A 57,671-nucleotide genomic window follows, 5' to 3' on the forward strand; every position below is an offset into this window, starting at 1 on the left:
CGAAGGCGCCACGGTTCATGAGTTTCCGCCCCCGCAAGTAAGCGAATCCGTGTGCGAAGCAAAAGATTTCGAATCCGCGCCGGTGGCTCTGGACGAGCGTCGCCGCGGCAGGTTGCGCTGGTTGGCCGCGGCAGCCGCGGCGATCGTCGCCGTCGTCGGCGCGGGTGTGTGGGCTTCGACGATGCGCAGCGGAGACGACCCAGCGCCCACGGCGCAGCCGACATCGGGAAAAGACGACTGGGGTGACGATCTCACCGCCACCGTGGCCCTCGGCGCGCTGGGCAGGCACAACGTCACCGGAGCCCTGGCCGGCCCGGAAGCGCTCGAGCGTTGCGTACGGGCGAACGGCCTGGACCGCACGATCCTCGGCTCGACCGACATCCGATTCCAGGGCGGCAACGCGGTGCTCATCCTGCTGAACGGCCCCCGCCCGCCGCAGATCACCGCGCTGGTCGTCGGGACCGGTTGCGCTACCGGCGATCCTCAGCGCAAGGCGCTGCAGGACATCGGCTGACCTTGCGATCTGGGCCACCCGCGCGGTGTGACCCCCGCCGACGCGGGAACAACAGCCATTACCCTGTTGTTGACCGACACGTCCGATCGAATCTCCCCGGAAGGGCCCCATGAGCGAGCGTAGCGAGCAAAAAAGCGACACCGGCACGCCAGTTCGCGACCTGATCATCATCGGCTCCGGCCCCGCCGGCTACACGGCCGCCGTTTACGCGGGCCGCGCCGAGCTCCAGCCGTTGCAGTTCGAGGGGACCCAGTTCGGCGGTGCGCTGATGACCACCACCGAGGTCGAGAACTTCCCCGGCTTCCGCGGCGGCATCATGGGCCCGGATCTCATGGAGGAGATGCGCGAGCAGGCCAAGCGGTTCGGCGCGGACATCCGCACCGAGGACGTCGAGGCGGTCGACCTGACCGGCCCGATCAAGAAGGTCGTCGTCGGCGGCGAGACCTTCCACGCCTACGCCGTGATTCTCGCCATGGGCTCGGCCGCGCGCTACTTGAACGTTCCGGGCGAGCAGCGGCTGCTCGGCCGCGGTGTCAGCGCCTGCGCCACCTGCGACGGGTTCTTCTTCAAGGGCCAGGACATCGTGGTGGTCGGCGGCGGCGACTCCGCGATGGAAGAGGCGACCTTCCTGACCAAGTTCGCCTCCAGCGTCACCATCGTGCACCGCCGCGAGGAGTTCCGAGCCTCCCGCATCATGCTGGAACGGGCGAAGGCGAACGAGAAGATCAAGTTCGTGCTCAACGCCGAGGTGGCCGAGGTGCACGGGGAGAACAGCGTCACCCATCTGACCCTGCGTGACACCCGGACCGGCGAAACCTCCGAGCTGGCCGCCACCGGCCTGTTCGTCGCGATCGGCCACGATCCGCGCAGCGAACTCGTCAAGGGCCAGGTCGCCTTGGACGACGAAGGATACGTGCTGGTACAGCACCCCACGACCGCGACCGAGATCCCCGGCGTCTTCGCCGCGGGTGATCTCGTCGACCACACCTACCGGCAGGCGATCACCGCCGCGGGCACGGGCTGCCGTGCGGCCATCGACGCCGAGCGCTGGTTGGCCGAGCAGGGCGACATCACCTCGAACACCCTCGCCCACGCGGGTGAGTCGGTGGCCGCCAACTGAGCTCGCGCTGGACGAGCCATACCTTTCCGTCTCGCTGTATCGCAAGGAGAACATCCATGTCCGAGTCCGCCAACACGGTCACCGTCACCGACGCGTCCTTCGCCGACGACGTGCTGCTGAGTGAGAAGCCGGTCCTCGTCGATTTCTGGGCCGACTGGTGCGGCCCGTGCAAGATGGTCGCGCCCGTCCTGGAGGAGATCGCGGGCGCGCACGCGGACAAGCTGACCGTCGCGAAGCTGGATGTGGACGCCAACCCGAGCACCGCCCGCGATTATCAGATCCTCTCGCTGCCCACTATGATGCTGTTCCGCGGCGGTAAGCCGGTCAAGCAGATCGTCGGAGCGAAGGGCAAAGCGGCTCTTCTGCGCGAACTCGAAGACGTCATCTGAGGACGCGCCGTAGGATGCCTGGACCCGGGGATTGTCGAAACCCGGTCCGGGTCTGAGACAATCGACCGACGCTCCGGTCGTGCGAAGGTGTATCCCATCGCATGAGTGGGTACCCGCGGGTTTGACGGAAGGAAAGGGCTCTCACGCATGCACCGACTTCGTCACGGCGATTCCGGTCCAGCCGTTGCAGAGGTTCGGAGCACCCTGGCAAGCCTCGGGTTCCTACACGCGCACATCGCTGCCGACAACGCGGACGCACGCGAATATTGGAAGGACACCGAAGTGTCCTTCGACCATCACCTCGACTCCGCGGTTCGCGCGTTTCAGCAGCATCGCGGTTTACTCGTCGACGGTGTGGTCGGTCCGGCGACCTACCGGGCACTGAAGGAAGCGTCCTACCGACTCGGCGCGCGCACGCTGATCTATCAGCTGTCCGCGCCGCTGTACGGCGACGATGTGGCCACGCTCCAGCGCAGGCTGCAGGACCTCGGCTTCTACGTGCACCGGGTCGACGGCTACTTCGGTCCGCACACCCACGACGCGCTGACCGCCTTCCAGCGGGAGATCGGCCTGTCGGCCGACGGCATCTGCGGTCCCGACACGCTGCGCTCGCTCGACCTGCTCGGCGCCAGGGTGACCGGCGGCAATCCACACCGGATCGCTGAGGAAGAGGTCGTGCACCGGGCTGGGCCGCAGCTGACCGGCAAGCGGATCGTCATCGATCCGGGTCTCGGCGGTCCGGACAAGGGTGGTGCCGTGCCCACCGAGTACGGCGACGTCTACGAGTCGGAGATTCTGTGGGATCTCGCCAGCCGTCTGGAGGGGCGGATGGCTGCCACGGGCATGGAGACCTTCCTGTCGCGGCCGTGGGGCGCCAACCCCACCGACGCCGAACGCGCGGAAACATCCAACGCCTTCGACGCCGATCTGATGATCTCCCTGCGCTGTGCCGCTAACCCGAGCCCGCTCGCCAACGGCGTTGCCGGGTTCTACTTCGGCAACTCACACGGCTCGGTGTCCATGATCGGGCAGGTGCTGGCCGGGTTCATCCAGCGCGAGGTCGTCGCCCGAACGTCGTTGCAGGACTGCCGCACTCACGCGCGAACCTGGGATCTGCTGCGTCTCACCAAGATGCCCACCGTGCAGGTCGACATCGGTTATCTGACAAACGAATACGATGCCTCGGTGCTCACAAACCCGCGCATGCGCGACGTGATCGCCGAAGCCATTCTGATCTCGGTGAAGCGGCTGTACCTGCTCGGTCAGGACGACCAGCCCACCGGCACATACACTTTCGCGGAACTGCTGGCCGAAGAGCTGGCTGCCGCCGACCGGATGTAGCCATCGGTCTTTCGTAAGTCGAAGCGCCCCCTGCCCTTTCCAGACCGGCAGGGGGCGCTTCGATGTTCAGCTCAACGCGCTCCGATACGAGTCGGCGCGGTCATCGACGCCGCCGCGAGCAGCTGATCCAGCGCCCGTTCAACGTCTTCCTTCCAGCCGTGGTCGGAGGCGAGCTCCAACCGCAAGCGCGGGAATCGGTGATGCGGGGCCACGACCTCGAAGCCGACATCCTCCAGGAAGTCGGCATCGATCATGCAACTCTCGGGTGAGCATTCGGTCGTCGCGCCCGCCGGGTTCGCATTCTTGATCGGCGCGACGATCCGCTCCAGCAGTGTCATCGAGCCGGACCGCTCCGAGAGCGCCTGCGTGGTCGGGTCGGTGCGGATACCGAAAGCCTCCAGGGCGCGCACGCCGCGACGCACCAGATCGGACACCACGGCCTGAACCAGGCTGTGGGCGACATCGGCATCCTGATAGGGGAATTCGGCCCGCAGCGTGGTCAACAGGATCGCGTCCGGGCTCACGGGGGAGGTGGGGAAGAGCGTGGCGCGCGGCACGGCGCTCGGTGGCGCGTACAAGGCGCAGCCGGCGACGTTGCCGTCGACGTTCGCCACCTGCCCGCACGAACCCCACTCCAGCATGACCGTGGACAGCCAGGCTTCCTTCTCGAACACCGGATCGCTGAAGTTGCGCGAGTCCTCGGCCACGGCGGGGTCCATCTCCCAGAAGACACAGCGCCGCGCATGCGCGGGAAGCTTCTCGAGTCCGCCGAGGGTTAGTGCTGTGACGCTGGTCGACACCGCTCTGCTCAGCCTCCAGCTGTCCGATTCATCCACGCTCACGTCGCATCAATGTTTGCTCGCCAGCAAGAATAAGCGATCAACGGGAACCTGCCTCATTCCATGTCGCTGTGCTGTTGGTCGGAAGAACTTGTGTTGCTCCGCCGGGAGCGATAGACGCTCGCAGCCGTGCCGTACCCCTGCCGTCACAGTGACGTTTCGGCCGGGTACTCGCACCTATCGAAACCACAAGTTAAATTTCGTCACTTCTGTCACACTGCGGGTGCGTTCTGCTCCATCAGGGCGACGATCCGTTCGAGGTCTTCGACCGACCCGAACTCGACGACGATCTTGCCTTTGCGCTTGCCCATACTCACGAGAACCCGGGTGTCGAAGGAACCGGACAGCCGTTCGGCCACGGCTTGTAGGCCTGGCATCTCGATCGGCTTGCGCCGAGCGACGGGAGAGGGCACGGCCGCGTCCTGCTCTCGGTTCGCCAGCATGACGGCTTCCTCGGTAGCCCGGACCGAGAGTCCCTCGGCGACGATCCGGGCGGCGAGCACCTCTTGAGCGTCCGCACCCGCTTCGAGACCGAGCAGTGCCCGCGCGTGCCCGGCGGACAGTACGCCCGCCGCGACCCGGCGCTGCACCGGGATCGGCAACTTCAGTAGACGGATCATATTCGTCACGACGGGGCGAGAGCGACCGATTCGCGAAGCCAATTCTTCGTGAGTGACGTCGAATTCCTCCAGCAGCTGCTGGTAGGCCGCCGCCTCTTCGAGCGGGTTCAGTTGCACCCGGTGGATGTTCTCCAGCAGGGCGTCGCGCAGCATGGACTCGTCCGCGGTCTCCCGGACGATCGCGGGAATCGCGGCCAGGCCCGCCTCCTGACAGGCCCGCCACCGCCGCTCGCCCATGACCAGCTGATAGCGGTCCACACCCGGTTCGGTCCGGCGCACCACGATCGGCTGCATCAAACCGAATTCGCGAATCGAATGCACCAGCTCGGCCAGCGCGTCTTCTTCGAAGACCGTACGCGGCTGCTTGGGATTCGGCTCGATCTGGTCCGGCGGGATCTCCCGGTAGACGGCGCCGCCTGCTTCCAGTTCGGCGTTGTCGGCGGGATCCGGTACCCGGTGCAGGTAGGCCGAGGGGGGCTGCGGCCCGACCGGATCCAGACCGATAACACTCGCCGCAGCGCTACTGAGGCCCGGTGATGCCGTCGGTGTCGTCGGGATCAGCGCGGCGAGACCGCGCCCGAGACCACCCTTCTTCGCCTGACTCATCGGTCTACCGACCCCTTCCTCATTCCGCTACCGAACCGCACTGTGCCGAGCGTCGACCCGGCCGGCCGAGTCACTCCGCCGACTTCGTCGCGGCGACACGCGGGGCCACCGCGCGGGCCGCCATTTCGCGTCCGGCGTCCAGGTAGCTCATCGCGCCCCGGGAGCCTGGATCATAATCGAGCACCGTCATGCCGTAACCAGGCGCCTCCGACACCTTCACGCTGCGTGGAATCACCGACCGCAGTACGACATCGCCGAAGTGCCCGCGAACCTCCTCGGCGACCTGGTCGGCCAACTTGGTGCGCCCGTCGTACATCGTGAGGATCACGGTCGAGACGTGCAGTTCCGGGTTCAAATGCGCCTGCACCAAGCCGATATTGCGAAGTAGCTGACCCACGCCTTCCAGCGCGTAGTACTCGCACTGAATCGGGATCAGCACCTCTTTCGCCGCGACGAGCGCGTTGACCGTCAGCAGGCCCAAGGAAGGCGGGCAGTCGATCATCACGTAGTCGATGTCGTATCCGGCGATATTCGCCTCTTGGATAGCGGCTTTCAGGCGCCCCTCCCGGGCCACCATAGACACGAGTTCGATCTCGGCGCCCGCCAGGTCGATGGTCGCGGGGATGCAGAGGAGGCGCTCGCTGTGCGGACTCGTTTGGATAGCGTCTCTGACCGAGACCTCGCCGATGAGCAGCTCGTAGCTGGAGGGGACACCCGAGTGGTGTTCGATACCCAGGGCGGTGCTGGCGTTGCCCTGCGGATCGAGGTCGATCACAAGCACCGTCATCCCCTGATGCGCCAAGGCGGCCGCCAGATTCACGGCGGTGGTCGTCTTCCCGACGCCGCCTTTCTGATTGGCGATCGTGATGATCCGTTGCTCGTGGGGTTTCGGCACAGTCACCTTTCCTGGATGGAGGACCTGACTTGCACGTTGGGCTTCGGCGGCTATCGGGGTCTCGCTGGGGGAGATGTGCCCGAACGGCGTACTTCCGAATGCCTCCGTGTCGAAATTGCTGGAGTCCAGCATCCCCGGCACGCGCGACGTTGTTTCCCGTGAAACATTCGCCGGACCGCTCGACATAGACAGCTCCTAACCCGAGAAACTTCAGAACACGTGCGCGCGACGGGACGGGTCGGCGTCGTATCTGCAACAGCCTTTGTCGGTTCGAACACGATGCACAACTGGCTCCGCGGCGCCCGATCGACCGAGCGGAGCTGCGCGCCGCTGTGACAACCAGATCCCTCGTGGCACCTACGCTCACGCCCGACGCACACTAGCTTGCCAGCACTGAGCGGTTTAAGAAAGCTGAATCGCGGCGAGGCGCAAAGCGACACGCAAATCCGCACGAATTCGCCTCGACGCGCGCGCTGTTTCACATGGAACATTGCCGCCGGACGGTGCGTGGGACAGCAGGCATGCCGCGTGACCGATCGCGGATCGCGGATGACTACTCGCAGTGGCTGTTCGACCGAGCTGGTTCAGATGCTTCGGCTGACGACCTCGGACCGGCACACTGCCCCGCGCTACTTCGAATGGATTGAGCTCAGTCGCGCATCGACAGAACTGCCGGCGCCGAGGTATGCGTTGTCGCGCTTCGCGAGTGACGCAGCGGCCAGAGCGCCACACGTATTGCCCCTCAGTTGTGTTGGGAGACTGATCGCGTCTCCAGCGGGGGCAAGACCGATTCACGTGAAACATCGGGCGGCAATTCCAGACGCGCTCAGGATTCCGGCGGACTCGTTCCGGGGGACTTTGATTCACGTGAAACATGGGCCGCGGCCTCCTGATCCGAGAAGCGCCCGCTAGGTCCGCAACCCACTCCTGTCTCATGCTCGAGGTGTAGTTCGAGACGCACCCCGATGAAGTCGAGTGTGACTCGGACGCGCTCGCATGGAACTTCGCTCAGGCAACACCCGAGCGTCCGAGAGCGAGGATCAGGCAGTGAGGGAGGCGCGGCCCTTACGGCGAATCAGAAGCGCAAGCGCTGATCGCAGGACAACGGCTTCAACCCGCTGATGGGCTGCCTGCCGATCCTCGCTCAGGTGCCGGCCACGGCAGACGCACGCCTCGACTTCAGCCACCAAGCGGCCACGCCGTTCCAGACGGACGTACCGCATGGGACCCCTCCGTCCAGCCGACGGATCGAAAGAAAGCAAATCAAGTTCGGATAGATCGCCCGCCGAGTCCGGTGCCGACGCGCGTTCAACCGGGCCATTCCGTCAGAGTGACGAAACGATCCCAGGCCCGAGGTCGACGGTCGAGTCTTCGCGATCGAAGCTTCTACTTGGCCTTGCGTGCCGCACGCTTACGCGCACGCTCCGTCGTCGCGGCGCGGACGGCCTTTCCGCCACGCTCGACCGCTCGTTCGGCGCGCCGTCGGGTGGCTCGCTCAGCGCGGGGGAGGCGCTCTGCGCTGATCACCATCGTGGGCGTCGCCACCAGACCGACGCCACATTCCAGGACGACCGCGTTACCTGCGCCGGCCTTCGTCAGCGCGTCGCCATCGCGTTCGAGTTCCTCGGCCGCGCTCGCTCCCTTGAGGGCGAGCATGTGCCCGTGGTCGCGGAGGAGAGGAAGGGACCATTGGGCGAGTTTCCCGAGCGGGGCCACCGCGCGGGACGTGACCACATCCGCGCCACCGGCCTCCTTCATCACACCCGACTGCTCCGCGCGCCCTCGCACCACGGTCACGTCCAGTCCGACCGATTCGATGAACTCGCTCAAGAAGATCGTGCGGCGCAGCAGTGGTTCGACCAGAGTGATCCGGAGATCCGGACGCGCGATGGCGAGCGGGATGCCCGGCAGGCCCGCACCGCTGCCGATATCGACCACGGACGCGCCCTCGGCGATCAACTCGCCGAGTACCGCACAGTTGAGGATGTGGCGATCCCAGAGGCGGGGCACCTCGCGCGGGCCGATCAGTCCGCGCTCCACGCCCGCGGTCGCGAGCGCCGTGTGATATCGACGCGCGAGATCGAGTCGGTCGCCGAAGACGGTCGCCGCCGACGCGGGTGGCTCCAACTCCACGGGCTCCGCGGTGGTTCCACCGAGATCTCGTTCCACGTGAAACATCCTTCCGAACTCGGGTCGATCTACGAACGAGCAATCGGGCTCCGGACACGAACAAGGCCCCCGGTCCGAAGACCAGAGGCCCTATCCAACCACTACCCATCCGGGCCGCGAAACACGCCGCCCGCTCCGGGGATGTCGCGACTCAGCCGGGAACGACCACCACGTGCCGGTTCGGTTCCACACCTTCGCTCTCGCTGCTGACGCCCTCCACGGCCGCCACCGCATCGTGCACGATCTTGCGCTCGAACGGAGTCATGGGCGCCAGCGACTCCGGCTCACCGGAGTCCAGTACGCGCTGCGCCGCCGCTGCGCCGAGTTCACTCAGCTCGGACCGCCGCTTGGCTCGCCAACCCGCCACGTCCAGCATCAGCCGGCTCCGCACTCCGGTCGCTTGCTGGACGGCGAGCCGGGTCAGTTCCTGCAACGCGTCGAGCACCTCACCGTTACGTCCGACGAGCTTGGTCAGGTCACGTCCGCCGTCGATGCTCACCACGGCGCGATCGCCTTCCACGTCGAGATCGATGTCGCCGTCGAAGTCCAGCACGTCGAGCAACTGTTCGAGATAGTCGCCCGCGATCTCGCCTTCTTCGATGAGCGCTTCCTCGGCATCATTCACGACATCGTCGGTGTCCGCTCCGGCGTTCGCCGTCGTCGTCGCCACGGTGGCGTCCCCTCCGTCGGTCTCAACAGTCATTTGATTTCCTTCATCTGCTCATCGCGCGCGCCGGGCAATCGCCGCCGGGCGGTATTCGCGATCAAGGGGTTGCTCAGCGATCGAGGTGGGCGACTCGGCCCACCGATGGTGCGATCAGCGCTTGCGCTTCTGGTTCGCCCTGCCCCGGTTGCCCGGCCGTTTCTGCCCGGCCGGACGCCGTTGGCCCGCCGACTGCTTCGGCGGCTTCGCAGTGCCGTTCGTCGACGCGACAGCAGTGTCCTCGTCCGACGCGGCATCGGCAGCGGCGGCGGTCGGCTTCTTCTTCACGTTGACCGGTTTGGCTCCGGGCTTGGGCGCGTTCTGCGCGCGCTGCTCGAGCTTCGCCTGCTTCTTGGCCTCTTCTTCTTTCGCCATGCGGCCGAACACGAGGTGCTGCTGCCCGTAGGTCCAGATGTTGTTGGAGACCCAGTACAGCAGGATGGCGATCGGCAGGAACGGGCCACCGACGAGCACGCCGAGCGGGAACACCCACAACGCGAGCTTGTTCATCATCGCGGCCTGGGGGTTGGCCGCGGCTTCCGGCGTCTGCCGCGCGACCGAAGCACGCGCGTTGAAGTGCGTGGCGATACCGGCGATGACCATCAGGGGGATCGCGACGAGCGCGATGCTCAACTTGGTCGGCACGCCGCCGTAGTCGGCGAAGGCCTGCAACTGGGGGGGCGGAATGGTGATGAACGCCGAGATCGGCGCACCGAAGATGCGAGCGCTCAGGAAGGACTGGACATCGGCGGCGCTGAAGACGTAGTTCGCGGTGTTCGCGTTCTGCTCCGGCGTCATTCCGAGCTGGCCGATACCGTGCCCGGTCCGGTTGAACGAGCGCAGCACGTGGAAGAGTCCGAGGAACACCGGCACCTGAGCGAGAATCGGCAGGCAGCCCATCAGCGGGTTGAAGCCGTTGTCCTTCTGAAGCTTCTGCATCTCGACCGCCATCTTCTGACGGTCGTTCTTGTACTTCTTCTGCAGCTCTTTGATCTGCGGCTGCAGTTCCTGCATCTGCTTTGTGGTGCGCACCTGCTTGACGAACGGCTTGTAGAGCACCAGGCGCAAGGTGAACACCAGGAACACCACGGCCAGCGCCCAGGTGAGACCGTTGTCCGCGCCGAACGCGAACCCGAAGACCCGATGCCAGAACCAGAGGATCCAGGACACCGGGTAATAGATGAAGTCGAGCACGGCTCTATGCACTCCCGTCGTTCGTGTCGCCGATCACCGCGTGCGGCGATCCTTTACAAGCTTTCGGCTCCGACCGCGGTCCGGTGAGCAGGCTCGTTTCCTGCGACGTCGCGTCGGTCGCTGCCCCTTCCGCCGGCTCGGCGCGATGCGTACTCCGCTTCCGCTCCGGGACGGGGTCCCACCCACCAGGGTGCCAGGGCGCGCATTTGGCCAAGCGCACGACCGTCAGTAAGAGCCCCATGAACAGGCCCCGAGTGCGCAATGCGGTCACCGCGTACTCACTACAGGTCGGGGTGAATCGACACACCGGCATGCGGGTGGGGGAGACGTAGGTCCGATACAGCTCGATCGAAAAGATCAGCACGTTCGCGGGCAGTCTGGCGATCTTCGCCCAGAGGCTCATGCCAGGCCACCCGTCGACATACCCGCCTGAGCGCCGACGCCGAGCTTGCGCAGTGCGGTGCGCAGCTGGCGCAGCAGGTCGTCCGACGACGCTGTAGCGGCGCCAGGAAGCGCGCGGATGACGACATCGGTCTCGGCGGGCAATTCGTCGACCACCTGGGCACACATATGACGCAGGCGGCGGGCGACGCGATGTCGAATCACCGCGTTGCCCACCGCCTTGCTGACGATCAGCCCGAAGCGCGGTCCGCCCACGCGGATCAGCACGTCGTCCGGGACCTGATCGTGTCGTCCATTCGCGCCCACGATTCCGTCATACCCGTGCGCGAGCGCATGTACGACCAGATCACGTCTCCCGATTCGCTGGCCGCGGCGCACCGTCCGGGAGAAGTCGGCACGATGATGCAACCGATACGGCTCAGGCAACACCCGAGCGTCCGAGAGCGAGGATCAGGCAGTGAGGGAGGCGCGGCCCTTACGGCGACGCGCCGACACGATGGCGCGGCCCGCACGGGTGCGCATCCGGAGGCGGAAGCCGTGAACCCGCGCCCGACGACGGTTGTTCGGCTGGAACGTCCGCTTGCCCTTGGCCACGGTCAACACTCCTCGAGTAGGCGGGCACCAGGTAGTGCCCGAAGCTTGTCGGTGATACGTATATTGCGCGAATGAATCGCAGGTCTGGTCATCATCGGCGCGCGTCGGTCCTGGCGCACAGTCGGTCGATCACGACCTAAACGCGGTCAGCACAAGACCGCCACCGCACCAAGGGGTGACTGTACGAGGGTACTGATCGGCTCGGGGCGGGTCAAACTCGCCCCATCGCTTCGCTCGCCCCCAGCGACCAGGCGGAATCGGCTCGCCGGATTCAGGCATTCTGGCAATGACCGTGAGTTCGTCCACACCCCTAGCCATCGCGCACCCCGCACCACTAAGGTACGTAGCCAGGCGATTGCCGCAGAACCCCAGGTCGTGGCGTTGCCCTTCCTGCGCGTACGCGCGTTTCACAGTTCCCGAGGGTTCTCCACATCTGTGGATAATTGTGTGGAAAGACCACTGGAGTGGCATATTCGTAGGGCCGACGGTGCCACGCCGCTGTCCAGATGGGGGACCCGGGCAGCGTCCGAACCGGTTACGGACGTACGCAGGATCACGGGATCCATCCCGAGCATCACATTCCACGCGTGCCCCGGCCGTCTGCTCCTATCGACCTACTCCGGGGAGGAAACTGCATGGACGACGAGCAGAACGTGCTGGCCACGGTGTGGCCCGAGGTTGTCACCGAGCTGACCACCGGGTCGCCCGACGGCGCTATTCCTCCGGTGACCCGAGCACAGCAGGCTTGGCTGAAGCTGGTCAAGCCGCTGACGGTCGCACAGGGGTTCGCGCTGCTCTCCGTGCCCTCGTCGCTGGCCCAGGAGGCCATCGAACGCGATCTGCGCGAGCCCATCCTCCGTTCCCTCGGCCGTCGGCTCGGGCCTCAGGTGGAAGGGCTCGGCGTTCGCATCGCCGCCCCGACCACCCCGACCGTCGACCGGCAGACCAACACGCCGCGGCACGCGCGGTTGACGAGCAGGCCGGAGCGCAACCGAGAGGGCCGTGCTCCCGCCGCCTACCCGGGTTCGGAGTTTCCCGGTCGCGATGCCTACCCGGGGCCACGTTATGCACAGCCCACCGACTTTCCTGCGGCGCCCGCGTACCACGACGGCTCCGACTACCCGGGCACCGAATACGGGCAGGACTTCGCGCCGCCGGAGGAGTACCGCCAGCCGGAGTACGCGCACGCCGACTATCCACCGCGCGGTGAGTACGCCACGACGGCCGAGCTGCCCATGATGTCCGGGCCCGACGCCGCGCCGCGCCGCGAACCCGGGCTTCCGCCGCGGCGAGAGCCCGCCATCCCTCCGGGGCAAGAGTCACTGTTCAATCCGGAGCCGTCGCCGAGCGGTGTGCGCGGCCCGCTGCGCGCGCCGCTGCGCGAGACCACCGACGACGACACGGGCTTGGCGCACGATCCGGTGCGTGAGCCGGTAGGTGACCGCGACCAGGACGACGAGCCCGTGGTGAACGTCCGCAACTCCTGGCCCACTTACTTCGCCAAGTCGCAGGAAGCACCCGCTCCGTCGACGTCCTCGGCAAGTCTGAACGCGAAGTACACCTTCGAGACCTTCGTCATCGGCGCGTCCAACCGCTTCGCGCATGCCGCGGCCGTCGCCATCGCCGAAGCCCCGGCTCGGGCCTACAACCCGTTGTTCGTCTGGGGCGCATCGGGGTTGGGCAAGACCCATCTCTTGCATGCGGCCGGCCATTACGCACAGCGTCTCTTCCCCGGCATGCGGGTCAAGTACGTCTCGACCGAAGAGTTCACCAACGACTTCATCAACAGCCTGCGTGACGACCGCAAGGTCGCGTTCAAGCGCCGCTACCGCGAGACCGACATCCTGTTGGTCGACGACATCCAGTTCATCGAGGGCAAGGAAGGCATCCAAGAGGAGTTCTTCCACACCTTCAACACCCTGCACAACGCCAACAAGCAGATCGTCGTCTCCTCGGATCGTCCGCCCAAGCAACTGGCCACACTCGAAGAGCGGCTGCGGACCCGATTCGAATGGGGACTGATCACCGACGTACAGCCGCCGGAGCTGGAGACACGCATCGCCATCCTGCGGAAGAAGGCGCGGATGGACCGGCTCGACGTACCGCACGACGTGCTGGAACTGATCGCAAGCCGGGTGGAGCGCAACATCCGCGAGCTGGAGGGCGCGCTGATCCGGGTGACCGCGTTCGCCTCGTTGAACGGCCAGCCGCTGGACCTTCCGCTGGCGGAAGTGGTGCTGCGCGATCTGATGCCGGACACCGCGGCCCTGGAGATCAACGCGGCCACGATCATGGCCGTCACGGCGGAGTACTTCAACACCACACTCGAAGAACTCACCGGTCCAGGTAAGGCGCGGCCGCTGGCCCAAGCCAGGCAGATCGCCATGTACCTCTGCCGCGAGTTGACCGACCTGTCCCTGCCGAAGATCGGCCAGGCATTCGGCCGCGACCACACCACGGTGATGTACGCGGAGAAGAAGGTACGCAAGGAGATGACCGAGCGGCGCCGCGTCTACGACCAGGTGCAAGAACTCACAGCCCGGATCAAGCAGCGCTCCCGCTGAGCGCTATCCACATCTGAGCACCGCCCCTGACCTGGGGCGGTGCTTTTTTGTGGGTTGTGGATTCCTCGAGGAATCCTTGTGGAGTCCTCGAGGAATCCACCGGTTTGTCCACGGATCCGTGCACAGGTCGGGGCAACCGCTCCCTCGAGTTCACTCACAGGGCGAATTCAACAGTTTCCCCAGGCAGAGTTGCGCACAGCCGCTGACCAGGGGAGTGTCCGGATCGGGCCTTGTGGAATCCTCGAGGAGTCCGTGTGGAGTCCTCGAGGATTCCTCGAGCTGTCCACGATCTCGTGCACATGTGTGAACAACCGGGTGAATCCGGTGGAACAACTCGAGGAGCGCTCGAGGATGAATCTGGGACAACCACGGAACCTCCACAGACGCCTCGTGTTCATCCTCGAGACACTCCATGGCCATCCCCACGGCACCACGCCCCCTGAACAGCGGTTTCGGCCGCAGTCCACAGAATCCACAGCGCCTACTACTACTTCAGTTCTTTTCATTAGAGATCTCTCTTCAAAACAGGGTGTGTGGAAAGTCGGTCGAGCGACGCACTTCGCCGTCCGCTCCCGGTTTCCGGCAAAGAAGAGGGACCGACCCGGAGCGGGATCACCCGTCCCGACGACCGATCGCCGGCGGCGTCCGCCCGACCACCGCACGCCCGGCCCGATCTCCCTCGCCGCCCCGCTCCTGTCCGCTCGTGGCTCGGCCATCGGCGGCACCGGAGGGTCGGGCTAGGTGCATGTCCCTCGCGCGGGTACGGTTTGATGTCGGTCGCCTGTGCCAGACTTCGAAGGCGGCCGATTCGGCAGGACCCTTTCGAGCACCGACACTGACGAGCCGACAACAGATCACGGAACCGGGAGAGGACAGATCGGGCGATGGAGCTTGCAAGCATGAAGTTTCGGGTCGCCCGCGAGGATTTCGCCGAGTCCGTCGCCTGGGTGGCGCGCAGTCTTCCGTCCCGGCCGCCGGTTCCGGTACTCGGCGGTGTGCTGCTGGTCGCCGACGAGGACGGCTTGACCGTCTCCGGCTTCGACTACGAGGTCTCCGCACAGGTACGGGTCGCGGCCGAGGTCGCGGGTCCCGGGCAGGTGCTGGTCTCCGGTCGTCTGCTCGCCGACATCACCAAGGCGCTGTCCAACAAGCCCGTCGACGTCTCCGTCGACGGCACGCGCGTGCTGATCACCTGTGGCAGCGCGAAGTTCTCCCTGCCGACCATGCCGGTGGAGGATTATCCCCAACTTCCCGAGGTGCCTCAGCAGACCGGTGCACTGAGCGTGGATGTCTTCGCCGAGGCGGTCGGTCAGGTCGCCGTCGCCGCCGGCCGCGACGACACCTTGCCCATGCTGACCGGTATCCGGGTGGAGATCGAGGGATCGCAGGTCGTGCTCGCGGCCACCGACCGGTTCCGCCTCGCCGTCCGGCACATCGAATGGCAGCCCGCACGCGCAGATATCGAGACTTCGGTACTCATTCCGGCCAGGACGCTGTCGGAGGCCGCCAAGACGCTCGGACCCTCCGACGCGCCCGTCCAGCTGTCCCTTGGCACCGGTGCGGGGTCGGACGGCCTGCTCGGCATCGTGAACGCGGGCCGCCGGACCACCACCCGCCTGCTGGACGCGGAATTCCCCAAGTTCCGCCAATTGCTCCCCAAGGAGCACACCTCGATCGCCACCCTGGCCGTCGCCGCGCTCACCGACGCCATCAAGCGCGTCGCGTTGGTCGCCGAACGCGGCGCGCAGGTGCGGCTGGAGTTCTCCGCCGACGGCCTGCTGCTGTCGGCGGGCGGCGACGATGCCGGCCGGGCCGAGGAGTGGCTGGAGGCGGATTTCCGCGGCGAATCCCTGACCATCGCGTTCAATCCCGGTTATCTCATCGACGGCCTGTCCGCGCTGCACGCCGACCGGGTCACCTTCGGCTTCACCACGCCGAGCAGGCCCGCCGTGCTGCTGCCCGCGTCGGAGGAAGAGCCCGAGGTACTCGACTCGGGGACGTTCGCGGCGCTGTCGAGCCCGTACATCTATCTGCTGATGCCGGTCCGGCTCCCGGGCTGATCGCCTGTGCACGATCTGGTTCCCGGCGGATCCGCTCCGCGTGATCCAGCGCGGGTGAGCGGTGCCGTCGCTGGAGAATTCCCAGCGACGGCAGAGAAATCGGTCGCCGCAAAGCGGAGGATCCACTTTATCCACAGGTGTTCCACAGGGGTATGGCTCGCCGAGCGGCATGCGCAGGACGCGCCAGCAATGCTTCCACCGGCGGAAATGTCCGCTTCGACGCAGGCAGGGGCGCGATAGCGGATGTTCGTCCGAGCTCTGTCGCTGCGTGACTTCCGCTCGTGGGAGCATGCCGAACTGGATTTATCCCCAGGTCGAACCGTTTTCTTGGGATCGAACGGCAACGGCAAGACGAACCTGCTGGAAGCGATCGGCTACCTGGCCACGCTCGGGTCGCATCGCGTCGCCACGGAAGCTCCGTTGATCCGGACCGGGACCGAGCGCGCCCGGATCGGCGCCACGGTGGTCAACGCCGGCCGCGAGCTGCGCATCGATGTCGAGCTGAATCAGGGCAGCGCGAACCGCGCGCAGATCAACCGCTCGCCGGTCCGCCGGACCCGGGAGATCCTGGGGATCCTGCAGACGGTGTTGTTCGCCCCGGAGGATCTCGCTCTGGTCCGCGGCGATCCCGGGGAACGCCGTCGATTCATGGACGAGTTGTGCACAAGTCGCCTACCCCGGCTGGCCGCGGTCCGCAGCGACTACGACCGGGTGCTGCGCCAGCGCTCGGCGCTGTTGAAAACCGCTGGGCGGCAGGCCAGGTCGAAGGCCGACCTGAGCACTCTGGACGTGTGGGACGGGCACCTCGCCGAGCATGCGTCCGTCCTGCTCGTCCAACGGCTGCGTTTGGTGCACGATCTCGCGCCCTATCTCGCCCAGTCCTATGCGTCGATCGCCCCCGAATCCCGGCCCGCGTCGATCGCGTATCGCAGCGCCGCGCTTCCCCCCGAGTTCCTGGATCCGGCCAGGCCTCCACGCCCGGAGGACACCGAGGAGCTCGCGGCGATCATGCTGCGTGAACTCGCCGCCGCGCGTCCGAGGGAACTCGAACGTGGTGTCTGCCTGATCGGTCCGCACCGCGACGACCTGGACCTGGTGTTGGGCGATTCGCCCGCGAAGGGGTTCGCCAGTCACGGCGAGTCCTGGTCGTTCGCGCTGGCATTGCGCTTGGGCGCGTTCGAGCTGCTGCGCGCCACCGGCGCCGAACCGGTCCTGCTGCTCGACGACGTGTTCGCCGAGCTCGACCGGCGTCGCCGCGCCGCGCTGGCGGCCGTCGCCGCGAGCGCGGAACAAGTGCTGATCACAGCGGCCGTGCCGGAGGACGTGCCCGGCGAACTCGCCGCGCTGCCGCTGCGCGTCGAGACGGCGGGTGGCCCCGACGGCCGTGTTTCGCGGATCCTCGCCGAGGATCGGTCCGGCAGCGGAGGCTTCGACGGCAAACAACGGCAGGACCACGCCACGCCTCCGGCAGCCGAGGGCGAACGTGATCCGGTCACCGGATCGACGGAATCGCGGGCGCCCTAGCCATCCACAGGCGAAGTGGACAGAATCGCCATACACCGCCCCGGTCCACTACAGTGACCTCTCGTCGGGATCGTCGATCGAGTTCTCAACAGTTGAGACCGATTCCCCAACACCTGTGGAAAACTCGTCCGGTCACGCTTGCCCGCTTCCCCGAAACCTCACCCAGCAACAGCTGAGCAAGTCATCGAACTTTGCCGGAAAAAGCCAGTTTGGGCGGGGAACAGAGCGTTCAAACCCTGCCTGCGGCAGGCAGTAGGCAGGATTCTCGGTGCAGGCAACCTTGTGCGACGGCTGGGGACAACTCGATCGAAGCTGGGGACAAATCATCGGACGCGGAGAAAGAGGGGCGATGAGCGATCAGCCTCCGGAGCCCGGATCCGCCGAATCCACCGGACCGGAACCCGAACTGCGCGGAATCGACCTGGCCCGGCGTGCCCTGGAGGAAGCGCGTGCGGCGGCACGGGCGAGCGGAAAATCCGTCGGTCAGGGGCGTTCCTCGCCTCAGCGCAGGCTGCGAACGGGTGGCCGCAGACGAACCGGATGGTCGGGCGCGGGTCCGGACGATCGCGATCCACAGTTGTTGTCCAAGCTGGCCGGCTCCATCGCCAGGAGCCGCGGCTGGTCGAACCGAGTCGCCGAGGGCATGGTCTTCGGTCGCTGGGCGGGCGTGGTCGGCGAGGACATCGCCGCGCACGCCACACCGGTCACCCTGAAGGACGGCGTATTGAGTATCTCCGCCGAGTCGACCGCCTGGGCGACGCAGCTGCGGATGCTGCAAAGCCAGATCCTCGCGAAGATCAATGCCGCGGTCGGGCAGGGGGTGGTGACCTCGCTGAAGATCTCGGGGCCCGCTGCGCCGAGCTGGCGCAAGGGCGAGCGTCATATCAAAGGTCGCGGACCGCGCGACACCTACGGATGACCACGGTGGCCAGTATCTGATACCGAGTGTTACGTTTATTCGGGGCGTTTCACGTGGAACGCCCCGGTTCGACGTCCCATCGGAAGCCACGGCGTCGGATCGAAGCGTCCGCGCAGAAGGAATCTCGATGACGATCACCACCTCGGTCGGCCCGTTCCCCGCGACTGCGACCCGGACGGTTCACCGAGGCGACGTCGAGCTCGCGGTCTACGAGTGCGGCAATCCCGAGGGTGTTCCGATACTGCTGATCCATGGTTGGCCCGATACTCATCTGCTGTGGAGCCGGGTGGCGGGCCTGCTCGGCGGCCGTCATCGCGTGATCGCCTTCGACAACCGTGGCGCGGGGAGCAGTTCGGCGCCGGAAGCGGTCGAGGCCTACCGGATCGAAGAGCTCGCGGCGGATGTCCGCGCGGTCATCGCCGCGGTCGCGCCCGGTGAGCGGGTGCACGTCCTCGGGCACGACTGGGGATCGGTGATCGGGTGGGAGTTGGTGGCCGCTACGGACGCCGCATCCGTCATCGCGTCCTTCACCTCGGTGTCCGGTCCGAATCTGGATTTCCTCGGCGCCTATCTGCGTGGACCGCTCACCTCGGCGCGGCTGCGCGGCGCGCTGACCCAAGCCGTGGCCTCGGCCTACACCGTCGCCTTCCAGATCCCCAAGCTGCCGGATCCGGGACTGCGCGTGTTGGCCAGCCGCTGGCCGCGATTCCTCGCGTTCTTCGACGGCCTGGACCCCGCGCTGGTAGAGACGGCGCCGACGCTGCGCACAGATATGGTCAACAACCTGAAGCTCTATCGAGCGAACATCCGGACCCACCTGCGTCATCCCCGACCGCGCCCGATCGAGGTGCCCGTCCAGTTGATCGTGGCCACCGGCGACCGCGCCGTGCGGCCCGTGGTGAACGCCGAGGCCGACCGGTGGGTGCCGCATCTGAGCCGGGTCGAGATCCCGGCGCGGCACTGGTCGCCGATCTCACACCCAGCGGAGCTGGCGCGCCACACCGCCGCGTTCATCGCTCGGGTCGACGCCGCTCGCTGATCCCGGGCGCTCGAAGGGTCGCCCTGCCAACGCATCTCTCAGCCCACTTCTGATGGATCGAAACCGGCGGGAGGCGGAACCGAGTCACCGAATTCCGATTTCTCGCATCCACGCCGCCGTGAGGGGTGTCGGAGGTGGGTTGTAAGTTGGCTGTACCAGTAGGATGGTGACGTAACTAGCGGCGATACCTTCGGCGCGTTCCGCACAGTCCGCGCGTGGACCCTAATTCTCCAGCAGGCATCACCAGGGCCCCACGTGTGCTGTCCGATCGCTCTATGCCGGGATCAGCAAGTAAGGAGAGCTACCGACCAGTGGCTGCCAAAGACTCCAACGCATCGGGTTCGACCAGAGCGACCGGGAAGCAGGACTACGGTGCCTCCTCCATCACGGTTCTCGAGGGACTCGAGGCGGTTCGCAAGCGTCCGGGCATGTACATCGGCTCCACCGGTGAGCGCGGTCTGCACCACCTGATCTGGGAGGTCGTCGACAACTCCGTCGACGAGGCGATGGCCGGATACGCGACGAAGGTCGAGGTCACTCTGCTGGCCGACGGCGGCGTCGAAGTGATCGACGACGGCCGCGGCATCCCGGTGGAGATGCACGCGCAGGGTATCCCGACCATCGAGGTCGTCATGACCCAGCTGCACGCGGGCGGCAAGTTCGACTCCGAGTCCTACGCGGTGTCCGGTGGTCTGCACGGCGTCGGCATCTCCGTGGTCAACGCGCTGTCGACGCGGCTGGAGGCCGAGATCGACACCGGTGGCTATCACTGGACCCAGGAATACAAGGACGCGAAGCCCGGCAAGCTCATCCAGGGCGAGCCGACGAAGCGGACCGGTACCACCATCCGGTTCTGGCCGGATCCGGACATCTTCGAGACCACCACCTTCAACTTCGAGACCGTCGCGCGCCGGTTGCAGGAGATGGCGTTCCTGAACAAGGGTCTCACCATCGTCCTCACCGACCAGCGGGTCAGCGACACCGAGATCACCGACGAGGTGGTCAGCGAAACCGCCGAGGCTCCCAAGCACGCCGAAGAGGGCGCAGCGCCCGCCGAGCACAAGGTGAAGTCCCGGACCTACCACTACCCGGGCGGTCTGGAGGACTTCGTCCGTCACATCAACCGGACCAAGCAGCCGATCCACAACTCGGTCGTCGCGTTCACCGGTAAGGGCACCGGCCACGAACTCGAGGTCGCGATGCAGTGGAACTCCGGTTACTCGGAGTCGGTGCACACCTTCGCCAACACCATCAACACCCATGAGGGCGGTACGCACGAAGAGGGCTTCCGCGCGGCGCTGACCACTGTGGTCAACAAGTACGCCAAGGACAAAAAGCTCATCAAGGAGAAGGACGGCAACCTCACCGGTGACGACATCCGGGAGGGCCTGGCCGCCATCGTGAGCGTCAAGGTCGGCGAGCCGCAGTTCGAGGGCCAGACCAAGACCAAGCTGGGCAACACCGAGGTGAAGTCGTTCGTGCAGCGCACCTGCAACGAGCACCTCACCCACTGGTTCGAGGCCAACCCGGCCGACGCGAAGACCATCGTCAACAAGGCGGTGTCCTCGGCGCAGGCCCGCGTCGCCGCCCGCAAGGCCCGCGAGCTGGTGCGCCGCAAGTCCGCCACCGACCTGGGCGGACTGCCCGGCAAGCTGGCCGACTGCCGGTCGAAGGACCCGAGCAAGTCCGAGATCTACATCGTGGAGGGCGACTCCGCGGGCGGCTCGGCCAAGTCCGGCCGCGACTCGATGTACCAGGCGATCCTGCCGCTGCGCGGCAAGATCATCAACGTCGAGAAGGCGCGCATCGACAAGGTCCTCAAGAACAACGAGGTCCAGTCGATCATCACCGCGTTCGGCACCGGCATCCACGACGAGTTCGACATCAGCAAGCTGCGGTATCACAAGATCGTGCTGATGGCCGACGCCGACGTCGACGGCCAGCACATCTCCACGCTGCTGCTGACCCTGCTCTTCCGCTTCATGCGCCCGCTGGTCGAGCACGGGCACGTCTACCTGGCGCAGCCGCCGTTGTACAAGCTGAAGTGGCAGCGCAGCGAGCCGGAGTTCGCCTACTCCGACCGGGAACGCGACGGCCTGCTGGAACGCGGTCTCGCCGCGGGCAAGAAGATCAACAAGGACGACGGCATCCAGCGCTACAAGGGTCTGGGCGAGATGAATCCGAAGGAACTCTGGGAGACCACCATGGATCCCAGTGTCCGGGTGCTTCGTCAAGTGACGTTGGACGACGCGGCCGCGGCCGACGAGTTGTTCAGCGTGCTGATGGGCGAGGACGTGGAGGCCCGCCGCAGCTTCATCACCCGTAACGCCAAGGACGTCCGCTTCCTCGACGTGTGACCTGCCCGAGGCGCCGTCGATGGCGGTGGCGCCCGGCAGTTTTCGCACGTCAGCCCGTTAAGGAGACTTCATGACCGACATCACCCTGCCGCCGGACGGTGCGGGCGACCGCGTCGAACCGGTCGATATCCAGCTGGAGATGCAGAACAGCTACATCGATTACGCGATGAGCGTGATCGTCGGCCGCGCGCTACCCGAGGTGCGCGACGGCCTCAAGCCGGTACATCGCCGCATTCTCTACGCCATGTACGACAACGGGTACCGGCCTGATCGCGGATACGTGAAGTCCGCGCGCCCGGTGTCGGACACGATGGGTAACTACCACCCGCACGGCGACTCGGCGATCTACGACACCTTGGTGCGTATGGCGCAGCCGTGGGCGATGCGCTACCCGCTGGTGGACGGCCAGGGCAATTTCGGCAGTCGCGGTAACGACGGCGCGGCGGCCATGCGTTACACCGAGTGCCGCCTCACGCCGCTGGCGATGGAGATGTTGCGCGAGATCGACCACGAGACGGTCGATTTCGTCCCCAACTACGACGGCAAGACGCAGGAACCGGTGGTCCTGCCGAGCCGCGTGCCGAACATGCTGATGAACGGCAGCAACGGCATCGCGGTCGGCATGGCGACCAACATCCCGCCGCACAACCTGACCGAGCTCGCCGCCGCCATCTACTGGGCGCTGGACAACCACGCCGCCGACGAGGAGGCCACCCTCGCCGCGTGCATGGAGCGGATCAAGGGCCCGGACTTCCCGACCGCGGGCCTGATCGTAGGCACCCAAGGCATCCACGACGCGTACACCACCGGCCGCGGTTCGATCAAGATGCGCGGTGTCGTGGAGATCGAGGAGGACAATCGCGGCCGCACCACGATCGTCATCACCGAGCTGCCCTATCAGGTCAACACCGACAACTTCATCAACGCGATCGCCGAGCAGGTCAAGGACGGCAGGATCGCCGGGATCGCCGACATCCACGACGAGTCCTCCGACCGCGTCGGCCTGCGCATCGTGGTGACGGTCAAGCGTGACGCCGTCGCCAAGGTCGTGCTGAACAACCTGTACAAGCACACCCAGCTGCAGACCAGCTTCGGCGCCAACATGCTGTCCATCGTCGATGGCGTGCCGCGCACGCTGCGCCTGGACCAGATGATCCGGTTCTACGTCAACCACCAGTTGGACGTCATCGTCCGGCGCACCAGGTACTTGCTGCGCAAGGCGGAGGAGCGGGCGCACATCCTGCGCGGCCTGGTCAAGGCGCTCGATGCGCTCGACGAGGTCATCGCGCTGATCCGCCGCTCGGCCAACACCGACACCGCGCGCACCGGCCTGATGCAGCTGCTCGACATCGACGAAATCCAGGCGACCGCGATCCTGGACATGCAGCTGCGGCGGCTCTCGGCGCTGGAGCGGCAGAAGATCGTCGACGATCTGGCCAAGATCGAAGCCGAGATCGCCGATTACAAGGACATTCTCGACAAGCCGGAGCGGCAGCGCGCGATCGTGCGCGACGAGCTGGCCGAGATCGTGGAGAAGTACGGCGACGATCGGCGCACCCAGATCGTCTCGGCGGACGGTGACGTGGCCGACGAGGATCTGATCGCTCGCGAAGACGTGGTCGTCACGATCACCGAGACCGGCTATGCCAAGCGCACCAAGACCGATCTCTACCGCAGCCAGAAGCGCGGCGGCAAGGGCGTGCAGGGCGCGGGCCTCAAGCAGGACGACATCGTCAAGCACTTCTTCATCACCTCGACGCATGACTGGCTGCTGTTCTTCACGAACAAGGGCCGGGTCTACCGCGCCAAGGCCTATGAACTGCCCGAGGCCAACCGCACCGCGCGCGGCCAGCACGTGGCCAACCTGCTGGCCTTCCAGCCGGACGAGAAGATCGCCCAGATCATCCAGATCAAGTCCTACGATGACGCGCCGTACCTGGTGCTCGCCACCAAGAACGGCCTGGTGAAGAAGTCGAAACTGACCGACTTCGACTCCAACCGCAGCGGCGGCATCGTCGCGGTGAATCTGCGCGACGAGGACGAATTGGTCGGCGCCGTGCTCTGCTCGGCCGACGACGATCTGCTCCTGGTCTCCGCGCTCGGCCAGTCGATCCGGTTCTCGGCCACCGACGAGGCGTTGCGTCCGATGGGGCGCGCCACCTCCGGCGTGCAGGGCATGCGGTTCAACGACAGCGATGAGTTGTTGTCGCTCAACGTGGTCCGCGCCGGCACATATCTGCTGGTCGCCACGTCCGGCGGTTACGCGAAGCGGACCGCGATCGAGGAGTACACCGCGCAGGGCCGCGGTGGTAAAGGTGTATTGACCATCCAGTTCGACGCGAAACGTGGCACCCTGGTCGGGGCGCTCATCGTCGACGACGAAGATGAGTTGTACGCGATCACCTCCGGGGGCGGCGTCATCCGGACGGCGGCTAAGCAGGTTCGTAAGGCTGGACGACAGACCAAGGGCGTGCGATTGATGAACCTCGCCGAGGGCGATACCTTGCTTGCGATCGCGCGCAATGCCGATGAGCCCGATCCCGATCAGGTCTCCGGTGGCGGCGACACCGGCTCCTCCGAGAAGTAACCCAACAGCGGCGGCAACGAACGGATCTAAGGATTCCCATTGACCACTCCGAATCAGCCGAATGACGAGCGGCACCAGACGAACGGTGTGACCGAGCGGATCGCACCGTCACCGATTCCGCCGCGGCCGATCCCACGGCCGGTCGCCTCGGCCGAGAACGGTCAAGGCCAGCAGAGCGGCGGCCAGCCGGGCGGTCACCCTGGTGGCGGCCATCCCGGTGGGCCGCAGCCGGGTGGTCCGCAGGGCCAGTCGAACGGGCCGCAGTCCGGCGGTCATCCGGGTGGCCAGCCGGGCAACCAGCCCGGCGGCAACCAGCCGCGCGAGATCCGCGATCCGCAGGTCGCGCAGCAGCAGGGCGCGCCCGACCAGGCGCCCGGAGGCGACGGCCAGGATCGCTTCGACCAGAAGACGACTCGGATCCCCAATCAGGCCCCGCAGTCCGCGCCCGAGAGCGAGGACAAGCAGCCGGTGGGCGCCGCCAATGGCGGACAGCAGTCGCCGTATCAGGATGGGTGGGCGCAGCTGCCGCAGCGGGAGCCGCAGTCCAACCTGTACCGCCCGGGGCAGGCCCCGGTCACCGGCCGCCCGACCTCGGGCGGTGCGGGCGGCGGCCTCGGCGGTAGCACGTCCAACGCGCGTACCACCGCCGACTTGGCCGCCAAGGCGGCGCGCAAGGAAGCGGCGATGGTGAAGTCCGTCGGCATCGACGGCCCCACCCGCAGCATCGCGCGGCCGGAACTGATCAAGGACATGCCGGATCTGTCCGAGATCCGGCATCCGCTGCCGCAGACCGAAGCCGCGGGCCAGCAGTCCGGGCCGGTTTCGCCCGCGGTTCCGGTCGCGGTCGCGGCGGTCGCCTCCGGCGAGCCGCTGCGGGCCACCGTGCAGATCCGTCGCATCGACCCTTGGTCGACGCTGAAGATCTCGCTGGTCATCAGTGTGGCGATGTTCTTCGTGTGGATGCTGGCGGTCGGCCTGCTGTACATCGTGCTCGAGGGCATGGGCGTGTGGGAGCGGCTGAACAACACGTTCACCGACATGGTGTCCCAGGACAGCGGTTCGGTGGGACTGATCGACGCGGGCACCGTGTTCGGGTACGCGGGCGTGATCGGCTTGATCAACGTCGTGCTGTTCACCGCGCTCGGCACCGTCGGCACCTTCATCTACAACCAGTGCTGCGACCTCGTCGGCGGCATCCAGGTCACCCTGGCCGACCCCGACTAGTCCCGGAACGTCCAGACGGCCGGTACTCGCCCAACGGGCAGAGTGCCGGCCGTTTTCGTGGATTCTGTCGCCTGACGGACTGTCATACCGGCGGCGCTGGACAGCGGCTGTCGCTGCCGCCGCAAGTGCGCCTCGCTAAGGCTTCTACCAGCCGTTTTGGTTCAGTGGATAGGTGTTGTGTAGTCTCTACACGTCGTTGTTCATGCAAACAACACAAACTACGGGCCTATAGCTCAGGCGGTTAGAGCGCTTCGCTGATAACGAAGAGGTCGGAGGTTCAAGTCCTCCTAGGCCCACCCACGAACCTGCAGGTCAGGACCACATTCGCGGCTCTGAGCACCTGCGTTATGTCACAATGGTGTCACAGCAGGGCTTTTGACCCGCATCTCGAGGCGTTTCCGACCCAGGAGACACCTTCACATGTTCACTCCGCGCCCCCGGCGCCGCTCCGACGGTTCGATCGCCTGGCAGGTCCAGTTCGAGTACGAGGACGAGGATGGCGTCCGTCGCCGCTCCTCGGAAACATTCGACGACTTCGCGCCCGCGGAACGCTGGGCCGGACTCGTCGATCGCATCGGCGTCCACGAGGCGCTGAAAGTGCTGGAAGTCCAGCGCCGCGATGGCAGCGGTGTCCGCTTGACCGACTGGCTGACCCGCTACACCGACCGGCTGCGCGGCGTCTCCGAACCTGTCCGGCGCAAGTACCACGCCTACATCCGCAACGACATCGCGCCGTTCTTCGGCGACACCACCGTCGACGCCGTCACCCAGGATCTCGACGCCGCGTGGATCGGATACCTGGAACAGGACAAGGGCAACTCACCCAAGACCATCCACAACAAGCACGGCTTCCTCTCGGGCGGGATGCGGGCGGCCACGCTGGAACGACCCGAACCGCTGATCACCTACAACCCCTGCGCGGGCATGCGGCTGCCCCGCCACGACGCGCCCGAACTCGACATCTTCGACAACGACGAGTGGGAACTGTTCGAACAATTGCTCGGACAGCGCTGGCGCGCGCTGGCGGAGTTCGGCCTGGTATCCATGGCCCGGCCCAGCGAGATCTTCGCCCTGCTCGTCGACGACATCGAGCCCGACACCGGTGCGGTGCGCATCAGCAAGGCGTGGAAGGACAGCGGCAGCCGCCTCACCCTCGGCAAGCCCAAGACGAAACGCGGCGTGCGCACGATTCACGTGCCGCTGGCGACACTCGAGCGACTGGACCTCGATCGTCCCGGCGACGAGCTGCTGTTCCACACCGTCAACGACACGCCGATCACGGCGGGCTACTTCCACAATCGCGGCTGGCAGCCCGCGTTGCGCCGACTGAAGGCCCTCGCGGAAGGTGATTTCGAGCCGTTCAGCAAGAAGGCGTTGTGGCGCGGCGCGAGCCCCGAGCAGTTGATCGCCCACTACGGCAAGGCGATCACAACACTGCAGCGCAAGCGCCTGACTCCGTACACGCTGCGGCACACCGGCATCTCGTGGAAGTTGCAGGACGGCGTACCGATCTTCGTGGTCTCCCGTGACGCCGGACACGAATCGGTCACCATCACCGACCGCCGCTACGGCCACAACGACCGCACCGCGAGCGCCTCCGCGGCCCAGGTCATCGCCGCGCGACTTCCCCAAGTCCGCGCGCGCATGCTCACCCTCGTCGCCTGACCGACCGCATCCAGCCCCCTGATCCGCATTCCGTTCCATTCCAGAGATGGAATGGAACGGAATGCAACGGAATGGAATGGAATCCCATGCTGACAGCCGTTGACCTCGCGGCGACCGGCACCGAACCGGCCCGCTGCCACTTCCCCCACTGCACAGCCCCCGTCCCGCCACGCGCACCCGGACAGCCCGGAGCACCGCGCCAATACTGCGACAACCCCGAGCACAACGCGCAGAAGGCACTGCGCCGCCGGATGAAAGAAGCCGACCGCGATGCCAGCGCTGCACCCACGCGGCCGTCGCTGCGGCCGGTCACCGACGGCATGCTCACTCTCGCCGCGCTTCTGGACCGCTACGAGCACCTTCGAGGAGACCTCGCTGCGGTCGCCACCGACACCGCCGAGCTGATCACCGAACTGACCGACCCGGGCGTGGTCGACCGGGAGATCGCCGAGATCCAGCGCGAGGCCACCCGCCGCATCACCGCCGCCGAACAAGCCCGCGCCGACGCCGAGCAAGCGGCAGCGACGATGCGCGAGCGCCTCGATCGAGCCGTCGAGCTCGAACAGCTCGCCATCGCCGCTGCCGAGGAAGCGACCGAGAATGCCGAGCAGGCCACCGCCCGCCTCGCGCAGGTGGAGTCGGAGGCAGCGGCGCGGATCGCCGAGGCCGAGGCGGACCGGGACCGGGTGTATGAGGAAGCCGAAACGGTACTCGCCGAGATGCGCGGCCACGTCGACAACGCTCGCGTCGCACACGCGCGAGCCGAGGCAGAACGCGATGCGGCTCGTCAGCAAGTCGAGTCGACCGCTGCGGAGAACCAGCGGCTAAGTGACCAACTCGACCACGAGAGAACCGAACACCGCCAGCAGCTCGAACGCCGGGATGCCGACTACTCTCGCGCGATCACCGCAGCCCACGCAATGGCCGACCGCGCGGCCCGCGAGCACCGTCAGCAGCTGACCGAGGTGCTACGCGGAAACAGCCACGGGGAACAACCGCCCGTTCTGCGCGCGGGCGCAGCTGGCGAGGACGATGACGATCGCTGACTCATAGGTCTCACCGTTCGCAGGTGGACCCGGCACCGCCCTGGGTTCGGGCCAGGAGGATAAAACTCCTGGCCCGAACCCAGGGCGCACCCGTCACGCTCCTGCTCATCCTCCATCAGGACAACGCGGCGAGAGACCCAGTGCGCTAGATCCATCATTGCAGTCGGGAGAACACCTGGAGGACTCGTCTCCTTGCCCTGCGGATCGTGCGGCATCGCGGCGTTGACGAAGAAACTCGGACCAGATTCGGGCCGATTCCGCAGACGTAGGTCCGCCGTTGAGCGGCGGTTCAGGGTTCGGCGCAGGACGCAGGTGAAGTGTCATGCATTCTTTGACGTGCCCGCTGCTAAGCCGGTTCCGCTGTCGCCGATGCTCTCAATGCGCGTTGGCGCACGGCGGTCCGACGGATTCGCGGTGAGGCCCCGGTTGCACCTGCCGGTCACGCTCTCGCCCAACTCGATCGCGAGCTCGACGCGCACATGGTCACGCAGCGCGACGGTGTCCGTAGTCGCTCAGCGGAATCCGCTGGTCAAGCGCTGGGCTCGGTAGCTGTGGTACGACGTATACCGCGGCCATCCCCAGGAACTCGACAGTTGATCAACACGTGCAGCCAAGTTATCCACAGCTGCGTGCACAGCTCGGTTTGGTGTTAGCCGGTGGGGTCGCCTAGGTTCGCCCTCAGTTGCCCAGCGACAGAGGAAATTCGACGCCGCGATGGGGAGATATGTGTGTTTCACATCGCTGTTTCACGGCGCTCTTTTGCGTCGGCCCTCATGGCTAGGCTTCCACCCACCGAACGTCGATTGCGGCTTCCGCATCCCGGAACCGCTGTGTCGCTATCGACCTCGGCACCAGCGCGGCCCCCGCCTGGGCATAGGCAGGGGCCGCAGTACACCTACACCTCCACTGTGTCAACCGATGAAAGGAAGTACAGGCAGCATGAGCTTATCGGTCGAGCCTGACAACACCCAGCCGTATCCCGTCGATCCGAAAGGGCCGGAGACCCATCCTCTGGTGGTGTTGTCTCTGACGCCGGGCTTGTCAGTGGCCATAAAGGTGGCGTCATGACCCGGTCCGAGTTGGTGAACAAACGCACTCGGGAGGCAGTGCGTGATCAGATGAGCGGCACTGTGCTGCGCGAAATCGACGAGATGTGGCAAGACGAACTCTTCGCTCCACCGGAGCAAGATCCTGAGCCGGTCGGCGGTGAGCGTGTGACCCGCTTTCAGGGGTACCTGGATCAGGTCGACTGGACTGACCCGGGACAGGTCTCCCGCGCGCTACGCGTTTTCGAAGTGGCGCTACGACATCTCTTCCACCATCCCTGGGCGCCTGACTGGGACCCCTCCGAGAACATCGAGCGACTCCGAAGGCTCTTCGCGCGTGACGGCTATACCTTTGACAACCAAGGCCGGATCACTGGCGGGCCGCCGATCGTGCTGAGGCGGGAGGATTTGGGCGATCTCCGCGACGCAACGGTGATCTTCGAGCACCTGGACCGTATCGATCATGCCGTTGCCCGAGACGACCCTGCGCTGGCGATCGGTTCAGCGAAAGAACTTGTGGAGAGCACTGCGAAACTCGTGCTCCGGGAGCGGGGCGTGCCTTTCGACAGCGGCCACGACCTTCCGAAGCTCGCCCGTATGGCCGAAGAAGCGCTACTGGTCCATCCCTCCCAGGCAAAGCCCGGACCGGACGACTCCTCGACCATCCGGAAGGTACTCGGCGCAGCGCTCACGATCACTAGCGGAATCGCCGAGCTGCGAAACGACTATGGCACCGGCCATGGACGAGACACTGCTCCGTCGGGCCTGGGACCTCGTCATGCGCGGCTGGCTGTGAACGGGGCACGGCTGTGGTGTCAGTTCATGCTCGACACCCTCGCCGATTCGAAGGCCCCCTGGCGTGGCACCGCGCCGGCCGGTGCTGGCGGCGCTCTCAACGACCAGCGCGTGGAGGACCAGAACGCATCGGAGCCGATCTTGTAAATCCGAAATGATGGGGTGTGGGTCGTTGTCCGGCCAACAGGAGATCGCGCGTTCGCTGCGAGGGCCGGCGGCGATCCACCCCCTGTCAGCTTCTGCACCGCGGCGGGGAAGCCAGTCGGCCGCGCCATTGCTGCGGGACAGGCGGTCGATTTCACCGTGTGGCCCGGCTACGTCAACCGAGAGGCGCTCTGGGAAGCGCTGGTGGAGTAAGCCGACGCCGCGGCCGAGCTGCGCAGCATGGCCGACTACCTCGCCGAGGGCAACCTCACCGCGGTCGCGGCACGTGACGACGCGATCGCCCAGCGCCAGGCCGCCGCCAGCCACTGCACTTTCTGCGGGACGGCGTACCCCGGGGGGCGCGATGACCGACACCGAAGCCGTCGACTTGCACGCCATCGCTCGCCTCGACGACGCCGCGGATGCGGTCGCGATCTTTACGCCTGCGAGTTGTTCCACAGCGCCGACGGCAGCCTCTACGGCCGCCACGTCAGCTGCCGATGGGAATTCATTGCTACCGGACCTGGTGCGGCGGCCAGCCTCGACGCGCTCGACCAGGCGCTCACCGCCGCCGGGTACACCCGCACCAGCGACTGGCGGCGCAAGACGTGCGGTACTTCACCGTCGCCACCATCCGAATCGAGGACATCTGACCGACCCGTGAGGAGCCGCACTGCGACAGCCCTGGACTCGTTTCCGGGCTGTTCGTCGTGTTCGGCTACTTCCTGATTCAGACTGATCGAACCCCGGCTGGTACAGATCCGAACAGGTGTACAAGAAGTTCGCCGCGCATCCGAACACGGCGGTGACAAGCCGACGATCAAGCGCAGCGACACCAAATCCGTGTGCTTCACACCGGATAGAGAAGTGCCGCTATCCCGGGTAAACGTCGACCGGCGACCGGGCGATGGACCGGTTGGGTGACGGGATCTGGTTAGTCCTCAAGCCGTTTCGGATACTGCACCGCGCGACCGCGGGAGGGTCGGCGTAGGTATGCGTCGGCGAACTCCACTAAACTCTCACGGGTCCGACTCGGCAAGCTTCACGCTATCCGATTCCAGGTGCATGACGCCGTTCCCGGTCTCCGATCGGGATCGGGATGGCCCCGATCCGGGCCGCTCGCAAGGGCGGTCGGATACGCCCTTCGCGGGCGGTCATACACCTCTAAGGAACCGAACAGTGGAAGACCACGGATCGGATGTTCCGAAGGCGAAAACCCCTTGGTGGGTCCGCCTGAGGAAAGCGGTCGTTAAGGGAGTTCAGATCGGCTCGTTCATGCTGAACGTCGAGCGGCTTCTCGAAAGAGAAGCGGACGCCAGCTGGATGACCACTGTCACTCAACTGGCGTCCGCGATGGTGCACGCGGTACTGGATTTCCTGCCCTGATCCACGTGTCCCGGTGTCCAAGAGCCCGGCGTAGGTCTGCAGCCTCGTCGGGCTTCTTGGCTCTCAGCGTTTGATTGCGCCGTGCAAAGTTAACCCGTTACGTTGACGACTTTACCAGCGGCCCGTGCATTTTGTGATCCGGGTCACGATGTGTCGAGTAGCTCAGATCACACCAAATCTGGACTCAACCACAGTTGATCTTCACAAAACCACTGGTCGAGCCACTTCAACCTTGAGCTATCGCGCGGCGAGTAATACCTCTCAGCTATATGTCACTCTGTGACGAAAACGGCCGATTGGCAACCTTTTACCGCTAGCTTTACCGCTAGCTTTTACCGGGCCTTCCCGGGGGTCCTTCATCGCGTCGGCGGTCAGGCTGCGGGCGACCTGGGACGCGCTTATGCAGTGAGCGGCACTCAGCCACCTGCGACTTGCCCGATTGCGATGGCGTCGGCGAAGTCTGGGAGGACGCTGTCGAGAGCTGGGTGGAAGGCTGTGCTCACGCCGACGACGGTTCCGCCGAGTTTCCGGATATAGTCGGCGAGCTCGAGGTCGCATTGATCCCAGCACACGGACCCCGGCGGTGAAGCGGGCGGCCCCGTACATTTTCAGCGCATGAGCTTTCTGGATGCGATCTCGGCTGAGCGCGCCGAGCGGATCAGGCACGACCATGAGAAGACGAGCCAGCGGCTCGAATGGCTGGGCTCGCCGCACCCGCCAGCGGCAGGCAGCGCACTGGCCGGGGACGACAGGCTCTACCCGGCGTGGCCGACAAGTCAGGTCGCGCTCCAAGGGCTCATCTCAGCAACCGATCACCTCAGCCTGTTGTTCGAGTCGGTCCAGGTCCGGACCCGACCTATCGCACAGTTCACCCCGGCGCGGGCTTCCCTGTTCGCGGCATCGTGCACCATCTGGGTACTGAGTCCGAAACTCCGTGCGGACCGCCAGAGTCGCGCACTCTCTCTTGCCCATGAAGATTTCCGACAACTGCGAGCGTTGGTGACCGATATCGAAGGTGGCTCGATGGCGAGGCTCCTCACGCCTGAGCAGGCTTCCGCTGTGCGGACATACGTCGACACGCAGGTCAGCACAATCGAGCAGGTTCAAGGCTTCGACGGTGGAAAGCCCAGCGACACCCAGATTATCGAGCAGGCCGCCGCGTACATCGATCCCCAGAATGAAGGCGCCGCGCACGCCCTCAAGTTGCTGTGGCGCGTCAACTCTGGCCACGCCCACGGCCTCGGCTGGCCAGAACTACTGCGACACCCAGAGATCGTGTCGAGGAGCCAGAGCGATCCGAGCATCTACTACCGACAGGTCAAGGCTGATCCCGATGCCATCGCGCAGGCCATTGAAGCCGCCACCCTCGCCAGCGACGTGGCATTCCGGCTCTACCAACAGCGAGCAGCCTCACCCACATGTGACTGAAAGACGAGAGTCTCAAACCGATTCTGTCTCGAAACCAAGATCAAAAAATTCTAAGTCTGGTCAGACCCATCTTCACGATCAGCCTCAGGGCGGTTCACACCTGCATAGAGGCCCTTCCATGTATGTGACATGGCATCGAGTCTTGGCTGCTGTGACCGTGCCTGACATCTCGAGGCAGTCGCCGCCCACTACCAATTGCACGCTCGGCTGGCCATGTGGCCCCGGTGGCAAGCGGAGCTCGTGCGGCAGCGCCTTCAAGGCAACCCAGTCTGCGTAGTCACGCGCGCAGCGACGTCCACCAACCGCCGTCCACCAACGGGTCGGCCGATCAGCTCAGCAACGCTTCCAGATTCCCGCTGCGCCAGTAGGTGCCCCACGAGGCGAGCTCCTTGGGAGTGAGCATCCGCTCCGGCCGGAGCTGAAACCGCACGCCCTGAACGTCGACGTGGGTGTAGTGCTTGTCCCCCGTCGCGAAGTCGAACGTCACATCGCCGGGCCGCAGGGCTGTGGTCAGCTCGTCGTCGGCCGAGGCGTTGACCAAGTACTGGATCACCTCGATCTCGCTCGGCACAGGACCTCGCCATGACAGCACGAACCCTGGGTCGATCGGGCTGGGCCACAGATGAAATCCCAGGCTTCGTCCGAGAGGCCCGATGGAATCCAGCAGCAGGCTCAAGACCCGCCCGGCCACCTCGAAGGTGTGGGCATCTTCTCGCCGCGGCGATGAGGTCCTGCTTCGCGCGCCTGCCGTCATGCCGCGCGATCTTCCTCTCCTGCCCCGTCAATACCGCGACGGCACGCCGCAAAACCCACGCATCTGCGATCCGCAACCAGCCCTGTGACCGCCATGGTCGAACGGATGTACGTATTAACTTTTGTCGTGATAATATCTGCGCCATGATTAAGGTTCATGTGGAGCGTGTCCGTGCGGCCTTGTCGGATCTGTGTGAGCCGCTACACGACACGTTCACGTGGGCTGAGCAGATCCGTCGGGAGCGGCTGCCTGAACTCGACGAGGCCGAGCTCTATGGTTGGCATGCGACGCACACGATCCGCGCACTGGCCCACCACAAGCTTCGGCAGAAGAAGGGTCTGCTGGGTGCGTGGAAGCTGAGTGGCAAACATTCGCAGAACGGTGCGTTGTGGTTGACCGATGACAACTACCGGGTGCAGTTGCTTCACGCGCACGCCGACGACCACATCCCTCCGCCTGGCACGAACGCGGCGCGGCGGGCGTATTACAGCAATCCGCCGCTGCCGCGTCAGCTGTCTTTGACCGGGGAGGCGAACGACCGTCTGCTGGGGCTGTGGCGTATCGATCCGGAGTTGGCGACACCGAGCTTCCGGATCGTCCGTACGATCGGCCCGTGGAAGTGGGGCGAGAAGGCGAAGGTCGATCTCGAGTTCGTGCTTCCCGAGACGGCTGAGGAGTTGTCGGATCTGGAGTTTCAGCCGACCGATGAGGGGCTGGATCTGTTGATGCCGCCCGCGGATGGCGACGAGGAAGGCGGTGGTGATGCTCGCGGCGTCTCCGGGTGAACGGATACGCGCGCTGCGTGAGCTATTCGGGTTCACGCAGAGGCAGCTTGCTGAGATGACGGGGTTGGGACAGTCGCGGTTATCCGATGCCGAGAATCAGTTCCGCGATGTAACCGACGCGGAGCTGGAAGTCATCGCGACAGCGACCGGGACACCGCTGAGCTTTTTCTACGTCGAGTCGAACGCGATTCCGCTGGATTCGCTGCGCTTTCGCAAGCTGGCAGGCGCGAGCATCACGATGACTCGCCGGATACATCGCTGGTATCGCGAGAGCTACCGTGTGTCTGACGGGCTGATCACCGAGAGCAAGTACCCTGTCGCCGACCTACCTTTCGTCACTCAGGAATCGGTTAGTGACGACGAGATCAACGAGTTGGCCGACCAGACGCGGGAATCGCTGCGGCTCGCTCCGGACGCGCCGATTCCCCACCTGACGCGGGCACTGGAACGTGCAGGCGTCGCAGTGGCCCCCATCGTTCCTCCCCACATCGACGGTGATGAGGCGCCTGCGGGGGGCGGGCATTTCGGCGCGTCGTATTGGGGCGGTCTGGGCGCTAGTGCCCTGGTGGGATTCTTCCCTGGAACTCACGGCGATCGGCAGCGATTCACGATCGCGCACGAGGTGGGGCATTTGGTGCTGCACTCTTTTCGTCCCCGTGCGGCCGACCCGGAAGGCGAGGCGAACAAGTTCGCCGCCGCCTTGTTGGTGCCCCGGTCACGCGCTGTCGAAATCCTCTCCGACGCGACGACCCTGACCGACTTCGGACGGATCAAGGCAACGTGGGGTGTATCGATGCAAGCACTGATCATGAGGGCTTCAGCGCTGGAGTTGATCACCGACAGCCGCAAACGGTCATTGTTCGTGCAGTTATCGGCCAAAGGATGGCGACGAGAAGAACCTGTGGAGGTCGGCAACGAGAGTCCGTTGCTGCTGTGGACACTTCTCAGCCGACGGTTCGGGCCGCGGCCGTACCGCGCCGCCGCCGACGCCCTCGCAATTCCCCCGGCCGTGCTGCGATCGGTGGTGCCCACGCCTTACGAAAACCGCGGCGGCAAACCCACCACGGGATCGGTCTACGCCCTCGGTTCAAGCTCCAGCTAGGCGGATGCCGTTGTCGCGCTCAGCGCAGGAATTGCAGCATGGCGATGTAGTTCAGGGGCACTTGGATCGGGTCGCGGCACGGGTCGATCTTGAGCAGCAGGGTTGTGCGGTCGTCGGTAAGGCCGTGCAGGATGGCGGGGACATCGATCAGCCCAGCCTGTGTGAGAGTGGGTGGGTTTTCGATGGCCGGCACCTGGTTCGAATAGCGCTGTACACGCGGGGGCGTTCCGGCGGGTATTTGGAGCCGCACCTGGACCTCGAGAGTGTCGTACATCCCTGATTGGACGAAGCCGAGGGCGAATCGCTCGAGATCATCGATGCCGGGGATGAAGACCGAACCTCGGCGGTGGAAGGCTGCACGTGCTGTCCATGGTGTCCACTCGCCGCCGCGGTCATGGACGTGCGGGGGAAGGTCGGCGCCATGGGTGAATGGCCTGGGATGGGCTTGGAAGGGTGTGTCGGTGATCGCGGTGGCCAACCGGGTTCGTTCCGATTCGACCAGCCGTGATGGCCGGGCCGTCGGTGGCAGATCGATCGGATGGACGACGACTCCGAAGTCGCGCACCAGCCGGGACGCCGCGACGACGGGGTCGGTACCGGCTGCCAGCGCAGTGGAGCGGACGTTGCTGGAGATGGCGTGGGCTTGCTCGGCAGCGGCCTCGGGCACCCGCAGTACTGCCACGCAGGTCTCGGTGGAAGGAAATTGCCAGTCCGCGCTGCCGACGATCCGTAAGGGCATCAGCAGCGTGGGGTATTGGCTCAGGTACGCCAGTCGTGCACAGGAGTCGTGGTGCAGGGGCCATCCGGTAACCAGCAGGGCACGCTCTGGCCCGGTACCGCTGCTTGCGCGGTGTGCGTCGCGCAGGCTGTGAAGGGTCATCTCGGCTCGCTCTATCCACGCTGTGACCGTGCGGTCGCGAAGCGCGGCTAGGACCCGGTCGGCCCAGGTTTGCGGGGTATCGGCAGGATGTGGTGCCACACTCGGGTCAATGGGCAATTGGGTCAAGTCGCGGACGTGGGGGAGACGTTCGGCAAGAGATTGTTTGGCGCGTGCGGTGATGATGTCGGGATGGTTGGTCCCCTGCCGGTGTGCGCCCAGCCAGAGGTCGGCGACGTATGTCCACGCGTCGAAGCCGCGGTTTTTCGCAACGTAGGCTCGATGGTTCGGATCGGCGGCGCAGGTGATCCTCTGGAGCTGTTCGCTTTCGGCGCAGGCCGGTGTTTCAGTGGCGACGATATCGATTGCGCGATCGAACAGCCCGTCCTCGGAGTCGGTGCCGAGCCGCTCGGCGAGCTGCGCCAGCAGGGCGTCGAACTGGCCCGAGTATTCCAGGGCAGCGCGGTTGACAGCCGCGACAGTGCGGGCCCACCCGCGGACGCCACGCATAGGGGCGGTCAAAGCTGGCAATGACTCGTCGGTGATGGGTCGCCCGGCCCGGCGCCGGGCGTAGTCGAGCCATTCGAAAGACCTGCCAGGGTCGGCCAGTTCTTCAGCGAACGCACTGACGGCCGCGCTCATCTCGGAGAGAGTGGCAACGGAACGCAGGGCGCAAGTGTGCAGTGGATCAACATCTTGCGTGGGGGCGCAGTTGCCGCACAGATCGCCCCACCTGACCTCGAGCAGTGGCACCGACTGGCCCGCATGCTCATGTGCGTACCTGCAGCCGCCGGGGACATGCCATTTTCCGGACGGCGCTGGGATCAGCAGTGTGGTCGCGCGTTCGATCGCGTCGGGAATTGGGATCTGGTGCTGCTGGAAATGATGGCGACCGATCGGGCCGGACAGCGATACATGATTCATATGGGGCGGTGCACCATCAGGCGTACGGCTCCGTCCAGCGGAGCTGTACGGATCGTGGTGAGGCGGCGATCGCATGTTCCACAGAGCAAGCCTAGCTCCAGTGCCACTCATTCCGGGGCGCTGTGCGCGCGTTGCGACTGCGGGCACGATGTCATCAGGGCGACCCTGATACTCGGCTAACCTCGATCGCACGCGACGTGGCAGGAGAATGTGCGGACGCGATCTAGTCACGAGCGAACGGGGTTGGTTACTCACGCCGGCTTGACGGAGTCCCAGGGCACCCATTGTCGGACGGTGAGTGCGACGTGGCCGTTGACCGACCGGAGTTCGAGTTCGACTTCGAGAAACCATACGGGCTCAGTCCCGAACCGCAGGCGTGCCCACCGGTAGCCGAGCGCGGGAATCCATGTCTCGCCCATGCGTAGATCCAGGGCGGCGGCTTTCTCTCCGAGAGTGAACGGCACCGTTCGGGCGGGACTGCGAGTTGGAGGTACCCATATTCGCCGGGGGTCGACGAGGACCCTGCGTGGAGGGGTGAGCATTCTGGTGCTGGCGTGGTGGGATGATCCGGATTCGTTCATGGTCACCCCGTCCGGCTGATCGCGGTAGTAGCGGTGTGGGGGTCGGCTGGTCGGCGGGTCCAGCACGATCGCTGCGTCCCGGCAGCGCCCAGTCGTAGTGAGGTGCTGCGGGGGCGGCGCGCTGTGCGGCCGGAAACCTGGATCGTGTAGGTCATCGATCGCAGCCGTCCGCGTCCGCGGCCGATCCCCTCGCACTCGAGAAGTTCGCTGTGGATTTCCAGGTCGGGGCGGGCCCAGCCGGTGTGGGTGGTGACCAGGATGGCGTCATGGCTGCGAAGCCGGGCGAGGACCGCTCGTGTGCGGGTGGCGGCCGGGGTGGTGGGGTGGTCGAGTACGACGAGGGGAAGGCCGTCGAGGAGGATGGCGGCGACATCGAGGGGGTCGTCACCCGGGTTGGAGATGTGGGCCAGGCGGGACAGGTTTCCGCCCATCTCCGCGACGGCGAGCAACCCCAGCCGCGGGCAGCCGAGGACGGCGGTCCATTCCCCGGCGGCGGTGGCCGCGGCGAGCAATCCGAGGAGAGGGCCGAGGCGTCCGGTGCAAGCGATCAGCGATCCGCGCGGTAGGCCACCGGCGGGCAGCGCCTCACCCAGTGCCCCGGGGATCGGCAGGGTGTTCGCTGGTGCGGTGGTGGGCATCGGTGGGGCTTCGCGGGCGCCGACTCGGCCGTGGATGGCGTCCATGCGGGCGCGCAGGAGCGCGAGTTGCTCGGTACGTGGGAGGTCGGTCAGCGGTGCTGCGGCTGTGGTGCCGTCGGACCGTTGACTGCCCTCCAACTGCGAGCTATCGAACATATGTGCGAAATGATTGCATACCGCGTGATCGGCCGTCGAGACAGGCACGCTGATCGATAACTAACGGTCACCGAACTGCGGCCGAGCCGCCATTGCAGCTGGCCTTCGACTGCAGCGAATGTGGTGGCTGGCGCGGCGGTACAACAGGCTGTTGTACAACGCCGTGTTGTTGGCGGCGCGTGTTCGACGCGGGCGATGGTTGGGAGGTGGGCGGGACGTCCGAAGCTTCGAGATTGTCGGGTAGGTGGCGGATTGGTGGACCGATGCGACGGGGGTGCGCGTGCCGGAGTACGGCTGCTGCTTATTCGCTGCGCCCACGGTGAGACCTACGCCGTCGGAATCGCCGAGGGCGAAGAGACCGAGCGTGGACTAAGCGCGACGGGCAGAAGCCAAGCCGCGAGGCTGGCGGAGCGGTTGGCCGCCGAGCAATCGAGCCTGCAAGTCAGCCGCGTGTACAGCACCGGCGTGCGCCGGGCGGGGCAGACCGCCACGATCGTGGCCGAGCTGCTGGGGCTGGCGGTAGAGACGACTCCGATCGGGCCGGCGCACGGGAAGCCGGTCGACCCCGCGATGTCGGGTGGTGAAGGTGGGCAGCCGTGGGGGCAGTGGGCACCACGGGTGGGGCGGGAGTTGGAGTTGATCGCGGGGCGGCATCCCGGCGAGACGGTTGTGGTGGTCTGCCACCAACACACCGTGCTCGCTGCGGTCCAGTACTTCCTGGAAGGAACGTACTCCCGCGCGCATGTCGCGATCGAGGTCGACCACACCGCGATCACCGAATGGCAGCTGCGCCCGGCTCGCCACCAGTCTGCCGAGGCCGAAGGGTGGCGGTGGGTGTTGGTCCGCGCGAACGACGCCGAGCATTTGAGAGCGCAATCGCGCCGCATCACCCGGCGCAGGCGACACTCATGACCGACGTGTCGAACCTGCCGCCGCAGTCGTCGACGCCGCCGCCGTGGTATGGGCGTGATTGCATTCGAGGCGGCCCGGCGCGGGTCAGCTCTGCCGCACTGTTGCCTGCAGGACGAGCACGTTGTACGGACGCGGGGGGTATTTGAAGGTGTAGGCGGTGATGATGCGGTTCTCGTAGCACTCGGTCTCCGGGTCCCAGAGATAGATCCGTTGGTTGAGGACGTGCTCGTCGGTGGCGCGGATCCTGGAGATTTCCGGCCATTCGGGTGCTTGCTCGCAGGAGGTGATGATCTGCTGGATGCGTCGCTCGGGGATCCGGCCGGGCGCGACAACGAGGAAGGCGTTGGCCATGACGGTGGCCCGCTCCTCCCAGTTCCTGATCACCTTCTTCGCGGCAGGATCGCGGACCACCCACTCGAGCAAGTTCGGCCGCACCGTGGCATCGGGGACGGGCGCGACGAGCCCGGGGAATCGAGCAAGCAGTGGCTCGTTGGCGGCATACAGGTCGAAGGCGTCGTCGTGGTAGCAGGCGGGGTCGAGGTTGCGGTCCAAGCCGAGCTGATCGTCCGGAGTGACGACCGGCGACATGTCCCAGTTGAGCTGGTTGAGCAGCGGCTGTGCCAGCGCGGCGTACTTGGGTCTTCGCCACTGAGGGACTTCGAGGCCGTTCAAGAATGCCTCGAGTGTCTCGGCTGAGGGAGTCCGCCCTTGGCGCTCCCACGCGTAGATCAAGCCCTTCGAGAGGTCTGCTTAACGAAAAATGTGAATGAGGAGGGGAAGGTGTGGATGAATGCGGGCTGTCCTGTACAGGTGTAGTTGGCACAGTCCAGGTGTAGTTGGCGCGTGGGTGGCGTTGTCCGGGGGTAGTTGGCGTGTGGGAGCTTACGAGGGGGTGGGGAGCGCGGTGAGGTCGGTGGGCTGATTGCGGCGAGTCGGGCCGCGACTCGCCGCAGCGTCTGGCGGAGTTCGGACGTCGGCGGCGGTTGCTGCTCGGGAGATTCTGCGGGCCAGCAGAATCAGCTGCCGTGGTGGCGGTGTTGAGCGCGGTCGAGGGCGGTGCGCCTGAGTCGGCGGCGGATTTCGAACTGGCCTATGTGCCGGTGGGCGGCGGTGAGGTCCGGGTCGGGTTGGCTGATGCGTGGGCGCTACGTCTCGAGGCCGCGGCGCCGGTGAGGCGATTTGCCTCGTACCGCGGCCAGCGGCATCTGTCGGGCAGTTGGTGGTCGGCGACCGACGGTCGGCATGTCGGGTTCGAGTCGTGGTTGGAGCGTGATCAGTTGATGGCGCTGGACTTCGACCCGACGGTGGTCGCGATCGCGTCACAGCCGTTGTGGCTGTTGTGGTCGGCGAGCGGCGGGCGCGGGGTGAGGTGTCACGCGCCGGACTACTTCGCTCGCCGCGCGGACGGCTCCGCGATCGTGGTGGACTGCCGTCCGGAGAACCGGCGTGGGCCGCGGGATCTGGCGGCGTTCGAGATGACGCGGCGGGCATGTGATTTGGTCGGGTGGGAGTATCGGCTACTCGGGATGCCGGATCCGGTGTTCACAGCGAACCTGCGGTGGCTGGCCGGTTATCGGCATACCCGGTATTTGCGCACTGGCGTGGCGCAGCGGTTACGGGCGGCGTTCGCGGAGCCGGCCGCGCTGATGGACGGCGCGCAAGTGGTGGGTGATCCGATCGCGGTGCTGCCGGTGTTGTTCCATCTCATCTGGCACCACCAGTTGACCGCGGATCTGTCGCGGTCGTTGCGCGCGGTGACGCCGGTGCGGGCGCAGCGCTGATGGGGCAGTGGCGTTCGGTGTTACGGCCGGGTGACTGGGTGCATTTCGATGGGGTCGAGCATCAGGTTGTCGCGATCGCGGGAACGTCGGTGCGGCTGCGCTCGGCCGACGGCGAGCACATGGTGGTGCTGGCATCGCATTTGATGGCCGCACCGGATTTCGGGGTAGTCGACGGCGCGGCGCCACCGGAGATGACTCCGTTGGGACTGCTGGACACGCTGCCCGCGGATGTTCTCACCGCCGCCAAGGAGTGGGAAGGCCACATCCTGGAGGCCACCCTCGGCGCCGGGCCCGACGGAAAGGTTAGGCCCGAATACGATCCGGCGAGCAGAACCCAGACCGACCGATTCCGCGCCAAGGTCGAGGAGCTGACCGCGGCGGGGCGGCCGGTCGGGTTGCGCACACTGCAACGGATGCGCGCACGCTATGCCGAGCAGGGGTTGTGGGGTTTGGTCGACCGACGGGCGCTGCGGGAGTCGACACCGTTGGGGCGGGTCGATGAGCGTGTTGTCGCGGCGGTGCGCCAGGAGTTGGACGCACAGACCGAGGTCTCGACGGGCACGCGGTCGCGGGTGATTCGGCGGGTGAGCAAGGCGCTCGAGGATGTCCACGGTCCTGGTGTGGTTCCGATGCCGGGGCGCAGCACCTTCTACGCGTTGGTCGAGGCGTTGGCTGCGGGGCGGCACAGTTTCGGTTCAGCGGTCACGCGGCGGCAGACCGCGAACCGTCCGGCGCGGCCGTTCACGCCGACGCTGGCGGCGCGCCCTGGTGAGCAGGTCCAAATCGACTCGACGCCATTGGATGTGATGGTGGTGTTGGAGCCGGGGGTGGTGGCGCGGGCGGATTTGACGATCGCGGTCGATGTCGCCACGCGCACGATCTGCGCCGCGGTGCTGCGGCCGGTCGGCACGAAGGCGGTGGACGCGGCGCTGCTGCTGGCGAGAATGTTGATCCCTGAGCCGATGCGGCCGGGATGGGCGGCGTCGCTGGCGATGTCGGCGTCACGGTTGCCCCACGCTCGGCTGGTGTCGGTGGATGAGCGGATGGCGCGGGCGGCGGCGAAGCCGGTGATCGTCCCGGACACGATCACGATCGACGGCGGGCGGGTGTTCATCTCCGAGACGTTCACCCGGGCCTGCGAGCGGCTGGGGATCTCGGTTCAGCGGGCACGCAAGCGCACACCGACCGACAAGGCGATCGTCGAGGCGACGTTCGGATCGATCAACACCCTGTGGTGTCAGCACTTGCCCGGCTACACCGGGTCCAACACCAGCCGCAGAGGCGAACGCGTCGATGACCATGCGGCCTGGACTGTCCCGGAGTTGCAGGGCCTGCTGGATGAGTGGGTGATCGCGGGCTGGCAGTCCCGCCCACACGACAGCCTGCGGGATCCGGACTTCCCGCGACGGGCGTTGTCGCCGAACGAGGCTTATGCGGCGATGGTCGCGGCCGCGGGATATCTGCCGGTGACCTTGACCGGAGAGGACTATCTCGAACTGCTGCCGGTGACCTGGCGAGCGATCAACGACTACGGCATCCGCATCGACTACCGAACCTACGACGCCAAGGCATTGGAATCGCACCGCCGCCAGCCTTCCGGGGTCACGGCACGCAAGAACCTCTGGGAGGTGCACTACGACCCTTACGACCTGTCACAGGTGTTCGTCCGCACCCCGGGCGGATGGGTCACCGCCGAATGGACACACAAGCCGATGGTGACCGGCCCCTTCGCCGACTTCACCTGGCGCGAAGCCCGCCGCCTGGTCGCCGAGCGCGGCGCCGACGACACCGACGAAACCAACATCGCCCGCGCCCTCGACGACCTGTTGACCCGCAGCGAGAACGGTCCGATACGACCCGACCAACGAGCCAGCCGCAAGGCCGCGGCCCGGGGCCGCGTCGCCGCCGCTACCCACAGACCACCGCCACCACCTGACGCTGAACCGAGCGAGCCCACCCACACCGAGACCGTTGAGACGACCGTGGTCCCGTTCGGGATCTTCGATGCCGCCGCCGAAGCCGAGAAGTGGAGATGACCAGAAGCACCCGCAAACCAGCCCGCCGCCGCAAGCCCGCCTACACCCCGTCCGCGGCTGCGAAGACCGTCACCGATGTCCCGCCCGACAGCCCGCTGACCACCAACGAGGGATGGGGTCGGTTCGTCCGGCACACCCCAGCACCGCCGCCGCTGCTCACCGCCGCGCAGCTGCTGAGCTTGCCATCCGCGCAACGCGCGGCACACGCAGATCGGCTGCTGGACTACCACGCTGATCTTCCCTTGGTGAACACCCCGACCATCCAGAAGGTGATCTCGGCGGGGCGGCTGCTGGTTCAACTGAACCGCCGCCAGATCTCGGCGCGGCGCGGGATGGTGATCAGCGGCATGTCGGGAACCGGCAAGACCACCGCGCTCACCCAGCTCGGCCGCGCCCACGAAATCGCCATCCGGCGCCGTTATCCCGACCAAGGCGAGCGGTTGCCGATCATTTACGTCACTGTCCCGCCGGCGGCGACACCACGGATGCTTGCCGTCGAGTTCGCACGCTTCCTCGGCCTGGAATTCCCTGCCCGCGCCAACCTCACCGACATCACCGACGCCGTCTGCTCGGTCGCCGCCCACGTCCGCGTCGACCTCGTGCTGGTCGACGAGATCCACAACATCTCACTGGCCAGCCGCTCCGGCGCGGAAGTCTCCGATCAGCTCAAGTACTTCGCCGAGCGGCTCCCGGCGACGTTCATCTACGCCGGGGTAGAAGTCGAAGCTCAAGGGTTGTTCGCCGGTCCTCGAGGACGTCAGATCGCGGGCCGGTTCACCGTGGTCCCCGCCGCACCGTTCGCCTACGGCACCGCTGAGCAACGCGGCCAATGGCAAGCCCTCATCGCCGCGCTGGAATCCACGCTGCGGTTACGCGACCACGTCGCTGGAACACTACCCGCGCTGGCCGAGCAGCTCTACCAGCGCAGTGGCGGCATGATCGGGAGTCTCTCGCAGATCGTCCGCGGCGCGGCGATCCTCGCAATCGAGGACGGCACCGAGAAGATCCCCGGCGAGCTACTCGACCAGGTGCCCGTCGACTACGCCGCCGAACGCAGCCAGCCGCCCGTGAGAACGAACGCAACGACCGCTGCAAGGGTCGCACAATGACCACGACGCTTCCCCGACAGCTGCCGATCACGATTCCACCAGCCCATCACGAGATCCTCGCGTCCTACCTGGCGAGGCTGGCGCGATTGAACAGTATCGACGGCGACGAACTCTGGAAACGAGTCAGCATCCCCGCTCCCACGCCGACACGGCGAATTGTCACCGCCGAACGAATGGCCGCCCTGACCGGTCGCCGCGGCGAGAATCTGGCGGGAGCGCTGCCGGAGCTGCGTGACCCGAAGCCGCACTGGACGATGTTCCGTCACGCCCCGCAGCCCGGCTGCAAGCGTTGTGACGCCCGCCACCGCGGCGGAGCGGTCCTGCGGGTCCTTCCGCACCACCGCTACGTCTGCACCCGGCATGGTTACTGGGTCGGGCCGCCCGACATCACCGCAACCGGCCCGTCGCTTACTCACTGCCCGCAGATCGTCGCCGCGCAGCGCCAGCACCTGCGTCTGGTGCAACGCTACGGCTGGGCGGCAGCCTACGACGCGGTCCTGACCGCGTTCATGATCTGCGCACACCGATGGAACGAACCGCGACCGACGACCGGGCTGCGACTGCAGCAGGACCTCTGGACAAAGCGCAGCCTGATGCTCATCCCGGAAGGCACCGAGCCCTCCACCTTCACCGCCTCCAAGCTTTTCGCCTGCCTCTACCCCGAAGCGATCGCGCTCTCACCGGTGATCGCGGCACCCCGGTGGCGGCAGCACGCCGCAGGAGACGCCCACCAGCTCGCCCTGTTCGTCGCCGAGCTTCGCCGCCGACTCCGGGACAACGACTACCAGCCCCGCGGCGAGCGGGACGCGATCGCTCACTGGATCGAGGCCGACTGCTGGCGCCAGCCCGCTACACCGCCCACGACATTCGACAAAGCACCAGGCCACCGCAAACCCAGCCAACTGCGCCACCGCAACCCGTTCAGCGACGAACGAACCTGGCGCTCGGCGACATGGTTCGGCCTCAAGAACCGACGCGGCGCCGGCGACGTCGTCCTGCACCACCGCACACTACGGCCGGTGATCGTCCGGAAATGGTCACCCGACATGCAGGAGTATCGCGGAGCGATCTGGAACAGCCAACGCACCGAGAAGCGCTTCAAGCAACCGTAAGTCGCCGACTGATGCTCCGGCCACGGCCGTCCGTGAAGACCTGGACGCGACTCCAGAGCAAGTCGCCATAGGTATTTCCCCCATAACGCGCAAGTCGGTGCCGTGACAGGGTGCATTAGGTGGCCGACTTGCCGACTTCTCAGCCTATGAGTGGTGCCTGTGCTGATGCTGGACAAGGCGCATGCTCAAGATACTGAGCGGCGGCCGTTACCGGATCATTTTGATGGTGATCGGTCCGCTGGCTTTTTGCATACTGTCCGCTGGCGGCCTGATCGTCACCCTGGTCGGTAGCGTGGCATCGACCTCCGAAGCTTTCATTTGTGCTCAATGCGAAGGTGTGATCGGCTCCGACCTGGATATCCCAGAGACGACAACGAAATCTGCTGCCAAAAGCGGAGAATCTTGGTCTCCATCCGGTGACATCAATGACTCAGACCCTTCTGCGCTGCCGTCTGCTAACCCATTGGCTGCAATGGCAGATCATCTCGACGATGACAGGGCTACCGGTTACGAACGGGATTGTGCCGATGCAATGAGAATCGCACCCCCGCAGACAATGTCACCGCCGCGGAACCGCAATAGTGGAATTGCTGTTGATTGCGCCCGCAGATTGGCCCTTGCTCAGACAAGCAGCCGTGTCGCTACTGGCGTGGGGACCGCTGGCCAGGCAGACGCTGGGTTGAGCCTCGCGGAGATGACGAGACACGTTGTCTATCAGGCAACGTCCGCGGCTGTGACCGGCCACTGCAACGTCGAGGACGGAGCGGACACCTCACTCGGCGACGCTCACCCACAGCGAGCACTCCACTTTCAACTTATAGATCATCGCCGTGGTGCGGTCAGCCACTGGGTGCTCGACCATTACCCGTGATTGTCGCGCTTCCAACCACAATCACCGAGCAGAGAGCCTGCGGCCAACGAGTCGATTCTTCGGCGATCTCAGCGGGCGATCTAGTCTTCTGGCAGATCCGCGGCTACCTTCCATTGCAAGCAGGGGTCGCCGTCAACAACACTGAAATCATTACCGCCGACCCGAATACCGGCCGATTCGAGCTGCGAACAATTCCGGCAACCCGAGATCTCCTCGTGAAACGTGTCCTGCCCGGACCTTAAGAGCCACGGCCAAGCGATGGCCATTCGGTGTCAATGAGCCATGGCGAGCACGCATCGAGGCGACAGAGGCCACACGTGCTGAAGACTCCCACGACATGGATTTCGCCATCTACGCCTGGACGGATCCCACGCTGCTGTCCGGACACAGTTGGCGAGCTACAGCTCCGCGGCGCGACGCTCGCCAACTAGTTCCGGAACGGACAAAACATTCGTCACTGGCATGGCTTGACTTAATCGCCGCCGACACCTGAGAATCATCGGGTGAGCTATATCGTCAAAGTAATCGCCACCATTGCCACGCCCTTCGCCATCGCAGCGAGCGCACCGGCAATCGCGGTCGCCAGCAACTCCGGAATCCCCCTCACCCCGTTCGTCTCGAGCGACAACCCGACCCCGGTTGCTACCGGTGGCACCGGCTCGTCGTCGACCGCGTCGTCGACCGGGTCGACCTGTTGGTTGACGGACCTCCCCTGCTCTTGGTACCACTGATACCCGGTGCGTTCCTGTATATAAAACTGACGGAGTTGCTTGACACTCGGACCCTCTGAACCGTAGGGAGATTCGGGTGAGCGAGCCTGTCATGGACCGTGAGGTGCGTCGGTGCCTGGCGGTCCTTCGTCATGTCGAGGAAGTCACCGGCAACGTCGCGATGACCTGCCGGTACTTCGGCATCAGCCGTCCCACGTACTACACGTGGCTGCGACGATATGAGACCGAAGGTGTGGACGGACTGCGCGAACGGTCACGGCGCCCGCGGACCAGCCCGACTGCGACTCGCGCCGAGGTCATCGAGAAGATCATCCATCTGCGCCAGCATTACCACTTCGGCCCGGACAAGATCCGCGTGTACCTCGAGCGCTACCACGACATCAAGATCAGCAAATCCGGCGTCTGGCGCATCCTCAAACGACTCGATATGGGCCGGCTACCGGCCTCCCAGCGCTACGAGCGCCACGACCGCCGCTGGGAGCGATACGAGAAGCAACGCCCTGGCCACCACGTGTAGATCGACGTCAAGTTCGTCGAACGCCTCCCCGCCAAGCCCGGCACCCCGGCGGTGAAACCGGTTGGTCGGCGCGGGAAGTTCTACCAGTTCACCGCGATCGATGACTGTACGCGGTTGTGGATCTTGAAGATCTATCCGCGCAACAACCAGAAGACCGCGATCCAGTTCCTGGACTACGTGCTCTCGCAGCTGCCGTTCGCGGTCGAAACGATTCAGACCGACATTCAAACTTGGTGATGGTCTCGAAGCTCTCGTCCGGCACGGCCGGCTGGGTGAAGAATTCGGGGCTCCGGCGCCTGCTTGCTACCGCTCAATGACCGAGTGGGGTTGTGCTCCTTGCCTGTTGATCGTGGGGCTTGCAGGGCCACCGCCGGGTGAGATGCGTCCTGTTAGGAACCCGGCGACTCGGCATCTGCCGTTGTGCAGGCGTGATGCGGAGATCCCTGTTGGTGAATGTCTGGTATTGCATCGACTCCCGCGACGGAATTTCCCACGCCGGACATGGACAGAGATCGTCGAGCAGACGGGAGTTGGATCGTTGAAGTTGCGGCTGGGTATCGATGTCGCCTGTCGGGCAGCGCACCAGGCCAGCCTGGCCGATGAGCAAGGCAAATTCCTATGGTCAGGTCGTAAGTTCCGCACCACCACCAGCGACCTGCAGCGACTGTGGTCGATGCTGCCTGGCCGGGGCGGATTCGTCGTCGATCACCATCATCATGGAGCCCACGCGCAACGCCTGGGTGCCGTTGGCGGCCTGGTTCCGCCGCCAGGGCGCCACCGTGGTTCTGGTGCCGCCAGAACAATCTGCCGATCTGCGCGACTACTACTGCAAACACACCAAGTCCGACCGCTTGGACTCGAAAGTTCTTGCCCGGATCCCACTTCAGCATCCCGAGGGCATGCACACCGCGACCGGGCTCGGGCCCGGCGACACGATGCGCAGAGCGGTCAAACTGCGCTCCAACCTGGTCAAACGCCGCACCAGCATCCTCGCGCGATTGGATGCGCTGCTCGAACTCCTCGGACCAGGCTGGCACGCGGCACTCGGCGCGGACCTGGCCAACAAGACCCCACTGCGGTTCCTCGCGCATTACGCCGACCCGCACGTAGTCATCCGGTTGGGCCGGGCCCGGCTGTCACGATTCCTCACCCGCCATTCTCGCGGCAGCTGGCGCGCGAGAAGAAAGCCGACCAGCTCATAGCCGCAGCCCGTGAAACGCTCGACCTCTGGGCCGATGGACTGGACTTCCCGGAGTTGGCCGACGATATCGCGATCGAGGCCCGGCTGGCTTTGCAACTCACCGACGAAATCAAGAAACTCGAAACCCGTATCGCGGCACTGCTGGACAAGGCCGACCCGGGCGGCATCGTCTGCTCGGCGCCCGGGGTCGGCCCGAATCTCGCAGCCCAGATCCTGGGACGTCTGGGTGACCCCAACCGCTTCGATTCCCTGGCCGCGATCCGTTCCTTCAGTGGACTGGTGCCAAAGCTCGATTCCTCAGACTTGAGCGGAAGACACGGTGGGCCAACGAAATCCGGAGACGCCTGCCTGCGCGAAGCACTGTTCATGGCAGCCGAACAGGCCCGGCGCAGCGATCCCTCGCTGGCGCGAAATACCACCGGCTCATGACCGAGACCGGCAAACACCACAACTCCGCGGTCTGCCATCTCTCCACGACCCTGCTCACCCGCATCGCCGCCTGCTGGCGCCGCAGCGAGCACTACGTCATCCGCGACGTCGACGGCAGCCCGCTCACACCCGAACAAGGCCGTCAGATCGTCGCTAACCGATACACCGTCCCCGCCGATATCCGCGCCGCCCGCCGCACCACCAGTGCGGGGACGGGCCGAGGACACAAGGAGTCGCGTAGCGCTCCACCGACCGGCCCGTCAACAACCAAGGCTACGAGCCTTCCGCCGAGTTGACATCCGTTAGGAACTCAACGGGGCGGAGTTCCAGTCCGGGTTCCACTGGCACGTGCTGGACAAGGGCATCAACCACGTCTACATCAAGCCGGGAACGCCGCGCTTGAACGGGAAGGTGGAGCGCTCGCACCGGATCGACGCCGAGGAGTTCTACCGGCTTCTCGACGGCGTGGTCATCGACGACGTCAACATCTTCAACGCGAAACTCAAAGAGTGGCAAGACTATTACAACTATCACCGGCCCCATGGCGGACTCGACGGCCAGACCCCGTATGAGAGACTTCGTCAGAAGACGACAACCGGGGACCGGGTGTAGTCGATCTTCGTCAGCGGCACAACGTCACCAGTGCTGGGAACATGGCCCGCGGCAGAACCGGCGCGGATACGCCCGTCTCCTGCGGCGACGCACCGCTGCCGATATCCACAGTCGGCAGCTTCCCATCCGACCACACGGCCGAATCCTGTTTCTCAACCTCGCTGACAGAATCGCCGAACATGGACGCCATCACGGCGCAAAAGCCCGCACCACCTGCCGAGTTCGATGGGTGAGCCGGAATCGGCTTCGTCGTTGCCGTTCGCCTTATCCCTCGACAAGGGCGTTGACTGATCCACGTGACCTGAGCCGAGCCTCATCGGTTTGGCGTCGGCGATATAACTTTGTCAGAAGAGCGTGTCGCGGACCCTCAGCGGCCTGTATCCGGTCGGGCCGAGCTGGGCGAGTTCGGCGTCGATGTCGACCTCGATAGCGCCAAAGAAATTGATGTTCCAGCTATGAGCTGGGCTGATGTGCGTTCGTTGTCGATCCGTCGGCCTTGGCGGCGCATTTGCTCGATGGCGAGCCCACGCTGCCGACCTCGGTGATCGGCTGCCAGCTGCGGCCCAGGCGCACATCACGGCCCCAGCCGCACTAGCGCCCATCCAGCTTCACGGAATTCGCCAATTAGATCCGGACATTCAGCCAACCAACAGTCCAGAACGACATGGCGAACCGCATGTCACCAGTCCTGGCGCTCGCCATGTCCAGCTGGACCGGACACGGGCGGTAGGTGGTAGGGCGAAGCTGTGGATGGCTGGGGACAGATTGAAAGCGGTGCGGGTGATCAGTGACTACAGGGGACGGGCAGGTAGGAACCGGAGCCGTTGATCCGGTTCCTACTGTGGTGACGGCTGCCGGGTGTCCGACTTCCGGGCGGTCACCTCCGCCGGTGGAGCCGGGTGGGGACGGCCGCGAGCGGGTCGAGGTCGGGATCGAGGCTCAGTGCGGCGAGAGTGTGGCCGTGGCAGGGCTTGGGTGCACACCAGCAACCCAGCACGCGGGCGGCGAGTTCACCGCGACGCAGGCGAGCCCGAAGGCCGGGCCGGTCGGCGAGGTGTCGGGCGTGAGCGAGCAGCACATCGTCGCGGTTGCCGTCGCGTCCGAGCACGAACGGGTTGCCCCAATCGCTGGTGCGGTCCACGGGCACGAACAGGTGGTGGCGGCGCGCCCACTCGATCAGGTGTCGGTGGCCGCTGGCAGCGCGCATCGACACCACGACCGACCGGCCGGTGGCCAAGGTCTGGTGAAGCTCGGTGATCGTGAGGCGCGCGGGGTCGGTGGGCGGCGCGGGGTGAGTCATGGCGAGTGCTCCTTCCGGTCGGAGGTGGTCGGATTGCGGATGCTGTTGCTCGGCACGGTCCGAGCACCCCGCGACCGGGGAACCGACTATCGCTGCGGTACCGGTCAGGCCGGTGGGGCGGGGACGCGGGTCCATCCGTAGGACCGGCACGCGTAGTGGCGGTCGTCGAGCCCGACGAGGTCGCCGACCGAGAGGGACCGCAGTCCTGCCACTCCCCGCATCCCTTTGGCGTACCAGGTGTCGGTGTGGATCTGGTCGTCGTCGTGTTCGGGGTGATCGTTGAACGCGGCGAAGACACGTTCGAGCAGAACCTTGTCGATGGCGGTGGTCGGGTCGACGCGCAGCACGAACTCGTAGGCGAGCGCTACTGGCGTGTGGGGCTGGTACCCGGTCAGCAGCGCGGTCGGGTCGGTGTTGAGGTAGACCCGCACCCGGACCTGGGTCGGGCGGGGCGCGAGCGCGGCGCGCAGCGCGGCCAGGGTGCGGCGTGCTCGGTGAGGGAGTCGGTGCACGGTCGTGCTCCTGTCGGATCGGGGAGTGGTGGACCGGTCCGCCGCGGGAGGGCGACACCGCGGCGGACCGGGGAACACGGGTGGAGCCGAGGGGGTGGGTCAGGCGACCGACGCGGTGCGGCGGCTGGTGGGTACGAGGCCGAGGTCGATGCGGCAGTCGGTGCAGTAGTTGTCGGCGTGCACGACGCTGTTTCGGGCGCAGGCGTCACAGCGTCCGATCCGCTGCCCGGCTCCGAGCGCGGAACCACCTCCGCGCGGCCGTCGCGCGGAGGCGGGACGGGGTGCGCGTTCGGGCTGTTCGAGGTTGCTCGCCATCCACCGGGTGATCAGCCGCCAGGTCGGTCCGGTGTTCGCCGCGGCGGCCCGCACCCGATCCAGCAACGCCCGCACCTGGGCGGGATGAGCGGCGGCGATATAGGCGCAGCGGGATTCGACGAAGCTCCGCATGCCGAACCCGGCAGGCAGCGCGGGAATGCCCGGGTGGCCGTCGGCGCGGCACACATCGCAGACCCCGTCGTCGCTGACCACGATCCCGTGGCGCGTGTGGAAGGGGCGACGGTCGCTGGCGGGACGGTCGATCCAGCAGCCCACGCACGGCCACCCCAGATACGGGGTCATCGCCGCGAGGTCGTAGTCCAGGCCCGAGCCCTGCCAGGTGGACTCCCGGGCGTCGAGTTCGCTGTAGGGCAGATACTCGTCACGGTCACTGGGGACCGGGATCCCGGTGCGGCGGGCGGCGAAGCGCGACTGGTCGGCCGGGGTGATCCGCGGCGGGAACTGCGGGCGGGTGCGACGAGCACGCGCGCCGCGCGCCCGCGACAATGGTTCGGGCTCGAGGTCGTGCTCGCGCAGGAACTCCCGTGCCGCGTCCTCGAGCCCGGCGTGACGGCGCTGGGGCGCGATGTGGCGTTCGGGCAGTTCGGGGGCGAGCAGGTACCGGTCGGCTTCGGTGTAGCACTCGGCGACGTGCAGGAAGTAGGAACGCTCCCACAACTCGGCCTGCACGTGCGCCCACACCTGTCCCGCCTTCTTCCGGGGTTCGGGCACCGGCGGGGTGCGGTCGTCGTCGACGGCGGTGTCGATCGCGTACAACCGCTGCGCCGCATAGCCCGCGTATTCGCGGTGGCGGCGCTCGGCCACGGCCAGGTCCCGTCCGCGGTGGCGCAGGCTCACCAGCGCGGTGGTGGGGGCGGGGATGCGAGCGCGGCGGGCGGCGACCTTCTCGGACTGGTAGCGGGCCGCATCGGTCGCCGCGCTGGGGGTGGCGGTGTAGCGGTCACGGTATCGGCGGTCGCGGATGGAGCGACGCACCCATTCGGCCGCCTCGATCGAGGTCTCGGACTGCTGGGGGAGCTCGGGGCGATACAGGCCCGGGTCGCCCTCGGCGGTGTGATCGACGATCAGCGACCGGAGTTCGGGGCGACTCTTCGCCATCCACCCGAGCTGACGCGCCGCGGTCTTCCACGAGGAGCGGGTCAACATCTCGGCAGCGCGGTCGAGGAATGCACGCTCGGCCGGGGAGGCCAGGGCCAGCACGGCGGTGAAGCGTTCGCGCGCGGCGTCGGGATCGGTGTTCAGGAGGAATTCGATCTCCCCGAGCGCGGCGGCGAACGGGGAAACGGTGTCGGCGACATCGGTAACGGTCTCGGTGACAGAGTCGGTGGTCTCGGGTGCGTTCAACGTTGCGGTCATCACTGGGTTCCTGTTCTGTCGTGGAAAACAGCTCGGCCCCGTGCCGGACGCACGCACACGCGTACGTAACCCCGGCACGGGGCTGGGCGGCTGGTCGTCTGACCCGCCTGAGTGCGGCCGACCAGGGTGGGAGCCCGACACGGCGGAGGGAACGCGCCGCAACGGTCGGCGCCGAATTCGCTGCGCACACCACCGGGCCGCCGGATACCGAACAGGCGGCGCGCCGGGCGAATTCGGTGACGGCTGGGCGCGGGCCCGCAGGCGTGGCGGGCTCACGCCCTGGTAGCACTCAGAAAGGCGGGGCCGACGGCCAGACGACCAGCCCTCACCAACCGCCACCCCTGATCGCTCACGCGGCCAACAGAGGCCGCGGGTCACCGCCTCGGTTGGGCAGGCGGAACGCGGTGTCGTCGTCCGGTTTCGACACAATCCCGGGCGAGCACCGCTTCAGGTCGCGATGTCGGGCCTGGAGCTATCGGTGACCGAACTTCGCGTACCGACGGATCGCAGGTTTCGTGGATGCCGGGAGTCGGTGTCAGGTGTGCGGGTCGTCGGGGCGGTCGATGGCCGCCCACGCCTGTTGCCAGGCGGTGGTGAAGCTGGTGGCGTTCTCGGCGGCGCTGATTCCCTCGTCGTGGGACTCTGCGGCGTCGTAGATGACGACGGTCCAGCTGTCGATGTCGCTGCGCCGGTAGGCGAGTCCGGCGTCGATGCTGGTGATCAGGACGTAGAGGGTGCCGGTTGGGTCGATGATCGGCCCGGCCTCGGCTTCGATGGCCACGAACGCGAACATCGGGATTCCGCCGGTGTCGACGATGCGGGGGTTGCCGCCGATCCCGCTCAGGAATTCGACTTCGGGACGGTGGGCGGCGAGCAGCGGGGCCGCGATGTGCTCGGGCGCGGGAGAATTGGGTGAGTCGATGGGCATCGCGCCCTCCTGTCTGTCGCTGCGCCGGTGCGCTCAGCGCGCGAAGGCCCGGCGACAGTGCGCGCGAGTTCGAGCCGGTTCAGGGGTGCGGTCTCGCGAGCGCGTGGTCGTGGGTGGCCTCGCGTGTGGCGGTCGGCGGTTGTGGCGGGGACAAGTCAGTGCCGCGCGGCGGGTTCGAGCGGGACCACCGATTCGATGAACCGCAGCGGCACCAGCACCGCAGCGAGCCCGAGGCCGCCGTGGGTGTGGACGACGGTGTGGCGGTGACCGACCGCCAGGACGCGGACACGGTGGCGGTGCCCGCCGTGGGTGGTGATCGTGGCCGCGGTCGCGGCGCGGCGCAGCCGGTGCAACTCGACCACGATCAGCGCGAGCCGACCGTGCCCGCCGTCTCCGTCGGCCGCTCCGGGTTCGGCCGGTTCGGTGTCGGTGATGACGGTGAGGCGTTGGGCGATGACCGTGCGTAGGCGACGGATCCCTTCCCACGGGCTGGCTTCACCGGCGAGGGTGTCGAGACGGTCGAGCAGGTGGCGCAGGAACCGGATCTGGATCGTGGCCGTCTCGCGTGGGTTGTCGGCGCTCACTGCAAAGCCCTCCCTGGTCAGGCCACCAATCGGGCGTGCGCGCCGGTACCGGTCCCCGCCGAGGTGGCGGTCTCGAAACCGGGTTGGCGGGCCGGTCGGCGGCGGGCGCGGGCCGCGATCGCCTCGCTGGTGGTGCGCATCGCCTCGGTGGCCGGGCTCGGTTCGGCGTGCAGCCGCAGGTCGTAGCAGTCCTCGCGGACCGGGCGGCGCACCCAGTCGCGGATCTCGACCTCGACCGGGACCTCGAGGACTTCGACGCCGGTGGCTGGGCGCGACCAGTGATCGAGAGGGCGGGTGTCGGGGTTGCCGAGCCGGGCCGCGGCGAGGGCCAGGACCCGGGAGAGGGCAGCATTCGGTGAGTGGGCGTGGCCGCGGTAGAGCAGTCCCAGCCACGCCCAGTCCTCGGGTGCCAGCTCGGTGAGCGCCGTGGCCATCGCGGCCCGCGCTCGCGAGGGCGCGTGCTCGGCGAGTGCGATCAACGCCGCCGCCGTCGCTGCCGCGGCGGTGACGGCGGGAGGTTCGGTAGGGACTTGCTCGCTCATCAGGGGGTCTCCTGGTCCGGTGAGGTAGCGAAGGATCCCGCTCTTTGGGTGGATCCACCGCTGTCGGGATGGTGGGTTCGGTTCAGGGCTGTTCTTCGCGCATCTGCGACTCGCGGCAGATCCGGTGCCAGGTGTGCATGAGTCGATCACCGGCGCGCATGGCCGCGACGGCCTCGCCGCGGTCGCTGGACTCGCACCACAGCTGCCCGTCGGGGCCGAGCACGGTGTACCAGCGGGTCGGCTCCCAGTCGCCCTGGTCGCGGGTGTAGGTCGAGTTCTCGGGATCGTTCACGCGGTGGTCGGCCTTTCGACACGGGATCGGCGCCCGCGGGCCGGGCGCGCTGAATTCGAGAAGACCCGTGATCACTCGGTGAGCGCCACGGGGCACGCGGATGCGGATGAGACAGGTGGTGGCTACACCCGACCGGGGTGTCGGGTGTAGCCACGATCCGCGCCCCCCGGCACGCGGGGCATCGCCACTGGCGCGAGCGGGCCGAAGGTGCAATCGCGCAGGAGGCGTTTCTAGAACGTGGGCTCCTCGCCGCCGAATCCGCCGCCGAACCCTCCCCCGAATCCGCTACTCGTGGTCGCCCAGGGATCGTCGTCACCGCCGCGGCTGCCGGTTGCCGCGCCGACGAGCTCGCGGGAGCGATCGCTGCTATCGTTTGCGTTGGTGTGGTTGGCCTTTCGTTTGGTGACCTTGGCGGTGGCGTAGCGCAGCGAGGGACCGACCTCGTCGACCTCGAGCTCCACGACGGTGCGTTTCTCGCCCTCGCGGGTCTGGTAGGACCGCTGCTTCAATCGGCCGCTGACGATCACGCGTGCGCCCCGGGTCAGCGTTAACCGGACCTCGTCTGCCGGTGTCCATAACGTCCGTACGGTTTGTATTTGGTGGGTTGTTCCTGCTACACAGACACCTCGTCTTGTTGTGTCGTTGTGGTGGAGGGGTGAAGGTTGCTGCTTCGGGTGCAGCGGTTGCGGGCGTCGGATACGGGGCGGCGTTCGTTCACGGTGGTCGATGGGGTCGGGTTGCCGGTGTGGCCGGTGGAGGAGTTTCTGTCGCATTTGGTGGCGAGAGGTAAGGCCCCGAACACGGTGGAGGGGTACGCCTACGATCTGCGGGATCTGTTCGTCTGGCTCGGTCAGCGTGGGTGGGACTACCGGGAACTGAGTGTGGAGCGGCTGTCGGAGTTCTTCAGCTGGCTACAGCGGCCGAAGAAGGCTCGAAGGCCGGGGGTACTGGTGCTACCGGGTGGACCCTCGGCGGTGGAGCGAACGACATTGGTGCGCAAACGGGCCGCGGTGGCGTCGTTCTATCGGTTTCATTCACGGCGTGACGTGTCGGTGCCCGCGCTGCTCGGAGAGTTCTCGGGCCCGCGGCCCACCGGCGGTTACGTGCCGCTGCTCGCGCACACCCGAAGTGGCGGCGCGCACGCGGATTCCTTCAGCCCGATACGGATCCGCGTGCATCGCGCGCCTCCCAGGACGGTCACCGTCGAGCAGCAGGCCGCGGTGCAGGATGCGTGTCGGCGGTTGCGGGACCGGTTCTTGATCGTGTTGTTGTTCGAGACGGGGCTGCGGCTGGGCGAGGCGCTGGGTTTGCGGCATCACGATCTGAAACTGCGTGCCGGTGAGGTGCACGTGGTGGCCCGTGAGGACAACGACAACGAGGCGCGCGTGAAGGGGCTCAAACCGCGGGTCGTGCCGGCGGCGGATGCGGTGTTCGATCTCTACGCGGAGTACATGGAGGTCGAATACGGTTCGCTGGACAGCGATTACGTGTTCGTCAATCTGTTCCGGCCGCCGATCGGTGCG

53 protein-coding genes, 1 tRNA gene and 3 pseudogenes (2 of these 57 cut by a window edge) are annotated in these 57,671 nt (G+C 66.3%); 34 read left to right on the forward strand and 23 right to left on the reverse strand.

What is annotated here, in order from left to right:
• The 4 genes from AB0L97_RS26400 to AB0L97_RS26415 all read left to right on the forward strand — a co-directional run.
• Positions 1 to 514, forward strand: partial view of a hypothetical protein gene (locus AB0L97_RS26400; protein WP_364434347.1) — the 3' portion only. It extends 260 nt beyond the left edge of the window; 514 of the gene's 774 nt are visible here — the last part of the coding sequence; its start codon lies off the left edge, out of view; it ends in the stop codon at positions 512 to 514.
• Between the two features lie 109 nt (positions 515 to 623).
• A complete protein-coding gene (gene trxB, locus AB0L97_RS26405; RefSeq protein WP_364434350.1) occupies positions 624 to 1,634 on the forward strand; it encodes a thioredoxin-disulfide reductase in 1,011 nt (336 codons plus the stop codon).
• Positions 1,635 to 1,690: 56 nt separating this feature from the next.
• On the forward strand, positions 1,691 to 2,023 hold the full coding sequence (gene trxA, locus AB0L97_RS26410) for a thioredoxin (protein WP_039803419.1): 333 nt from the start codon (positions 1,691 to 1,693) through the stop codon (positions 2,021 to 2,023).
• Between the two features lie 147 nt (positions 2,024 to 2,170).
• Positions 2,171 to 3,364 carry an N-acetylmuramoyl-L-alanine amidase gene (locus AB0L97_RS26415; protein ID WP_355073447.1) on the forward strand — a complete coding sequence of 398 codons (1,194 nt, stop codon included), beginning with the start codon at positions 2,171 to 2,173 and terminating at the stop codon, positions 3,362 to 3,364.
• A gap of 71 nt (positions 3,365 to 3,435) precedes the next feature.
• Here the strand turns inward: AB0L97_RS26415 and AB0L97_RS26420 are convergent, their stop codons facing one another.
• The 9 genes from AB0L97_RS26420 to rpmH form a co-directional block, all read right to left on the reverse strand.
• Positions 3,436 to 4,164, reverse strand: a complete 729-nt coding sequence (locus tag AB0L97_RS26420; protein ID WP_355073763.1) for a GNAT family N-acetyltransferase — start codon at positions 4,162 to 4,164, stop codon at positions 3,436 to 3,438.
• 251 nt (positions 4,165 to 4,415) lie between these two features.
• Entirely contained in the window at positions 4,416 to 5,429 is a 1,014-nt protein-coding gene (locus AB0L97_RS26425) for a ParB/RepB/Spo0J family partition protein (protein ID WP_355073445.1), read from the reverse strand.
• 70 nt (positions 5,430 to 5,499) lie between these two features.
• A complete protein-coding gene (locus AB0L97_RS26430) occupies positions 5,500 to 6,510 on the reverse strand; it encodes a ParA family protein (protein WP_355073444.1) in 1,011 nt (336 codons plus the stop codon).
• 1,200 nt (positions 6,511 to 7,710) lie between these two features.
• A complete protein-coding gene (gene rsmG / locus AB0L97_RS26435; protein WP_355073442.1) occupies positions 7,711 to 8,502 on the reverse strand; it encodes a 16S rRNA (guanine(527)-N(7))-methyltransferase RsmG in 792 nt (263 codons plus the stop codon).
• Positions 8,503 to 8,644: 142 nt separating this feature from the next.
• Positions 8,645 to 9,196, reverse strand: a complete 552-nt coding sequence (locus AB0L97_RS26440; protein ID WP_355073440.1) for a protein jag — start codon at positions 9,194 to 9,196, stop codon at positions 8,645 to 8,647.
• A gap of 114 nt (positions 9,197 to 9,310) precedes the next feature.
• Positions 9,311 to 10,390: a membrane protein insertase YidC gene (gene yidC, locus AB0L97_RS26445; RefSeq protein WP_355073438.1), complete on the reverse strand. Its 1,080-nt coding sequence runs from the start codon at positions 10,388 to 10,390 to the stop codon at positions 9,311 to 9,313.
• Positions 10,391 to 10,394: 4 nt separating this feature from the next.
• Complete coding sequence (gene yidD / locus AB0L97_RS26450; RefSeq protein WP_355073436.1) at positions 10,395 to 10,793, reverse strand: membrane protein insertion efficiency factor YidD; 399 nt, start codon at positions 10,791 to 10,793, stop codon at positions 10,395 to 10,397.
• On the reverse strand, positions 10,790 to 11,221 hold the full coding sequence (rnpA, locus tag AB0L97_RS26455) for a ribonuclease P protein component (protein WP_355073434.1): 432 nt from the start codon (positions 11,219 to 11,221) through the stop codon (positions 10,790 to 10,792). The genes yidD and rnpA overlap by 4 nt, the downstream gene beginning before the upstream one ends.
• Positions 11,222 to 11,242: 21 nt before the next feature.
• Complete coding sequence (rpmH, locus tag AB0L97_RS26460) at positions 11,243 to 11,386, reverse strand: 50S ribosomal protein L34 (RefSeq protein ID WP_006550910.1); 144 nt, start codon at positions 11,384 to 11,386, stop codon at positions 11,243 to 11,245.
• Between the two features lie 635 nt (positions 11,387 to 12,021).
• On the opposite strand from rpmH, the gene dnaA reads away from it, so the two are divergent.
• The 14 genes and pseudogenes from dnaA (at position 12,022) to AB0L97_RS26530 (ending at position 33,170) form a co-directional block, all read left to right on the forward strand.
• On the forward strand, positions 12,022 to 13,950 hold the full coding sequence (gene dnaA / locus AB0L97_RS26465; RefSeq protein WP_364434361.1) for a chromosomal replication initiator protein DnaA: 1,929 nt from the start codon (positions 12,022 to 12,024) through the stop codon (positions 13,948 to 13,950).
• Between the two features lie 884 nt (positions 13,951 to 14,834).
• Positions 14,835 to 16,010 carry a DNA polymerase III subunit beta gene (gene dnaN, locus AB0L97_RS26470; protein WP_355073428.1) on the forward strand — a complete coding sequence of 392 codons (1,176 nt, stop codon included), beginning with the start codon at positions 14,835 to 14,837 and terminating at the stop codon, positions 16,008 to 16,010.
• 243 nt (positions 16,011 to 16,253) lie between these two features.
• Positions 16,254 to 17,381: pseudogene (recF, locus tag AB0L97_RS26475) on the forward strand (DNA replication/repair protein RecF); the annotation flags it as partial.
• A 502-nt stretch (positions 17,382 to 17,883) separates the two neighbouring features.
• Positions 17,884 to 18,453: a DUF721 family protein gene (locus AB0L97_RS26480; protein ID WP_355073426.1), complete on the forward strand. Its 570-nt coding sequence runs from the start codon at positions 17,884 to 17,886 to the stop codon at positions 18,451 to 18,453.
• Between the two features lie 127 nt (positions 18,454 to 18,580).
• A complete protein-coding gene (locus AB0L97_RS26485) occupies positions 18,581 to 19,492 on the forward strand; it encodes an alpha/beta fold hydrolase (protein WP_364434366.1) in 912 nt (303 codons plus the stop codon).
• 311 nt (positions 19,493 to 19,803) lie between these two features.
• A complete protein-coding gene (gene gyrB, locus AB0L97_RS26490) occupies positions 19,804 to 21,849 on the forward strand; it encodes a DNA topoisomerase (ATP-hydrolyzing) subunit B (protein WP_356963234.1) in 2,046 nt (681 codons plus the stop codon).
• Positions 21,850 to 21,919: 70 nt separating this feature from the next.
• Positions 21,920 to 24,436 carry a DNA gyrase subunit A gene (gyrA, locus tag AB0L97_RS26495; protein ID WP_355073421.1) on the forward strand — a complete coding sequence of 839 codons (2,517 nt, stop codon included), beginning with the start codon at positions 21,920 to 21,922 and terminating at the stop codon, positions 24,434 to 24,436.
• Positions 24,437 to 24,475: 39 nt separating this feature from the next.
• Positions 24,476 to 25,660 (forward strand): DUF3566 domain-containing protein, encoded by a 1,185-nt coding sequence (locus AB0L97_RS26500; RefSeq protein WP_364434370.1) that lies wholly within the window; start codon positions 24,476 to 24,478, stop codon positions 25,658 to 25,660.
• Between the two features lie 222 nt (positions 25,661 to 25,882).
• A tRNA-Ile gene (locus AB0L97_RS26505) sits at positions 25,883 to 25,956 on the forward strand.
• Positions 25,957 to 26,080: 124 nt separating this feature from the next.
• Positions 26,081 to 27,325, forward strand: coding sequence for a site-specific integrase (locus AB0L97_RS26510; RefSeq protein WP_364434373.1), 1,245 nt, complete (start codon positions 26,081 to 26,083; stop codon positions 27,323 to 27,325).
• Between the two features lie 86 nt (positions 27,326 to 27,411).
• The gene (locus AB0L97_RS26515; protein ID WP_364434376.1) at positions 27,412 to 28,371 is read left to right on the forward strand and encodes a hypothetical protein; all 960 of its coding nucleotides are present in this window, start codon (positions 27,412 to 27,414) and stop codon (positions 28,369 to 28,371) included.
• Positions 28,372 to 29,435: 1,064 nt separating this feature from the next.
• Positions 29,436 to 30,359, forward strand: coding sequence for an abortive infection family protein (locus tag AB0L97_RS26520; protein WP_364434379.1), 924 nt, complete (start codon positions 29,436 to 29,438; stop codon positions 30,357 to 30,359).
• A gap of 1,176 nt (positions 30,360 to 31,535) precedes the next feature.
• Positions 31,536 to 31,742, forward strand: a complete 207-nt coding sequence (locus AB0L97_RS26525) for a hypothetical protein (RefSeq protein ID WP_364434382.1) — start codon at positions 31,536 to 31,538, stop codon at positions 31,740 to 31,742.
• Between the two features lie 615 nt (positions 31,743 to 32,357).
• A complete protein-coding gene (locus tag AB0L97_RS26530) occupies positions 32,358 to 33,170 on the forward strand; it encodes a hypothetical protein (protein WP_364434385.1) in 813 nt (270 codons plus the stop codon).
• A 328-nt stretch (positions 33,171 to 33,498) separates the two neighbouring features.
• Here the strand turns inward: AB0L97_RS26530 and AB0L97_RS26535 are convergent, their stop codons facing one another.
• Positions 33,499 to 33,741, reverse strand: a complete 243-nt coding sequence (locus AB0L97_RS26535) for a hypothetical protein (RefSeq protein ID WP_364434387.1) — start codon at positions 33,739 to 33,741, stop codon at positions 33,499 to 33,501.
• A gap of 152 nt (positions 33,742 to 33,893) precedes the next feature.
• Here AB0L97_RS26535 and AB0L97_RS26540 point away from each other — a divergent pair, with 152 nt between their 5' ends.
• Positions 33,894 to 34,709: a hypothetical protein gene (locus tag AB0L97_RS26540; RefSeq protein ID WP_364434390.1), complete on the forward strand. Its 816-nt coding sequence runs from the start codon at positions 33,894 to 33,896 to the stop codon at positions 34,707 to 34,709.
• Positions 34,687 to 35,811 carry an XRE family transcriptional regulator gene (locus AB0L97_RS26545; protein ID WP_364434523.1) on the forward strand — a complete coding sequence of 375 codons (1,125 nt, stop codon included), beginning with the start codon at positions 34,687 to 34,689 and terminating at the stop codon, positions 35,809 to 35,811. The genes AB0L97_RS26540 and AB0L97_RS26545 overlap by 23 nt, the downstream gene beginning before the upstream one ends.
• Positions 35,812 to 35,830: 19 nt before the next feature.
• On the opposite strand, the gene AB0L97_RS26550 is transcribed toward AB0L97_RS26545, so the two are convergent.
• The 3 genes from AB0L97_RS26550 to AB0L97_RS26560 form a co-directional block, all read right to left on the reverse strand.
• The gene (locus tag AB0L97_RS26550; protein WP_364434393.1) at positions 35,831 to 37,330 is read right to left on the reverse strand and encodes a hypothetical protein; all 1,500 of its coding nucleotides are present in this window, start codon (positions 37,328 to 37,330) and stop codon (positions 35,831 to 35,833) included.
• A 533-nt stretch (positions 37,331 to 37,863) separates the two neighbouring features.
• Complete coding sequence (locus AB0L97_RS26555) at positions 37,864 to 38,031, reverse strand: hypothetical protein (protein ID WP_157227969.1); 168 nt, start codon at positions 38,029 to 38,031, stop codon at positions 37,864 to 37,866.
• Between the two features lie 164 nt (positions 38,032 to 38,195).
• Positions 38,196 to 38,987 carry a hypothetical protein gene (locus AB0L97_RS26560; RefSeq protein WP_233066772.1) on the reverse strand — a complete coding sequence of 264 codons (792 nt, stop codon included), beginning with the start codon at positions 38,985 to 38,987 and terminating at the stop codon, positions 38,196 to 38,198.
• A 255-nt stretch (positions 38,988 to 39,242) separates the two neighbouring features.
• On the opposite strand from AB0L97_RS26560, the gene AB0L97_RS26565 reads away from it, so the two are divergent.
• A complete protein-coding gene (locus AB0L97_RS26565) occupies positions 39,243 to 39,899 on the forward strand; it encodes a histidine phosphatase family protein (protein WP_364434398.1) in 657 nt (218 codons plus the stop codon).
• A gap of 84 nt (positions 39,900 to 39,983) precedes the next feature.
• On the opposite strand, the gene AB0L97_RS26570 is transcribed toward AB0L97_RS26565, so the two are convergent.
• Positions 39,984 to 40,571: a hypothetical protein gene (locus tag AB0L97_RS26570; RefSeq protein ID WP_364434401.1), complete on the reverse strand. Its 588-nt coding sequence runs from the start codon at positions 40,569 to 40,571 to the stop codon at positions 39,984 to 39,986.
• A 353-nt stretch (positions 40,572 to 40,924) separates the two neighbouring features.
• Here AB0L97_RS26570 and AB0L97_RS26575 point away from each other — a divergent pair, with 353 nt between their 5' ends.
• The 12 genes and pseudogenes from AB0L97_RS26575 to AB0L97_RS26630 form a co-directional block, all read left to right on the forward strand.
• On the forward strand, positions 40,925 to 41,680 hold the full coding sequence (locus AB0L97_RS26575) for a TnsA-like heteromeric transposase endonuclease subunit (RefSeq protein WP_364434404.1): 756 nt from the start codon (positions 40,925 to 40,927) through the stop codon (positions 41,678 to 41,680).
• Between the two features lie 38 nt (positions 41,681 to 41,718).
• Complete coding sequence (locus AB0L97_RS26580; RefSeq protein WP_364434407.1) at positions 41,719 to 43,716, forward strand: Mu transposase C-terminal domain-containing protein; 1,998 nt, start codon at positions 41,719 to 41,721, stop codon at positions 43,714 to 43,716.
• Positions 43,713 to 44,825 carry an ATP-binding protein gene (locus AB0L97_RS26585; RefSeq protein ID WP_364434410.1) on the forward strand — a complete coding sequence of 371 codons (1,113 nt, stop codon included), beginning with the start codon at positions 43,713 to 43,715 and terminating at the stop codon, positions 44,823 to 44,825. The genes AB0L97_RS26580 and AB0L97_RS26585 overlap by 4 nt, the downstream gene beginning before the upstream one ends.
• Positions 44,822 to 45,937 (forward strand): hypothetical protein, encoded by a 1,116-nt coding sequence (locus AB0L97_RS26590; protein WP_364434413.1) that lies wholly within the window; start codon positions 44,822 to 44,824, stop codon positions 45,935 to 45,937. The genes AB0L97_RS26585 and AB0L97_RS26590 overlap by 4 nt, the downstream gene beginning before the upstream one ends.
• Before the next feature lie 181 nt (positions 45,938 to 46,118).
• Positions 46,119 to 46,808, forward strand: coding sequence for a hypothetical protein (locus tag AB0L97_RS26595; protein WP_364434416.1), 690 nt, complete (start codon positions 46,119 to 46,121; stop codon positions 46,806 to 46,808).
• A gap of 503 nt (positions 46,809 to 47,311) precedes the next feature.
• Positions 47,312 to 47,539: a hypothetical protein gene (locus tag AB0L97_RS26600; protein ID WP_364434419.1), complete on the forward strand. Its 228-nt coding sequence runs from the start codon at positions 47,312 to 47,314 to the stop codon at positions 47,537 to 47,539.
• Between the two features lie 76 nt (positions 47,540 to 47,615).
• Positions 47,616 to 48,056 (forward strand): helix-turn-helix domain-containing protein, encoded by a 441-nt coding sequence (locus tag AB0L97_RS26605; protein ID WP_364434422.1) that lies wholly within the window; start codon positions 47,616 to 47,618, stop codon positions 48,054 to 48,056.
• Between the two features lie 114 nt (positions 48,057 to 48,170).
• Entirely contained in the window at positions 48,171 to 48,293 is a 123-nt protein-coding gene (locus AB0L97_RS26610; RefSeq protein WP_364434426.1) for a hypothetical protein, read from the forward strand.
• A 479-nt stretch (positions 48,294 to 48,772) separates the two neighbouring features.
• Positions 48,773 to 49,258, forward strand: a complete 486-nt coding sequence (locus tag AB0L97_RS26615) for a transposase (RefSeq protein WP_364434429.1) — start codon at positions 48,773 to 48,775, stop codon at positions 49,256 to 49,258.
• Positions 49,259 to 49,311: 53 nt separating this feature from the next.
• Positions 49,312 to 49,686, forward strand: a complete 375-nt coding sequence (locus AB0L97_RS26620; protein WP_364434432.1) for an IS110 family transposase — start codon at positions 49,312 to 49,314, stop codon at positions 49,684 to 49,686.
• A complete protein-coding gene (locus AB0L97_RS26625; protein ID WP_364434435.1) occupies positions 49,683 to 49,982 on the forward strand; it encodes a hypothetical protein in 300 nt (99 codons plus the stop codon). The genes AB0L97_RS26620 and AB0L97_RS26625 overlap by 4 nt, the downstream gene beginning before the upstream one ends.
• Positions 49,969 to 50,298 (forward strand): annotated as a pseudogene (locus AB0L97_RS26630) (integrase core domain-containing protein); the annotation flags it as partial. The gene AB0L97_RS26625 and the pseudogene AB0L97_RS26630, both read left to right, overlap by 14 nt.
• 344 nt (positions 50,299 to 50,642) lie before the next feature.
• Here the strand turns inward: AB0L97_RS26630 and AB0L97_RS26635 are convergent.
• The 9 genes and pseudogenes from AB0L97_RS26635 to AB0L97_RS26675 form a co-directional block, all read right to left on the reverse strand.
• Positions 50,643 to 50,824, reverse strand: a pseudogene (locus AB0L97_RS26635) (hypothetical protein); the annotation flags it as partial.
• A 351-nt stretch (positions 50,825 to 51,175) separates the two neighbouring features.
• On the reverse strand, positions 51,176 to 51,598 hold the full coding sequence (locus AB0L97_RS26640) for a DUF4326 domain-containing protein (RefSeq protein WP_157227663.1): 423 nt from the start codon (positions 51,596 to 51,598) through the stop codon (positions 51,176 to 51,178).
• A gap of 104 nt (positions 51,599 to 51,702) precedes the next feature.
• Positions 51,703 to 52,110 (reverse strand): hypothetical protein, encoded by a 408-nt coding sequence (locus AB0L97_RS26645; RefSeq protein WP_364434439.1) that lies wholly within the window; start codon positions 52,108 to 52,110, stop codon positions 51,703 to 51,705.
• Between the two features lie 99 nt (positions 52,111 to 52,209).
• Positions 52,210 to 53,802, reverse strand: a complete 1,593-nt coding sequence (locus AB0L97_RS26650) for a hypothetical protein (RefSeq protein WP_364434442.1) — start codon at positions 53,800 to 53,802, stop codon at positions 52,210 to 52,212.
• A gap of 535 nt (positions 53,803 to 54,337) precedes the next feature.
• Positions 54,338 to 54,730 (reverse strand): hypothetical protein, encoded by a 393-nt coding sequence (locus tag AB0L97_RS26655; RefSeq protein WP_364434445.1) that lies wholly within the window; start codon positions 54,728 to 54,730, stop codon positions 54,338 to 54,340.
• Positions 54,731 to 54,885: 155 nt separating this feature from the next.
• The gene (locus AB0L97_RS26660) at positions 54,886 to 55,314 is read right to left on the reverse strand and encodes a hypothetical protein (protein WP_364434448.1); all 429 of its coding nucleotides are present in this window, start codon (positions 55,312 to 55,314) and stop codon (positions 54,886 to 54,888) included.
• A 17-nt stretch (positions 55,315 to 55,331) separates the two neighbouring features.
• Positions 55,332 to 55,856, reverse strand: a complete 525-nt coding sequence (locus AB0L97_RS26665; protein WP_364434451.1) for a hypothetical protein — start codon at positions 55,854 to 55,856, stop codon at positions 55,332 to 55,334.
• Between the two features lie 82 nt (positions 55,857 to 55,938).
• Positions 55,939 to 56,148: a hypothetical protein gene (locus tag AB0L97_RS26670; protein ID WP_043736961.1), complete on the reverse strand. Its 210-nt coding sequence runs from the start codon at positions 56,146 to 56,148 to the stop codon at positions 55,939 to 55,941.
• A gap of 230 nt (positions 56,149 to 56,378) precedes the next feature.
• The gene (locus AB0L97_RS26675; RefSeq protein WP_364434455.1) at positions 56,379 to 56,921 is read right to left on the reverse strand and encodes a single-stranded DNA-binding protein; all 543 of its coding nucleotides are present in this window, start codon (positions 56,919 to 56,921) and stop codon (positions 56,379 to 56,381) included.
• On the opposite strand from AB0L97_RS26675, the gene AB0L97_RS26680 reads away from it, so the two are divergent.
• On the forward strand, positions 56,811 to 57,671 hold the 5' portion of the coding sequence (locus tag AB0L97_RS26680; RefSeq protein ID WP_364434458.1) for a tyrosine-type recombinase/integrase. 264 nt of this gene lie beyond the right edge of the window; 861 of the gene's 1,125 nt are visible here — the first part of the coding sequence; it begins with the start codon at positions 56,811 to 56,813; its stop codon lies beyond the right edge, outside the window. The two genes, AB0L97_RS26675 and AB0L97_RS26680, sit on opposite strands and share 111 nt — an antisense overlap.

Origin of the sequence: Nocardia sp. NPDC051911 (assembly GCF_040681035.1) — a bacterium.
Lineage (GTDB): Bacteria > Actinomycetota > Actinomycetes > Mycobacteriales > Mycobacteriaceae > Nocardia > Nocardia sichangensis.

What these genes read in the sequence shown, in the direction of transcription:
- trxB (WP_364434350.1), top strand. Translation starts at nt 624, where the DNA reads ATGAGCGAGCGTAGCGAGCAAAAAAGCGACACCGGCACGCCAGTTCGC.
- trxA (WP_039803419.1), top strand. Translation starts at nt 1,691, where the DNA reads ATGTCCGAGTCCGCCAACACGGTCACCGTCACCGACGCGTCCTTCGCC.
- AB0L97_RS26415 (WP_355073447.1), top strand. Translation starts at nt 2,171, where the DNA reads ATGCACCGACTTCGTCACGGCGATTCCGGTCCAGCCGTTGCAGAGGTT.
- AB0L97_RS26425 (WP_355073445.1), bottom strand. Translation starts at nt 5,429, where the DNA reads ATGAGTCAGGCGAAGAAGGGTGGTCTCGGGCGCGGTCTCGCCGCGCTG.
- AB0L97_RS26430 (WP_355073444.1), bottom strand. Translation starts at nt 6,510, where the DNA reads ATGTCGAGCGGTCCGGCGAATGTTTCACGGGAAACAACGTCGCGCGTG.
- rsmG (WP_355073442.1), bottom strand. Translation starts at nt 8,502, where the DNA reads ATGTTTCACGTGGAACGAGATCTCGGTGGAACCACCGCGGAGCCCGTG.
- AB0L97_RS26440 (WP_355073440.1), bottom strand. Translation starts at nt 9,196, where the DNA reads ATGACTGTTGAGACCGACGGAGGGGACGCCACCGTGGCGACGACGACG.
- yidD (WP_355073436.1), bottom strand. Translation starts at nt 10,793, where the DNA reads ATGAGCCTCTGGGCGAAGATCGCCAGACTGCCCGCGAACGTGCTGATC.
- dnaA (WP_364434361.1), top strand. Translation starts at nt 12,022, where the DNA reads ATGGACGACGAGCAGAACGTGCTGGCCACGGTGTGGCCCGAGGTTGTC.
- dnaN (WP_355073428.1), top strand. Translation starts at nt 14,835, where the DNA reads ATGGAGCTTGCAAGCATGAAGTTTCGGGTCGCCCGCGAGGATTTCGCC.
- AB0L97_RS26480 (WP_355073426.1), top strand. Translation starts at nt 17,884, where the DNA reads ATGAGCGATCAGCCTCCGGAGCCCGGATCCGCCGAATCCACCGGACCG.
- AB0L97_RS26485 (WP_364434366.1), top strand. Translation starts at nt 18,581, where the DNA reads ATGACGATCACCACCTCGGTCGGCCCGTTCCCCGCGACTGCGACCCGG.
- gyrA (WP_355073421.1), top strand. Translation starts at nt 21,920, where the DNA reads ATGACCGACATCACCCTGCCGCCGGACGGTGCGGGCGACCGCGTCGAA.
- AB0L97_RS26510 (WP_364434373.1), top strand. Translation starts at nt 26,081, where the DNA reads ATGTTCACTCCGCGCCCCCGGCGCCGCTCCGACGGTTCGATCGCCTGG.
- AB0L97_RS26515 (WP_364434376.1), top strand. Translation starts at nt 27,412, where the DNA reads ATGCTGACAGCCGTTGACCTCGCGGCGACCGGCACCGAACCGGCCCGC.
- AB0L97_RS26520 (WP_364434379.1), top strand. Translation starts at nt 29,436, where the DNA reads ATGACCCGGTCCGAGTTGGTGAACAAACGCACTCGGGAGGCAGTGCGT.
- AB0L97_RS26530 (WP_364434385.1), top strand. Translation starts at nt 32,358, where the DNA reads ATGAGCTTTCTGGATGCGATCTCGGCTGAGCGCGCCGAGCGGATCAGG.
- AB0L97_RS26540 (WP_364434390.1), top strand. Translation starts at nt 33,894, where the DNA reads ATGAGGTCCTGCTTCGCGCGCCTGCCGTCATGCCGCGCGATCTTCCTC.
- AB0L97_RS26545 (WP_364434523.1), top strand. Translation starts at nt 34,687, where the DNA reads ATGCTCGCGGCGTCTCCGGGTGAACGGATACGCGCGCTGCGTGAGCTA.
- AB0L97_RS26550 (WP_364434393.1), bottom strand. Translation starts at nt 37,330, where the DNA reads ATGAGCGCGGCCGTCAGTGCGTTCGCTGAAGAACTGGCCGACCCTGGC.
- AB0L97_RS26555 (WP_157227969.1), bottom strand. Translation starts at nt 38,031, where the DNA reads ATGGGCGAGACATGGATTCCCGCGCTCGGCTACCGGTGGGCACGCCTG.
- AB0L97_RS26560 (WP_233066772.1), bottom strand. Translation starts at nt 38,987, where the DNA reads ATGTTCGATAGCTCGCAGTTGGAGGGCAGTCAACGGTCCGACGGCACC.
- AB0L97_RS26585 (WP_364434410.1), top strand. Translation starts at nt 43,713, where the DNA reads ATGACCAGAAGCACCCGCAAACCAGCCCGCCGCCGCAAGCCCGCCTAC.
- AB0L97_RS26590 (WP_364434413.1), top strand. Translation starts at nt 44,822, where the DNA reads ATGACCACGACGCTTCCCCGACAGCTGCCGATCACGATTCCACCAGCC.
- AB0L97_RS26595 (WP_364434416.1), top strand. Translation starts at nt 46,119, where the DNA reads ATGCTCAAGATACTGAGCGGCGGCCGTTACCGGATCATTTTGATGGTG.
- AB0L97_RS26615 (WP_364434429.1), top strand. Translation starts at nt 48,773, where the DNA reads ATGGAGCCCACGCGCAACGCCTGGGTGCCGTTGGCGGCCTGGTTCCGC.
- AB0L97_RS26625 (WP_364434435.1), top strand. Translation starts at nt 49,683, where the DNA reads ATGACCGAGACCGGCAAACACCACAACTCCGCGGTCTGCCATCTCTCC.
- AB0L97_RS26640 (WP_157227663.1), bottom strand. Translation starts at nt 51,598, where the DNA reads ATGACTCACCCCGCGCCGCCCACCGACCCCGCGCGCCTCACGATCACC.
- AB0L97_RS26650 (WP_364434442.1), bottom strand. Translation starts at nt 53,802, where the DNA reads ATGACCGCAACGTTGAACGCACCCGAGACCACCGACTCTGTCACCGAG.
- AB0L97_RS26655 (WP_364434445.1), bottom strand. Translation starts at nt 54,730, where the DNA reads ATGCCCATCGACTCACCCAATTCTCCCGCGCCCGAGCACATCGCGGCC.
- AB0L97_RS26665 (WP_364434451.1), bottom strand. Translation starts at nt 55,856, where the DNA reads ATGAGCGAGCAAGTCCCTACCGAACCTCCCGCCGTCACCGCCGCGGCA.
- AB0L97_RS26675 (WP_364434455.1), bottom strand. Translation starts at nt 56,921, where the DNA reads ATGCGACAGAAACTCCTCCACCGGCCACACCGGCAACCCGACCCCATC.